The following is a 57,671-nucleotide window of genomic DNA, read 5'->3' as shown; positions in this document are numbered from 1 at the left end:
CGCAGATACCCATGCATCCGCATCAACGTTCAATTCATCCAGGTCATCGAGTTCAATTCCCTGTTCTTTCAATAATTCTTCCACAGTGGAAGGTGTCGTCCATATATGTTCCTCGTCTCCGCCATCATTCAACGTAACTTGAAAGGCTTCAGCGACCTCAATACTCATGCCATCAGCGAGATGCTCACTGGATTGGTGGGACAGCTGATCGTGTTCCTTGAATTCCAGATCATTCTCCTTGAAAAACTCTCCGACAGTAGCTGCCGTTGTATAATAGTCTTTCTTTTCCCCGCCATCGATGGCCAGGTGAACCGATTTTGATGCTATGTATTCAACATCCATTCCGTATTCAACTGAATCAGATAATTTATGTGATAATTCATCATGCGATTGTATGGAAACGTCCAGATCAGACAATAATTCCTCTACCGTATCCGCATGAGTACGAATCAATTCTTTTTCTCCGTTCTGAGTCACCTGGACAGAAGCCTTGGTCGCTTCATAGGTAACGGTCACTAAAAAGGCGGATGCCAGGATAACAGATAATACAGCCCAGAAAGTCGTTTGACTGACAGCTTTTTTTACAATTTCTTTTCTATTCATCCTAAAGGCCCCCTCTCTTAAGCACGCGTTCCATTGTATTCAAGTGACAAAATGATGTCAACTAACTCCCCTTTAAATAAAATGGAGGAGTCAGATGACAATCACTGACTCCTCCATTATGCATTTATGCCCAGATGAATAACATAACAGGCATGTTACAATTCCCATACAATTCTCAAACAGCTGTAATATTATGACCAAAGTCCTCCATTACGAATGGGAAATACCAAAGAAGGACAGGGCATTCTCTGTCGTGACACGGCTGACCTCTTCATAAGAGATCCCCTTCAATTCAGCGACCTGTTCGGCTACAAGCTTTACGTAAGCCGGTTCGTTCCGTTTGCCTCGATTTGGATGAGGAGCTAGAAACGGACAGTCCGTCTCCACAAGCATATGCTTTAAATCAACGGCTTTGGCGACTTCTTTCGGAAGCTTGGCATTCTTAAATGTCACAGGTCCGCCCAGGGAGATCAGGAAATTCATATCGATACATTCCTGAGCAGTTTCTACAGGGCCGCTGTAACAGTGCATAATCCCACCGACTTCTGCTGCGTTCTCCTCTTTCAGGATCTGCACAATATCCTCCGTTGCCTCCCGGTTGTGAATGATGATCGGCATCTTGACTTTTTTCGCCAGCCTGATCTGCTTCCGGAAGACGTCCTTCTGCACATCAGCCGGCGATTTATCCCAGTGGTAGTCGAGTCCCATTTCGCCGAGAGCCACTACTTTCGGATGAGAAGTCAGCTCTTCAATCCAGGCCAGGTCTTCATCAGTCATATCGACCGCATCGACCGGGTGCCACCCCACAGCCGCATAGATATTCTCATCCGATTCCGCAATTTCCAGTGCCTTCGGAATCGTCTTTCTGTCAAAACCGACGACAGTCATATACGTCACACCAGCTTCGCGTGCCCTTTGGATCGTTTCCTCAAGGTCTTCTTCAAATTGATCGGCATTCAAATGAACGTGTGTATCAAAAAGCATCGTTGTCCCGCCTTTCTTTTTTCATTGGAAAAGGGAAAGCGCTGATTAGAGCTTTCCCTTTTTAGTCCTGTGTTATTTCACTTTTGTGCCATTGCTCAAGGTCTGATCGACAGAAGCTAGAGCAAGCTTTCCATTGTCTTCACCGGCAAGAATCATCCCCTGGGACAATTCACCGCGCAGTTTCACCGGCTTCAGGTTGGCAATACAGATCACTTTCTTACCAACGAGTTCCTCTGGTGAATAGTGTTCGGCAATGCCTGAGACAACCTGACGCTGCTCAAAGCCAAGATCGAGCTGGATTTTCAGCAGTTTATCCGCTTTTTTCACTTTGTCGACTTTCAAAACTTCAGCTACGCGGAAGTCGAGTTTGGCGAAGTCCTCAATCGTCACTTCATCAGCAAGATCGGCTGGAGCTTCCTTTTTCTCTTCTTCCTTCGGAGCCGGCTGCTTCATCATATCTTTAATGATCTGCGTCTCTTCCTCTGCGTCAAGACGCGGGAAAATCGGCTCGTCTTTTTGAACAGTCGTTCCTGCTGGAATCAATCCGAACTCTGCAAGGCTTTCCCATGACTTGAAACGCTCTTCATTCAAGCCAAGCTGTTGGAAAATCCGGTCCGGTGTCTGCGTCAGGAATGGCTGCAGCATCACTGCGGTATGACGGAGGGCTTCGGCCAGGTGCGCCATGACATTTCCGAGACGCTCCCGTTTCGCTTCATCTTTCGCAAGCACCCATGGCTGCGTTTCATCAATGTACTTGTTCGTACGGCTGATGAACTTCCACAACGTGGAAAGCGCAACGGAGAACTCCATATTTTCCAACGACTCTTCGACGCCGTCAAGCGTTTCACGGGCAAGACTTTCCAGGCTTTCATCAAAGGTATCCTCAGCCAGTGTAAGCGCCGGGATCTGTCCATCAAAGTATTTGCTGATCATGGCCACTGTACGGTTCAACAGGTTGCCAAGATCATTGGCCAGGTCATAATTGGTCCGCTCTACGAACGCTTCCGGAGTGAAGACGCCATCAGATCCGAACGGTACTTCGCGAAGCAGATAGTAACGCAGGGCGTCAAGACCATAGCGGTCACTGAGCTGAACCGGGTCGACGACATTCCCTTTTGATTTGGACATCTTGCCGTCCTTCATCAAAATCCATCCGTGGGCGAACACTTTTTTCGGAAGCGGAAGATCCAGCGCCATCAGCATGATCGGCCAGTAAATCGTATGGAAACGGACAATTTCCTTCCCTACCAGCTGGACATCGGCCGGCCAGTATTTCTGATAGCGTGTATCATCATCCGTACCATAACCGAGGGCTGTAATGTAGTTACTCAAGGCATCAATCCACACGTAAATGACGTGTTTTTCATTACCCGGCACGCCGATTCCCCAATCGAAGGTCGTCCGGGAAACCGCCAGATCTTCAAGTCCTGGTTTAATGAAGTTGTTGATCATTTCATTCTTCCGGCTTTCCGGCTGAATGAACGTTGGATTCTTCTCATAAAAGTCAAGAAGCTGATCCACGTAGTTGCTCATTTTGAAGAAGTAGGACTCCTCTTTAACTTTCTCCACTTCACCGCCGCAGTCCGGGCAGTGCCCTTCATCAAGCTGGCGTTCTGTGAAGAAGGACTCGCACGATGTACAGTACCATCCTTCATATTCGTCGAGGTAGATATCCCCTTTTTTCATTAAATAGTCGAAAATTTTCTCCACGACCACTTTGTGGCGGTCCTGTGTCGTACGGATAAAATCATCATACGTAATATCCAGCTTATCCCACAGCTGCTTGATTCCGCTGACGATATCGTCGACGTACTCCTGTGGCGAAACCCCTTTTTCCTCGGCTTTCCGCTGAATCTTCTGTCCGTGCTCATCCGTCCCTGTCAGGTACATCACATCGTACCCCCGCAGGCGCTTATAACGGGCCATCGCATCGCCGGCCACCGTTGTATAGGCATGTCCAATATGCAGATTACCACTCGGGTAATAGATTGGTGTTGTAATATAGAACGTATTCTTTTCCTCTGGCATCCTGTTCCCTCCTCAAAAAATCATCCTAACGCCATGAAAGGTCATGGTATCATTCTATCGATTTATTTCTTTTATTTCCATTCCTAACATTAAAATATACCGAAAGTTGTGTAAAACTGTCAAAAGAAGCACACATTAGTGCTTCACATCTGTAAATACCGTGGTAAAATAGGACATATATAACCGAAGTGGATAAACTATCCATTTTTGGAACCGATATAAATGGAGAAGAGGAAATCAGGCCTGCGGAAATCACTCCTCTCCCCCATTTTATATACCTCACCTCGTATAGGGATATGGAAATCTCTGCACCTTTTTTAGTAATTGACACGTCTGGGAATGGTTGGTACTATTATGTCGAGACATATGTCGAAACATGACGATCAAACTTTTGATTGAGGGGAGATAGAAAAATGAAATCTACAGGTATTGTACGTAAGGTGGACGAGCTTGGTCGCGTTGTGATTCCGATCGAACTTCGCCGCACACTGGGGATCAATGAAAAAGACGCATTAGAAATTTACGTGGACGATGACCGCATCGTTCTCAAGAAGTATAAGCCGAATATGACTTGTCATATTACTGGTGAAGTTTCAGACGACAACATGAAACTGGCCAACGGCAACCTTGTTCTAAGTAAAGAAGGCGCTCAAATGCTTCTTAACGAACTTCAAGACAACCTTAAATAAAAAAAGAGATAAACAAAAGACGACGACAATCACTGGTTAGCGAATAGAGAGATAATCAGTCTGACATATGCTCCAAAACAAATCCCTTACTGGACAGGCCTGACAGTAAGGGATTTTCTTATATCTATTCATCCTGGATGACGTGATAAGCCTGATAAACATCCCGTTTTGGAAGTTCTCTGTCCAGGGCGGTCTGTTTAATCGCCTGCTTGCTTTTCATCTGTTCTTTCTCGATGTAGTGGTCCACATGGTCAATCAGGGAAATCCCCGCCCACCATGCCTCCTCCTGCTTTTCCTCTTCTGAAGAGCCTTCTATAATGATGCAGAATTCCCCACGCAGGTCCTCGTCCTCAGCCCACTGGGCGAGTTCAGGAAGGGTCCCGCGTACATATTCTTCAAAACGCTTGGACAATTCCCGCACGAGCGATGCTCTTCTTGCTCCGAACTCCTCATTCATATGCGCGAGCATTTCCTTCAGACGATGAGGAGATTCATAAAAGATCAACGTCGCTCCATAAGGTTTCAGACGTCCCAATACAGCTGCCCTGTCTTTCTTTTTACGTGGCAGAAAGCCACAAAAGTAAAATTCATCCGTCGGTAAACCGGACCCGGCCAAGGCTGGGAGGGCGGCATTCGCCCCTGGAAGAACAACGACTGGAACGTCCTCCTCCACCGCTTCAGCCACAAGATCTGTACCCGGGTCTGAAATCCCCGGCATCCCCGCATCGCTGACAAGAGCAATGGTCTGCCCTGCCTGCAGCTGTTCGACCAGCTGAGATCCCTTGGTGTATTTGTTATGCTCATGATAGCTGACCAACGATGTGTGAATATCGAAATGATTCAGCAGCTTTCTTGTATTCCGGGTATCTTCTGCCGCAATCATATCAGCACCCTTTAAGGTGGATACAGCCCGGTACGTCATATCCTCCAGATTCCCGATTGGTGTAGGTACAATATAAAGGGTACCTGTTGGATGTTCATTAAAGCTCTTTTGAATTTTCACCAGCTTCCTCCTTCCGCTGTTCAATCCATATTTCTTTTTTCGTTCTGGCCATCCGCTTTAAACGGTATTCCTCCTGGAGGGCTTCTCTTTTATGATCATAACACTGCCACGCTTCCAGTACGAGCGGTCCCCGGCCCCTGGTATATTTAGCTCCTTTTCCTTCCCGATGCTTCTGCAGACGGAGCTCGAGGTTATTCGTATACCCGGTATAAAGGCTCCCGTCCCCACAACGAAGCATATAGACATAATGACTACCGTCCATTTAGAATATCCTTCAGTTCATCGGTGTAACCGCCATCTTCCTGAAGCGCATAGAATGGCGGAAGGATTTTCAATCCAGGACGACCGTCCCGCACCCCTTCAATCAAAAGGATGTTCGCTTCCTTCCCTGCTTTCGGGTAGACAAGCCGCATCCGCTTCGGCTCCAGCTTATGGGCTTTGAAACGTTGGATAATCTCCACAAGCCGGTCCGGCCGATGCACCATGGATACTTTCCCACCGGATTTTGCAAGCCGGCTGCATGCAGATACTACATCCTCAAGAGTACAGTGAATCTCATGGCGGGCGACAGCCAGGTATTCATTCAAGTTATGTTCCTCTGTTTTGGGTGTTGGAAAATAAGGAGGATTGCAGGTGACCAGATCGAACTTGTTATTACCGTAATAGGCCGGCATCTCCTTCAAATCCCCATGGATCATCTGAAGCTGATCACCGAGTTCATTCAATTCAACATTCCGAACCGCCATATCATGCAGACGCTCCTGGATTTCCACTCCAGTTATGGGTACGGAAGAGCGTGTGGATAGAAACAACGGAATGACCCCGTTTCCCGTACACAAGTCGAGAATCTTTCCTCTTGTTTTCGGTACGTACGTAAAGTCGGCAAGCAGAACAGCATCGAGCGAAAAGGCAAAAGCGCTCGGGCTTTGGATAATCCTCCGTTCTTCCTTGGCTAATAAATCATCGATTCGTTCATCATCTTTCAATTGTACCATCCGTCTGTTTCCTTTCTTTCCGATATAAAGAGAGCCCTTCCTCGAACGAGCAAGGAAAGGGCCTGGACCTGGATTTATTTCTTTTTATTCAAAAATGATAGGCAGAACAAGCAATCCTCGTCTCTCGGGCTGCCGAAATGCAGATTACAAATATGAAAGCCTTCTTCATAGAGTCTGGCCAGATTATCATAGCCTTCTCCGACGACCGTGCCTTTGTCCTGTTTCGACGAGGGTGAGGAAGGGGTCTCCTGTTTCTCATTTTCCTTTTCCAACCGCTGCCGCAGATGATGATTCTCAAGCGATAAATGCTGGTTCTCTTCCAATAGATAGGCCAGCTGCTTTTTCAGATCTCCAAGCTGTTCATACAACTCGCCGATCTGGCTTTCGAAATGGGATACTTGTTCAAAAATGGCTTTCTTATTCACGGTCGACTTCACCCTTTTATTCTGAGGCTTCGGTTTGAAGGACGCCTTCATCAATCAGTTCCTGAAGGGAATACTCCAATACACGTTCCTTCTCGCGGAATTCAACCTGAACCATGCGTTCAAGCATGTTGAGACCGACCACTCTGCCTTTCCCATAAGAAGTTGATATATTCTCACCGAGATCCGGAAGCTCTTTTTTCGCATTTTCATAATCATCATTTTCGTACTTCAGACAGCACATCAAGCGGCCGCAGAGGCCTGAAATTTTGGCTGGGTTGAGCGACAGATTCTGGTCTTTGGCCATTTTAATAGATACAGGCTCGAAATCCCCGAGGAACGTAGAACAGCAGAGCATTCTTCCGCAGGGACCGATGCCGCCGAGCATCTTGGCTTCGTCACGGACACCGATCTGTCTAAGCTCGATTCTCGTTTTGAAAACAGACGCGAGATCCTTGACGAGTGTCCGGAAATCGACGCGTCCATCGGCAGTAAAATAAAAGATCACTTTATTGCGATCAAATGTATATTCAACATCGACAAGATTCATGTCCAATTTATGTTCACGGATTTTTTTCACACAAACCTGGTAGGCTTTTTGAGCATTGTCTTTGTTTTCATCCACGGTGAGTTTATCCTTGTCATCCGCCATGCGGATCACTTTCTTAAGAGGTAACACCACATCTTCTTCATCTATGGATTTATTAGCAATGACAACTTTTCCGAATTCAATCCCGCGGACCGTTTCCACAATGACGTAGTCTTCCGTCGTCATACGCAGTCCACCTGGATCAAAGTAGTAGACCTTACCGGCTTGTTTAAATCGGACACCTACAACTTCGATCATACGATCATCACCTCTGTAGTTGAAGGGTAAGTTGTTCCATCACTAAATTAGGATGGACATTTTGATTTATCTTTCGTTTTGCCTCAAGAATGCTGGAAAGACCTCTGGCTGCCGACTGTCGTGACCATCTCATGACCGACTGGTTCAATTTCTCTTTCTCTGAAATGAAAACGATCGAATCTTCCCGGTCCAAAAGTTGATGGATCATATCCTGAAACCAGAGTATGAGCACGTCAAGACCGCGCTGCAGCTGGGTGCGTTCCTTAAAGTGAGGCATCCATTGATGGTTGATAAACAAAAGTCCTTCATTTGGTTTGTTTTGAAGCACTTCAATTAATTGTATCACTATTTTTCTAGCATTCGCAAACCACTCATCCTCATTCATCTCCAGTGCTTCCGTCATGTTATTCGTCAAAGCCGCAAGCAGGCGGGCGTTTGAGTTGGAAACGCCTTCTTCAATTAATTTTTTCTCCATGATATGCGCCTGGAGCGGTTGAAAAGCCAGCAGCTGGCATCTGGATCGGATAGTATCCAGAATCGTGGCGCCGTTTTCCGTTAACAGCATCGCGGTTGTCTGCCGGCTCGGCTCCTCGAGGAACTTCAACAGGCGGTTCGCCGCGTTGACGGTCATTTTTTCTGCATCCACAATGATATAGACTTTACGGTTGGACTCCAGTCCTGTGTATGTGAATTCCTTTTGCAGATGAAGGATCTGGTCTTTTTTAATAGACTGTCCATCCGGTTCTATCCAGTGCAGATCGGGGTGGTTCCCCGAATCGATACGGTGGCAGTCGCGGCAGTTCTGACACGGTTCCGCCCCGTCTTTATTTTTACAGAAAATACTTTTCGCAAATAGTAAACTCATTTCTTTTTTTCCAGTGCCGCGATCTCCCTGAAATAGATAGGCGTGGGAGATGCGGTCTTTCTTGAAGCTGTTGACCAGCATCTGAGCCGCTAACGGCTGTAATTGTTTCATATCCTGCCACGTCTGCATGTACATACCGTCCTTATGTGTAAAGATTAATCAGCAGACCTTTCATTTCACCCATCAATCCAAGCAGGTCGACCGAACGCTTCTCCTGATCCATCACCATTTCCGTAAGTTCCAGAAGCTGCTCATCAATGGTTTCAATGAGCGTAAGCCTGCGCGTCTGTCCATGAGGACTCCATTGCTGGGACTGCTTGAGGTTTGTGCCGTACTGCACGGATTCTTTAATGAAATCCTTGATGAGACGTTTATATTTAGCAAGATCCCTGAAGGAACGGGAGCGCGCAACGCGTTCCCCCTGGGCCGTAATCGTCTCCACAAGCCGGTCCAGCTGATTCTGCTGCAGCTGCTGAGTCTGGGTCTGGATGATCGTACCGAACGTCCGGTTTCCCTGAGGTATCTTTCCTGTGTTTTTAACAGGGCCTTCCACATTTGCTCTTATATCCTGATTGATTTTCATAAGAGCCTCTTAAAAATGGAAAAAGGAATCGACAGGTAAGATGAACACCGTCGCTCCTCCGACTTCCACCTTCACAGGTTTCGGAATGTACGAGTCGGCATTCCCCCCCATTGGAGAAATCGGTGCCACCATCTGTTCGCGCTGGCTGCAATTTTCCCTGATGATATCGAGGGCACGATCGACGTGATCATCTTCACAGCCGATCATGAATGTCGTATTTCCTTCCCTGAGAAAACCACCGGTGGTCGAAAGTTTAGTTGTTTTAAAGTCATTTTTGGATAACGCATCATTTAAACGGCTGCTGTCCTTATCCTGGACGACCGCAATAATCATTTTCATGAGAACAGCCCTCCTGTTTGGGTGTTTTCTCCTATTATAACAAATCGCGGAAGGATTATGAGGGTAAGGACGCACGTAGAATTCTTGAGGCGTCCTTTTTCACTTCGTCGAACGACCGGCCGGCATCAATGATTTGAATACGGTCTTTACTGCGTGCGGCAAGTTCCTCATAAGCCTCGTGGACTTTTTTGTGAAAAGCAAGATGTTCTAAATCGAGACGGTTCTGTTCCCGTCCTTTGTTCTGTGCAATCCTGTCGAGACCCTCTTCCGGGTTTATATCAAACAGCAGAGTCAGGTCCGGCATGCAGTCTTCTATCGCAAACTCATTGATTTGATAGACCTCTTCCATACCAAGCCCCCGGGCAGCACCCTGGTAGGCCAGACTGGAATCGACGAAACGGTCACACAATACAATGCTCCCTTTCTCTAAAGCGGGTAAAACCTTTTCAACAAGGTGCTGCCTCCGGGCTGCTGCATACAACAGTGCCTCTGTCCGTGCATCCATTTCTGTATGGTCCGGATTCAGGATGACTTCTCTAATTTTTTCTGCAATACGGATTCCACCCGGTTCCCTAGTTTCCATGACCGGGTATCCCTCACTCCGAAGTTCAGCGGCGATTTCTTTCAGCATGGATGACTTTCCAGCCCCATCGCCGCCTTCAAATGTTACAAACAATCCCTTCACAATCATTCTCCTTTAAACACTCGCACCCCTGTTGCCATATCTAAGTTCTGAAAACGTGCGCCCTTCTCCACCAAAGAGTGGACGGCCTGGATATGTGTACTGGAAAGGCGTTCCCCTTTGAGTATCAAAGGGATTCCGGGTGGATAAGGGATGATGGCTTCGGCGGCTGCCTGTCCTTCCGCTTCGTTCCAGTCCATAAGAACGACCGGTTTTTCCCTCATCTCCCAATAACTCCATTCCAATGTTTGAATAGGTGGAAACGATATTTGATCTTGCTTTATTGTAGCATGGTTTTCCGTCTTTTTTAATTTGTTATCGACGAAAGCCAGTTGTTTCTTTAAGTTAGCCAAGGAAAAATAAGGCTCCAGCCCTAACACGAGCAGCACCTGGTCCGTTGAAGCCATCTCGGGGACCAGTCCCTGCTTTTCCAATACATCAGCTACAGCAAAGCCTGTGTTCGTCTCAGGCTCAAGAATGATCTTCATTGTATCGTCCCAAGGAGTGATGGGAAGAACACGCCAATGCTCCGGATAACCTTCAAATACTGCCCGCACATCCTTAATGAAAGAAACAAGCGTTTTCCGATCCTCTGTAGACCACTGCTGTAAGTAATCCCTTGCCAGATCAAGACTCGCCATCAATGGATAGGAAGGACTGCTTGATTGAAGCATCTGCAGGTAGTGGCGCAGACGGGCTGAAGAGACGCGGCACCCCTTTATATGCAGGTAAGAAGCCATCGTCATCGCCGGGGCCATTTTATGGGCCGACTGGACGACGGCGTCGGCCCCCGCTTTTAAGGCCGGCTCCGGGAATGGAGGTCCTAAATGAAAATGAACACCATGAGCTTCATCAATCAGCAGAGGAATATCCCGGCTGTGGACAACGGAAGCGATCTCTCTCAAAGGATACGTCCGGCCGAAATAATCGGGATAGGTTAAAAAAACAGCACGGCTGTCCGGATATTGGTCGAGCGCTTTTTGGATAGACGATGGTGTGACCCGGCTGTAGCGGCCCGTATCCTCCTCATATTCAGGGGCAATGAATACTGGTTTTGCTCCCGCCAGTTCTATACCATTCAGAACAGATTTATGACAGTTCCGCTGCACGATGATTTCATCACCCGGCCCGCAGACTGTTAAGAGGAGCGCCATATTTCCAACCGTCGTACCATTCACGAGGAAAAACGTCTCTTCACTTCCAAAAAAACGAGCCGCGTGGTCCTGCGCCTCGCGTATGACGCCCTCCGGAGCATGCAGATCGTCCAATCCACTGATTTCTGTCGCATCCAGTCCAAGAAAGCCGGTATCCTCTCCCTTATATATCTGCCCGTATTTATGACCTGGAACATGAAAAGAAATCGGTTCTTTCTCTCTATTTTTCTGCAGCGCCTCATAAAGAGGCGTCGATTTTAAATTCACGCGCACTCCATCCTTTCTTCTTCCTCTACACTACCGGAGATCGCCTCCTCAGGCAATCCACCGAAGATTTGCCGACCCCTGCAGGGTTTAAAGAGCAAGTCTGTCCTTTTACTCTATAAATTTGAAACAGAAAAAAAGAAGACCTTCTGTTTAACAGAAAATCTTCCTTTTCAAATGATCATTTGATAATGTTCCAAGCATCAGCGATGCCCGTCTGGTAAGTGAAGCCTTGGTATCCACCGGCCGCACGGCTTGAGAATCCGCGATCTTTTTCTACTGGTAAAGACAAACCACTTCAAGATCATTGTTGGTACAAGTCACCATACGTCAGGAGGGAATCATGGACTTCTGTGCCTCTGCCATTTTCTTCACAAAATGCACATACTTCGGATCATCCGCCGGTGTGTCTTTTATTTCTGATTCACAGGCTTCGCAGATATAAATTTTCAATAAATATAATCCCTGGTCGGTTTTCCTCTCACAAATGCTGCATCGATCTTTCCTACTCATCGCTATCCCCCTCTTTCCGTGCGATTTAAATGCTACAGCCTTAGTATGTCCAAAACTATGAATCTTATACTTTCAAGGTCTATGTACATGCAAAAAAAGATAGAAAAAAACCTCCAGGACAATCCTGAAGGTTTTGTGTGACGTGGCAGCGTCCTACTCTCACGGGGGTAAACCCGACTACCATCGGCGCTGAAGAGCTTAACTGCTGTGTTCGGCATGGGAACAGGTGTGACCTCTTCGCCTTCACCACCACATCAATATAAAGTTTGAGGTGAACCCTCAAAACTGGATAAGGAAACAACTATTGATTAAAACATCATTCACGAAGTATATATAGATAAGTCATCGATCCATTAGTATCCGTCAGCTCCACGTGTCACCACGCTTCCACCTCGGACCTATCAACCTCATCGTCTCTGAGGGATCTTATCTGCTCGAAGCAGAGGGAAATCTCATCTCAAGGGGGGCTTCATGCTTAGATGCTTTCAGCACTTATCCCGACCACACGTAGCTACCCAGCGATGCTCCTGGCGGAACAACTGGTACACCAGCGGTGTGTCCATCCCGGTCCTCTCGTACTAAGGACAGCTCCTTTCAAATTTCCAACGCCCACGACGGATAGGGACCGAACTGTCTCACGACGTTCTGAACCCAGCTCGCGTACCGCTTTAATGGGCGAACAGCCCAACCCTTGGGACCGACTACAGCCCCAGGATGCGATGAGCCGACATCGAGGTGCCAAACCTCCCCGTCGATGTGGACTCTTGGGGGAGATAAGCCTGTTATCCCCGGGGTAGCTTTTATCCGTTGAGCGACGGCCCTTCCATACGGTACCGCCGGATCACTAAGCCCGACTTTCGTCCCTGCTCGACTTGTAGGTCTCGCAGTCAAGCTCCCTTGTGCCTTTACACTCTGCGAATGATTTCCAACCATTCTGAGGGAACCTTTGGGCGCCTCCGTTACTCTTTAGGAGGCGACCGCCCCAGTCAAACTGCCCACCTGACACTGTCTCCGGACCGGATTACGGTCCTGGGTTAGAATGTCCGTACAGCAAGGGTAGTATCCCACCAGCGCCTCCACCGAAGCTGGCGCTCCGGTTTCCAAGGCTCCTACCTATCCTGTACAAGCTGTACCAACATTCAATATCAGGCTGCAGTAAAGCTCCACGGGGTCTTTCCGTCCTGTCGCGGGTAATGTGCATCTTCACACATAGTATAATTTCACCGGGTCTCTCGTTGAGACAGTGCCCAAGTCGTTGCACCTTTCGTGCGGGTCGGAACTTACCCGACAAGGAATTTCGCTACCTTAGGACCGTTATAGTTACGGCCGCCGTTTACTGGGGCTTCGGTTCAACGCTTCGCATAAGCTAACGCATCCCCTTAACCTTCCAGCACCGGGCAGGTGTCAGCCCCTATACTTCGCCTTACGGCTTCGCAGAGACCTGTGTTTTTGGTAAACAGTCGCTTGGGCCTTTTCACTGCGGCTCCTCGGCAGAGGAGCACCCCTTCTCCCGAAGTTACGGGGTCATTTTGCCGAGTTCCTTAACGAGAGTTCTCCCGCTCACCTTAGGATACTCTCCTCGCCTACCTGTGTCGGTTTGCGGTACGGGCACCTCTTTCCTCATTAGAGGCTTTTCTTGGCAGTGTGAAATCAGGAGCTTCGGTACTATAGTTCCCTCCCCATCACAGCTTGACGTTGTCGGGCGGATTTGCCTATTCCGACCGTCTCACTGCTTGGACGTGCACATCCAATGGCACGCTCTCCCTATCCTCCTGCGTCCCCCCGTCATTCAAACGGAAAGGAGGTGGTACAGGAATATCAACCTGTTGTCCATCGCCTACGCCTTTCGGCCTCGGCTTAGGTCCCGACTAACCCTGAGAGGACGAGCCTTCCTCAGGAAACCTTAGGCATTCGGTGAAAGAGATTCTCACTCTTTTTTCGCTACTCATACCGGCATTCTCACTTCTAAGCGCTCCACCAGTCCTTACGGTCTGACTTCGCAGCACTTAGAACGCTCTCCTACCACTGATCATAAGATCAATCCGCAGCTTCGGTGGTGTGTTTAGCCCCGGTACATTTTCGGCGCAGAGTCACTCGACCAGTGAGCTATTACGCACTCTTTGAATGATGGCTGCTTCTAAGCCAACATCCTGGTTGTCTAAGCAACTCCACATCCTTTTCCACTTAACACACACTTTGGGACCTTAGCTGGCGGTCTGGGCTGTTTCCCTCTCGACCATGAACCTTATCACCCACGGTCTGACTCCCAGAACAAAGTCTATGGCATTCGGAGTTTGACTGAATTCGGTAACCCGATAGGGGCCCCTCGTCCAATCAGTGCTCTACCTCCATGACTTTCTATTCTGAGGCTAGCCCTAAAGCTATTTCGGAGAGAACCAGCTATCTCCGTGTTCGATTGGCATTTCACCCCTACCCACACCTCATCCCCGTAATTTTCAACTTACGTGGGTTCGGGCCTCCAGTCAGTGTTACCTGACCTTCACCCTGGACATGGGTAGATCACACGGTTTCGGGTCTACGACCGCATACTCATTCGCCCTGTTCAGACTCGCTTTCGCTGCGGCTCCGCTTCTGCTGCTTAACCTCGCATACGGTCGTAACTCGCCGGTTCATTCTACAAAAGGCACGCCGTCACCCATTAACGGGCTCCGACTACTTGTAGGCACACGGTTTCAGGTTCTATTTCACTCCCCTTCCGGGGTGCTTTTCACCTTTCCCTCACGGTACTGGTTCACTATCGGTTACTAGGGAGTATTTAGCCTTGGGAGATGGTCCTCCCGGATTCCGACGGAATTCCTCGTGTTCCGCCGTACTCAGGATCCACTCCGGAGAGAGGAAGATTTCGACTACAGGGCTGTTACCCTCTTCGGCTGATCTTTCCAGATCGATTCGTCTATCTTCCTCCTTGATAACTCCAAAGGAGTGTCCTACAACCCCAGAAAGCAAGCTTTCTGGTTTGGGCTGATTCCGTTTCGCTCGCCGCTACTTGGGAAATGGCGTTTGCTTTCTCTTCCTCCGGGTACTTAGATGTTTCAGTTCCCCGGGTCTGCCTTCCTATACCTATGTATTCAGTATAGGATACTGTCCCATTACGAACAGTGGGTTTCCCCATTCGGAAATCTCCGGGTCAAAGCCTGCTTACGGCTCGCCGGAGCATATCGGTGTTAGTCCCGTCCTTCATCGGCTCCTAGTACCAAGGCATCCACCGTGCGCCCTTATTCACTTAACTATCTTCGTGAAAAGACGTTTATATAAATCAATTAGATGTCTTGTCATCATGATCTCATCGCTAGATGAGTCATAATTCCTTATCCAGTTTTCAAGGTTCACAAATTTGAAAGATGCTTTGATCTCTCAAAACTGAACAACCAACACAGTACGTTTCCGTAATATCCTTAGAAAGGAGGTGATCCAGCCGCACCTTCCGATACGGCTACCTTGTTACGACTTCACCCCAATCATTGGCCCCACCTTCGGCGGCTGGCTCCAAAAAGGTTACCTCACCGACTTCGGGTGTTGCCAACTCTCGTGGTGTGACGGGCGGTGTGTACAAGGCCCGGGAACGTATTCACCGCGGCATGCTGATCCGCGATTACTAGCGATTCCGGCTTCATGCAGGCGAGTTGCAGCCTGCAATCCGAACTGAGAATGGTTTTATGGGATTTGCTACACCTCGCGGCTTCGCTGCCCTTTGTACCATCCATTGTAGCACGTGTGTAGCCCAGGTCATAAGGGGCATGATGATTTGACGTCATCCCCGCCTTCCTCCGGTTTGTCACCGGCAGTCACCTTAGAGTGCCCAACTGAATGCTGGCAACTAAGATTAGGGGTTGCGCTCGTTGCGGGACTTAACCCAACATCTCACGACACGAGCTGACGACAACCATGCACCACCTGTCACTTGGTCCCCGAAGGGAAATCCCTATCTCTAGGGAGGTCCAAGGATGTCAAGACCTGGTAAGGTTCTTCGCGTTGCTTCGAATTAAACCACATGCTCCACCGCTTGTGCGGGCCCCCGTCAATTCCTTTGAGTTTCAGCCTTGCGGCCGTACTCCCCAGGCGGAGTGCTTAATGCGTTAACTTCAGCACTAAGGGGTGGAAGCCCCCTAACACCTAGCACTCATCGTTTACGGCGTGGACTACCAGGGTATCTAATCCTGTTTGCTACCCACGCTTTCGCACCTCAGCGTCAGAAACAGACCAGAGAGTCGCCTTCGCCACTGGTGTTCCTCCACATATCTACGCATTTCACCGCTACACGTGGAATTCCACTCTCCTCTTCTGTCCTCAAGTTCCCCAGTTTCCAATGACCCTCCACGGTTGAGCCGTGGGCTTTCACATCAGACTTAAGGAACCGCCTGCGCGCGCTTTACGCCCAATAATTCCGGACAACGCTTGCCCCCTACGTATTACCGCGGCTGCTGGCACGTAGTTAGCCGGGGCTTCCTCGTCAGGTACCGTCAAGGTACCGCTCTATTCGCACGGTACTTGTTCTTCCCTGACAACAGAACTTTACGATCCGAAGACCTTCATCGTTCACGCGGCGTTGCTCCGTCAGACTTTCGTCCATTGCGGAAGATTCCCTACTGCTGCCTCCCGTAGGAGTCTGGGCCGTGTCTCAGTCCCAGTGTGGCCGATCACCCTCTCAGGTCGGCTACGCATCGTTGCCTTGGTGAGCCGTTACCTCACCAACTAGCTAATGCGCCGCGGGCCCATCTGTAAGTGATAGCGAGAAGCCATCTTTCAACTTATCTTCATGCGAAGAAAAGTATTACCCGGCATTAGCCCCGGTTTCCCGGGGTTATTCCGATCTTACAGGCAGGTTGCCCACGTGTTACTCACCCGTCCGCCGCTCGTTCCACGAGCTTCACCCCGAAGGGATCCGCTCGCTTCCCGCGCTCGACTTGCATGTATTAGGCACGCCGCCAGCGTTCGTCCTGAGCCAGGATCAAACTCTCCATAAAAGTAGTTTGACTTGCTCATTTGCACACCGAATGTGCTTGTTTCAAATTTCTTCATTAAAGAAGAAATGTTTTGACGTACTGGTTGGTTCGTTCAGTTTTCAAAGATCAAATGTTGTCGGCCGTTTGAAAACAGCGACTTAATCATCTTAACATGTGTTGTTTTTCATGTCAACAACTTTTTTTCGTTAAGTTGAGAAAGCGTTTGGCTGTCGTTTTTGGCGACAAATACTAATTTATCATGGGAAGCCGTTTGTGTCAACAACTTTTTTCATGATTCGTTTTGGCGTTTTTCAACACCGCGCCGCTCTCTTAAAGCGACAAGTAATAATTTATCACGGATACGAACCTAACGCAATAGTTTTTCGTTATTTTCTCATATTCTTTTTGTTCCACAAATAAAAGCGGCAGGAAACCCGCCGCTTTTATAAAACCCAGATATGAATGGCTGTTAACGACAGTACACCCGGAAGCCCTAAAAGAAGGGACACACCGGCTGTAAATCCATTGATTGGAATATGCAGCCCGAACTGCGCTCCAAACAGATTCACAAAAAACAGAAGAATAACGGCTACAATCAACCGCGTAAGCCCAGCCCCCAACCACTTCAACGGCTTCACAGGCATGCCGGTGATTAACAAAAGAGGTACAGCGAGACTCAACAATAATACGACCAGTATCGGATCCATAAAAAACCCCCTGTCTGATTAACTGCTCTGGGAACAGTATATGAAATCAGACAGGGGGCTAGTACAAAGGTTCAGGATAATGCGTTGATTCCTCTGTATCTTGCTTCTCTTAATAGATAGAAATACTTCGCTTTGACTAAAGCCAGATCGTTCAAACCTTCTTCACTCGGTTCAATGCTTTGTTCGATAATGGTGTTTAAGCTTTCCCATTCGTGTTTCATCTTCCTGATACGAAGGAGAAGCTCCTGATCCATTTCTTTTTTAATCTTCTTCTGTTTACCGAACAAATCCATCACCTTCTTCTATAGTTCTCTCCGACCTTCCAGCGCTTTCGACAACGTTACTTCATCGGCATACTCCAAATCGCCGCCGACTGGAAGTCCGTGGGCGATCCTTGTCATCCGAATCCCTGAAGGTTTAACAAGGCGGGAGATATACATCGCTGTGGCTTCCCCTTCAATGTTCGGATTCGTCGCCAGGATCAGTTCCTCGACTCCTTCATCCTTAAGCCGGTTGATTAGACTCTCGACATTGATATCCTCAGGTCCAATCCCGTCCATTGGTGAAATCGCCCCGTGAAGGACATGGTACTTCCCACTGAATTCCTTCATTTTCTCCATGGCGATTACATCCTTGGGATCCTGCACCACACATATCAGTTTTTCATCCCTTGATTCATCCTGACAGATGGAACATGGATCCTGGTCTGTAATATGGCCGCAGATCGAGCAGTGGGTCAGTTCACGCTTGGCATTGACGAGGGACTTGGCAAAGTCCAGCACGTCGTCTTCTTCCATCTCCAGCACGAAAAAAGCCAGGCGGACCGCCGTTTTCGGACCGATCCCTGGCAGCTTTGTAAAACTGTCAATCAGTTTTGATATTGGTTCCGGGTAATACATGAGAATTCCTCCTAGAACATTCCTCCAGGCATCCCTTTCGTGAATTGTCCCATAGTATCATTAGTCTTATCGTCCACTTGCTTGATGACATCATTCGTCGCCGTAATGATAAGGTCCTGCAGCATTTCCACATCATCCGGATCGACTACTTCCTCATCAATGACAACATCGGTAATTTCTTTTTTCCCGTTTGCCGCCACTTTAACCATACCGCCTCCTGCAGAAGCTTCAAAAGTCATCTCGTAAAGCTCTTCCTGAGCCTTCATCATTTTCTTCTGCATTTTCTGCATCTGTTTCATCATATTGTTCATGTTTCCACCACCACGCATGGGGCATTCCTCCTTGTGGGATTGTTAGTCCTGGATTTCAATCAGGTCATCCCCGAAGTGTTTTCGGGCTTCTGAAATATGCGGGTCCTCCTGGGGCTCCTGCGGCGTACTTTCTCCGTTTTCCTCCCCGTCCACTTCCGGCACTTCATCCGGAGCCTGTTTCTGCTTCCGGACATATTCCTCTCGCAGTTCCTGCCAATTCTGTTCAGGAATCGGAATGATTGTCATCGGCTTTCCTGCATACTCCGTCAAAAGGGGTTCGATCGTCTTTTGATGCTCCAGAGCCAGGGAGCAGTGAATATCATAGCGGAAAGCCAGGACGAGCGCCTTCGGTGATGCAGCCCGCGGTTTGCTGTTTAACAGTGTCGCATGAGCCGGCGCATTCTGCTGCTTGAGCGCCTCCATAAAGTCAGCCCAGCGACTCTGGATATTTTTAATCTCTTCCTTCGAAGCTTCACTCAGGACCTGCCTGATCCGCTCATATGGAACATTATACCCTTTTCTTCCTGATTTTGCAGGCGCACGTTTTTTAGCAGGCTGGGCAGAAGCCTGAGGCGCCGGTCCGCTTTCCTTTAGAGCTGCCAGCTGTTTTTCAAGCTCCTGGATTTTCCCGGACAGCTTTTCGACAGCACTGGAATCAACCGCCTGTGCTGACGGAGGACCTGCCTGTACTTCGACCATGTTCAGCATGGCGATTTCTATGAAGACTTTCGGACTTGTCGTCCATTTCATTTCCTGCTGACAGTGATTCAATTCACGGATCGCCTGCTGAATCCATCCGGGTGTGAGCTCTGTGGAAAGGTTCCGGAACGAATCATCCGGAATGGCACGTTCCAGGTTCTGTTCAAGGTCCGGAGCACTTTGATACAGCAGAAGGTCTCTTAAATAATAGATAAGATCGAAAACAAAACGGCCCGGATCTTTCCCCTGCTGGATCAGATCATCCACCGCTTCCAGAGCTGATCTGGCTTCTTGATCGTTCAAGGCTCTCAAGACAGCGGTAAGCTTTGCCTGCGATACGGACCCCGTCACAGCCAGGACATCGTCCATCGTCACTTCCTCTTCACTGTAGGAAACGGCCTGGTCCAACAAACTTAAGGCATCACGCATGCCGCCTTCTGCCGTTAGAGCAATGATTTCCAAAGCCTCAGGGACCACGGCAATCTCTTCCGCTGCTGTGATTTTCACCATCCGGTCGACCATCGACTTTTGGGAAATTCGTTTGAAGTCAAACCGCTGACACCTGGATATGATCGTCAACGGAATTTTGTGCGGTTCAGTCGTCGCCAGAATGAAGATCACGTGCTTTGGAGGTTCCTCCAATGTTTTCAAAAGGGCGTTGAACGCACCCATGGAAAGCATGTGAACCTCATCAATGATGTAGACCTTGTACGGCACCGCGCTCGGGGCATATTTAACCTTGTCCCTGATTTCACGTATCTGCTCCACCCCGTTGTTGGAAGCAGCGTCAATCTCTATGACATCAGAGATGGAGCCATCCTGGATGCCAAGACAGGCATCGCATTCATTACACGGCTCTTTCACAGGGGAGCGTTCGCAGTTGACGGCCTTTGCGAAAATTTTGGCCGCACTCGTTTTTCCCGTCCCCCTGGGTCCGGAAAATAAATACGCATGTGAAAACTTTTCCTGTACTATTGCGTTCTGCAGTGTCCGCGTAATGTGCGATTGCCCAACGACACCTTCAAAATCCCGGGGACGCCATACACGATATAAAGCCTGGTAGCTCATAAAACCGTTCTCCCTTTTTAGTTTCATTCCCATTATACCTGATAGACATTCCTGCTGTGAACCATTACCGGCAGACAAGAAGACAGTCAGGGGGATCGTCTATAAATGATAGAAAAAAGGAGCCGTTATGAACGTATCATAACGGCTCCCCTTATATGTGAATCATGTGTGTACGACTTATGTAATGCCGTGCACCCACCTTCGATGGCAGAGCCCTAAGCGTTACTTATGGTTGTGGCTCGACCCAGGCACTCCCGCGGCACACGGGAGGGTCAGCTTACTGCTGCTTCCTTCCGGACCTGACAGGGTTCACTGGTTCCCATTGCGCAGGACCTGAGTGTCAACACCACTCACATAAGGCAGACCTTAAAGCTGTGCCACCTCGGGTGGGAATTCGGCCTCGCTATAGCGGATTGCGAGTACAGGGCACCGCTACCTCCCCGCTTAGCACGGCATAAACAAGTATAGCGATTTTCAGCAGAAAATGCAATGGTTTCATACTGTTAATTATCTACAGCCGGTTTCTTTTTCTTCTTCGACCGGAGGCTGCGGAAAAAATGAGACAGCATCTCCCCGCATGCTTCTCCCAGAACACCGGGCACAACTTCAGATCGATGGTTGAAACGATTATCCTCCAAAAGCTGGTACAAGCTTCCGGCACAGCCGGCTTTAGGATCGGCCGCTCCGTATACGACCCGGGGAATTCTCGACTGCAGAATGGCTCCTGCACACATGGGGCAGGGCTCCAAGGTCACATATAACGTGCAGTCTTCCAGACGCCAGCTGCCCTCATGCTCATTGGCACGCTCAATTGCGATGAATTCGGCATGGGAAGAAGCGCGCTGGGATTGTTCGCGCTGATTGTACCCGGAAGCAATCACCTGATTGTCTTTGACGATAACAGCACCAATCGGCACTTCTCCTTCCGCCTCTGCTTTTTCCGCTTCCACCATGGCAAGCTCCATAAAGTGCTCATCTTCCATCCGGACCACCTCCTTTTCCTATAGAAAGACTGATAGAAAAAATCCTGTTCCTCGAATCCAGAAATGGATTTTAAGAATAAATCCGTTTTTTTGTTTCATACATTGATAAAGGATGAGAAAGGATGTGAGACATGTGCAGATTCATATTGTTCAAGAGGGAGACTCTGTGTATTCGATCGCCCGTCTTTATGATAGTACGCCAAACGACATCATCGAAGCAAACGAATTAGAGACGCCGGGAGAACTTGTCATCGGTCAGGCTCTTGTGGTTCCTATCGTCGGACAATACTATTTTGTTCAGTCGGGAGACAGTTTATATACGATTGCTGAACAATTCAATATGACGGCGGATCGCCTGGCAGCCGTCAATGGACTGAATACGGACAGCGCTCTCGCTGTCGGGCTGCGGCTTTATATTCCGGACCAGCCCCCGACACCGATTACGAGCAATGCGTACATTGAACCCTATGGAGGAACCGTCTCCGACACCCTCCGGCAGTCAGCAGAGAGCCGGGCCGTGAACCTGACTTATCTGGCCCCCTTCAGCTATGAAATCCAGGAGGACGGCACATTAAAAGCACCTCCGCTCGACAATTTCAAGGAAATTGCCAGGAAAAACGATGCGACTCTCATGATGGTCGTCACCAACCTGGCTGATGACGGGTTCAGTGCAGAATTGGGCAGAACAATTCTCAGCGACGAGGCCCTTCAAGACAAACTGCTCGATGAAATCATTCAAATTACGAAACAGGTAGGATTCAAGGATGTCCATTTTGATATGGAATTCCTTCCTCCGGATATGAAAGATTCCTATAATCAATTTCTTCGCAAAGCAAAACAGCGTCTATCCAAGGAAGGACTGCTCATTTCGACAGCGCTCGCTCCTAAAACGAGTGCCGACCAGAAAGGCGACTGGTATGAAGCCCACGATTATAAAGCCCACGGGGAAATCGTAGACTTCGTCGTCTTGATGACCTACGAATGGGGATACAGCGGCGGTCCGCCACGCGCCGTGTCTCCGATCGGCCCTGTCACAGATGTTGTGAATTATGCATTGTCGGAAATGCCGGCTCAGAAAATTCTGCTTGGCCAGAACCTCTATGGATATGACTGGACGCTTCCGTACGAACCCGGGGGAGAATTCGCCAAAGCCCTCAGTCCGCAGCAGGCCATTCAGACAGCCCGGAAAAATAATGTGGCAATTTCATACGACCAGAAGGAGCAGGCCCCCTATTTCACGTATACGGATGGAGATGGAAAAAAGCATGAGGTGTGGTTCGAAGACGCCAGATCCATACAAAAGAAATTCGATCTGATTAAGGAAAAGAACCTGCTTGGAATCAGCTACTGGAAGCTCGGACTATCCTTCCCCCAGAACTGGGTCCTTCTCAGCAATCAATTCAGCGTGAAAAAAAATCCATAAAAGAAGCCGCTTCTCATGAGAGAGGCGGCTTTTCTTCTTTTCCAACAAAGGTGACCGTGACCGGATCAATATCAGCCTCCTGGAAAGCCTTGGTCAATCCACGGCGCTGGATGTCCTCTTTCGATACTCTCCGGTAAGGAATCTGCACATGGAAGGACTGTTCAAATGGAAACGGATCGAGGACGACCTGACGTGCGCTGTCCCACTGCGGATATATCCCCTCCGGCGCAAAATCGAACGTCTGTCTGAACCCGTCCTTAAACCACGGGATTTCCTCTTCCTTCGGTGTTCCCGGTTCCTGCATACACACATACAAAGAAAGATCATCACAGAACTGAAGGCGTTTGAAGTGAAGATGATAGACGTCGTAGGGAATGTCCATTTCCATCCATTCATACAAATCCTTCCGCCGTTTCTCCTCCTGCTTCAGGAATTCGACAATCACAGGATCATGGCTGTCCTCCTGAAAGAAGGAGGCATAATGCATGCTGCACAGCATCCCTGCATAAAAGGACTGGGAAGCCACTTCTCCAATCCCACGCTCATAAGCCTGGAGTTTTTCCTGGAGCGGATAATCGACAAACGTATACGGGTGGTTCTTCTCTTCATTCCATAAAGGCTTCTCATCCAAAGGAATCCAGGCCCGGTCATGCTGACGGATGGCCCAGTCCGCTTCTTCCCTCAGCTTCGAGCGCAGCAGAAAATGATTTTTCCAATGATCAACGAGGCTTCCTGAAATGCCGGCATGTTCGTGCTGGGGTATCATGATGAAGTGGTCCGTCTTTTCAATAACAATCATAAACGATCCTCCTAGTTCTTCATCCATTATGTAGGCAGACTTGTCCTTCCATTATATAGGATCACACGACCACTCACCACCGCTGGATCCGATTGATAGAAAAAGAGCCGTGGGGAGAATCCCCCGCGGCCCCATGGTGACGCAGATTATTTAAGAAGTTTCAATGCTTCGCGGTTAAAGGCAGGGATGTCATCCGGCTGTCGGCTGGTCACCAGCTGATCCTGACAGACGACGACTTCCTGGTCCTTATAATCCACGCCCGCATACTCCATATCGACAGCGATGGATTTGAACCCTGTAGCTGTACGGCCTTCCAGTGTTTTAGCTGTAATCAACAGCTGAGGTCCGTGGCAGATGGCGAAGACAGGCTTCTTCTCATCCATAAAGTGTTTAGCGAAGGAAACGAACTTCTCATCTCCGCGGAGAATATCCGGGGAAAATCCGCCCGGGATGAACAAGGCATCAAAGTCTTCCGGTTTTACATCATCAATGGACGTATCGATTTTGACCGAGGCTTCTCCCTGCTTGCCTTCCACTTCTTTTCCGGCTTCCCATTCAATGGTTGTCACTTCATGACCTTCCTTGGAAAAGGCATCCGCCGGCTGTGTATATTCGACATCTTCAAAATGGGACGTTACGAGACATGCAATCTTACTCATGAAAACTCAACTCCTTGAAAGATTTGTCCATTATTTTTTCCATAGATTGTCTTCCCGTTTGGCAGGCTTTTAAACACCGGTGACAGGTTCAGGTTACTTCGGATGCTTCATGGAGAAGGTCTGGAATGTGGTATCCTTTTGATTTTTATACACTTCCCTGCCGGCAATGGTGTTGATGATATGAACATTGCGGTGAACGGAAAGGCCGAGGTTCGTCGCCCCTGCTCCGTGGGAATGCACCAGGTTCGTCAAGGTGAAGAAGTGATGATCACGGCCGTCCTTGAATTCCAGATGGTAGTCACGGGACACCTTATACATCTGATCGGCTTCCCATTCGACCTGATCCTTATAGCGGTCCATAAACCATGAAGGAAGATGAGGCTTGTAGCCGGTGGCAAACACCACTTTGTCGGCATGATACGTATAGTCATACTCCTCCTGCCACTGGCGGCACTGAAGATCATAGCCCCCCTCTTCTGACGCTTCAATACCGTTGATCTCTGTCATCGGCTGGATAAGGACACGGCTGTCTTCCATCGCTGTCGTCCGGTGGTACAGTTTTGTATAAAGCCGTGTGAGCGTGTCCGGAGCAATCCCTTTACGGAGCGGATCAAGCGTACTTAACGCTTCTTTCCGCTGGTCAAAGCTCAGACTATGAAAATAATCCACATAATCAGGAGTAAACATCTCCTGGGCAAATTTTGCCGTATCGAGCTGGAACAATCCGCCCGATCTCGTCAAAAGCGTCACTTTCATATCACTGCGCTCCTGCTCCTCCAATAGATCGAGGAAAACTTCAAGTGCACTTTGACCGGAGCCGATAACCGCAACATGGCGCGACTTCAGCAGCTGATCCTTTTGGAACAGGTAACGGCTCGTATGAAGCACATCTTCATTCGGTAGGCGGTCCATGCCATCCAGGACGATCGGTTCGTTCCCAGTCCCCATCACGACGTGCCTGGACCGGTAATGCTTTCTTTCACCGGTCGTCGTCTCTTCGACAATCACTTCATAGTGCGGCGTCTTTTCTTCGTTATGATCGATCACATCTATAACCGTATGACCGAAGTGCAGGCCATCCACCTGACCAGCCACCCACTGCATATAATGATTGAACTCCTGTCTTGGAATTTCAAAGTGGCGGTGAAAGAAAAACGGAAACATACGGTTGTGTTCGTGCAGGTAATTGATAAATGTATAAGGACTCTTCGGATCAGCAAATGTTACAAGGTCGGCCAAAAACGGAACTTGAAGATCCATTTTTTCTATGAGCATGCCCGGATGCCAGTTGAACTCGATTGTCTGTTCAAAAAACAAACCGTCCACTTCGTCCGTCTGGTCGGCAAGTGCGGCAAGTCCAAGGTTGAAAGGCCCGATACCGATACCGATGATGTCTTTGATTTCTTCAGCCATAAAATACACTTCCTCTATCCATCCCATAAGCCGGGATAATTAATTTGGTTCCTTCCATAACTGGTTCAATGTAATGACGAGTACTGTTCCAATGAGAAGTCCATTGCTTAGAAGATTCTGCAGCACACCCGGGAGTCCTGTGAAGACGTCCGGCGGCAGAAACATCAGTCCGATCCCGAGCAGAAAAGACAGGCCTAGAATCGTCAGTTTCCGCTGATCGAGGGGTTCCATCGTCAAGTTCGACAAACCGAGGCCCATCAACTGTACAAACGTGGCTAAAAGCGCTGCATTCGCCACCGGAGCAGGCACAGAAGATATGAACCTGACCACAGGCGGAAAGAAAGACAGACCGGTCAGGAGCAGGGAAGCATAAAGGAACGGCTGCTTCCGTTTCTGTCCAGTCAGCTGCATAAATCCGGAGGAGGAAGCCAGCGAGACGTTGGCCACCGCAGAAAAAAGGGCGGTCAGGCCGTGGTTGATGCCCAAAAAGCCGCTCCCCCGGTTGATCTGCTCATATGTATACCGGGGCTTTCCATATATGGTCTGGCTGACAGCGATGACCGAAGCCACTAAATTCGACAGTAGAATCACGGCAGTAATCAATCCCAGGGGAAGAGTACCGAGAGTCATGGCCGGCGGTCCCCAGGCAAAAACTTCGGGAAGGGCAAACCACTCGACGGCTGTAGATTCAACGCCCTTCGCCGGAACAGCTATTTCATACAATACCCATCCTGCGCTGATCCCAATCAGGACAGCAAAACTTTTCATCCATCCCCGCCCAGTGATAGAAAGCCCGAGAACAAGGGCAAGCGTGACAAAAGCCGTCCACGCATCTGTCCCGTCAATACCCTCCGCTCCTTCCTGAAGGCCGAGCATCCCTTCAAGAAAGGTCCCGCTCAACTGAACGGTCAGCATAAATAAAAAAGCGCCGGTCACAAAAGGGGTAAAGACGAACAAAACCCGGTGGGACAATTTGAACAAGCCGAATAAAACTAAAAACAGTCCGGTCCACAGCATCGTCCCCTCCAGCACTTGAAGCGTCTCCATATAGGTATCCCCGTTCTGTTTTCCACTGAAAGCCATAACGGCAAAAATACTGATCCAAATACCGGCCGGACCTTCCATGATCGGAAGCTTATGACCGATCACTCCTTGAAGAAAGGATGCCGCCCCTACTACAAATAACGTCCGCTGCATCAACCCGGCAACCTCCGGAAAGGAAAGGCCGAACAAAGAGCCGATCACGATCGGCAGGGCGACAGCACTTGCCAGAAGAAACACAAACCACTGGACGGTTTCCAGCGTCTCTGTCATCCATTGCGTTGATTGTTTTTCCATTCTATCCACCTGCTGTCTACACTGATTTTTCTACATAAAACGTCATCGTTCCACGTGAAACGACAAATAGAAAAGCACAGCGGAAGGCTGTGCTTTTCCTGCTTATTCTTCTAATGTGGACGTATCACCTGTCGGAAGCCCGAGCTCCCACGACTTCAATAACCGCCGCATGATTTTACCACTTCTCGTTTTCGGTATCGTGTCCTTGATTTCGATTTCACGAGGGGCGGCATGGGCGCTGAGTCCCTTTTTCACAAACTGGCGGATGTCCTCCAGCAGCTCATCGGACTGCTCGTATCCATCCCGCAGTGTTATAAAGGCTTTAATGATTTCGCCCCGCTCTGGATCGGGTTTACCGATGACCCCTGCTTCTGCCACCGCTTCATGTTCAATCAGTTTGCTTTCCACCTCAAAAGGCCCTACGCGTTCGCCGGACGTGTTGATCACATCATCCAGACGGCCCTGGAACCAGAAGTAGCCATCTTCATCCTTATAAGCACTGTCTCCGGAGACGTACCAGCCGTTCAGGAAGTAGCTTTCGTACTTTCCGGGGTTGTTCCAGACGGCACGCATCATGGACGGCCATCCTTCTTTAACAGCGAGGTTCCCCATCTGATTGTCCGGGAGTTCGTTTCCTTCGTTATCTACGATGGCGGCCTCAATACCCGGGAACGGCTTACCCATCGATCCCGGTCGAATATCCATTGCCGGATAGTTACAGATCAGCATCCCGCCGGTCTCCGTCATCCACCACGTATCATGGATCCGCAGATCAAAGGCGGATAATCCCCATGTCACAACTTCAGGGTTCAATGGTTCTCCTACACTCAATACATGTCGGAGTGATGATAAGTCATGCTTTCCTGCCGCCTCTTTACCAGCACTCAACAATTTACGGAAGGCTGTGGGCGCCGAATACCATACCGACACATCATAGGCCGCAATTGTCCCGTACCAGTCATCCGGGCTGAAACGTCCACCGCGGATCACGTTGGTCACTCCGTTGAGCCACGGGGCGAATATTCCGTAGCTTGTACCGGTCACCCACCCGGGATCGGCGGTACACCAGTACACGTCGCCTTCCTTCAGATCGAGCACCCATTTTCCGGTTTGATAGTGCTGGATCATCGCATTGTGAACGTGGTAGACACCCTTCGGCTTTCCTGTTGAGCCGGAAGTATAATGAAGGAGCATTCCATCCTCCAAGTCGACCCATTCCACATCAAAAGATTCAGAGGCGGCCTTCATTTCCTCTTCATAGGAAATGTAGTTGCCAGGCGCTTCCCCGCCCACAAGGACAATCTGCTTCAAGTGCGGCAGATCATCGGCCGGTACACGCTCCAGCAAATCCGGTGTCGTGATCAGCATCGTCGCTTCGCTGTCCTCCAGACGATCCCGGACCGCCTGCTCCATAAAGGCTTCAAACAACGGGCCTGCGATCGCTCCCACCTTCAAAATGCCAAAGAAAGCCGCATAAAATTCCGGGCTTCTCGGCATGAAAAGGAAGACGCGGTCCCCTTTTTCTATATGGTGTTTTTTCAACACGTTGGCAAATTGGTTACTTTTTCTGCTCAGGTCTGAGAAACTCAGCGTTTCCTCCCTGTCCGGTGCGGAATAAATCAACGCCGGCTGATCTTTCTTGTCCGGGTTTTCCGCATGGCGGTCAATCGCTTCATAAGCGGCATTGACCCGTCCGGTGTCGTTCCAAGTAAAATGCTGCTTTGCATCGTCCCACTGAAAATTTTCATACGTCTGCTTGTAGTTTTCCATGTTGTGATTGCCTGATCGAGCTGGAATTGGCTGCATGTCCATTAAATCACCTCATTAGAATGTTTTTTGTAAACGTTTTCTGCATGTGGCAAAACAAAGCTCTGAAGGAAATCAGAGCCGCGCATTTTTTCTGAAAATTTCACGAATTACTTCTATTGTAGGGGATTACGAATGATTTTTAAAGAGTATTCTCCAAAGATTTACAGAAACGGGTCGGATGCCGGAGGAAATTGACAGGTTTCTCCTCCCTTCTATATAATAAACCCAACAGAACAAAGAGGTTTCTTAGCCCACCCCTCTATAAAAAACTAAGGATGTAGACGACACAAGCCGCTGCCCTTAGAGGCAGCGGCTTTTTATTTTACTTATATGGAGGAGACGATATTATGCCAGGACGAAATGAAGAGGAGCTTCCCCTTTCCCTGCTCGGAAACCAGGGAACAAGCTATTCGTTTGAATACGATCCGGAGGTATTGGAAACGTTCGACAATCAGCATCCGAACCGTGATTACTTTGTTAAATTCAACTGTCCGGAATTCACCACGCTCTGTCCGAAAACGAGACAGCCGGACTTCGCGACGATTTACATCAGCTACATCCCCGATGTGAAGATGGTGGAAAGTAAATCACTCAAGCTTTATCTATTCAGTTTCCGCAATCACGGCGACTTCCATGAGGACAGTGTGAACACGATCATGAACGACCTGATTGACCTCATAGATCCGCGCTACATCGAAGTGTGGGGGAAATTCACACCACGAGGCGGTATTTCCATTGATCCGTTCTGTAACTATGGAAAGCCTGGAACAAAATATGAGCAGATGGCCGATCACCGTCTGATGAATCACGATCTCTACCCTGAAAAAGTCGACAACCGCTGAAGAAAGACCAAGCGTTCCGTCAGAGACGATCCTATACAAAGGAGCTGCCCCGGTGGGACAGCTCCTTTTGGTTTACTGCTTATCGTTTTTATACTGCATATAGACGACCTGGGTTACGAGGAAGTCTTCCATACCGTGTTTACCATCGGCACCACCGAGGCCGGATTTCTTCATACCCGCATGATAGCCTTGAACAGCTTCGAAGTTTTCACGGTTCACGAATGTCTCCCCGAACTTCAGCTCGTTCACGACACGCATCGCTTCATTCATATCTTCCGTATAAACAGAAGAGGACAGACCATATTCCGTGTCATTTCCTTTTTCAATCGCTTCATCCAGCGTCTTGAATGTGGAAATCGGAATGACCGGACCGAAAATCTCTTCATGCATAATCTTCATATCATGGGTGACATTCGTCAAAATGGTCGGCTTATAGAAGAACCCTTTGTCCATGTCTGCGCGTTCCCCGCCAATTTCAATGTGGGCACCAGCATCCACAGCCTCTTTGACCATGGATTCCACTTCTTCGATGCGGTCCATACTGACGAGCGGACCAACTTCGGCTTGTTTATTTTCACGCGGGTTACCGAGTGTTTTATTTTCGAAGTTATGACGCAGCTTGCTGATCAGTTCTTCTGCGACACTTTCGTGTACGTAGACACGCTCGGCGTTTGTACACGCCTGTCCATTATTAGCTAAACGGGAAGTCGTTATGTTTTCCGCCGCTACATCCAGGTCGGCGCTGGCTGTTACGATAGCCGGTGCTTTACCGCCGAGTTCAAGGTTGACCTTCGTAATATTCTGAGCAGCCGCTTCCATGACTTTCGTTCCGGCTCCCACACTCCCCGTCATCGTAATCATGTGGACATCTTTATGCTTGGCAAGGGTATTGCCGATTTCAGAGCCTGTTCCTGTGACAAGGTTGTAGACCCCTTTAGGAATATCCTCCATGCTGTCGATGATTTTCGTGAATTCGACAGCTGTATTCGGTGTCTGCTGACTTGGCTTCAAGACGAGTGTACAGCCGGTAACAAGCGCTGTCGCTACTTTTCTTGCCAGAATAAACATCGGGAAATTCCAAGGGACGATTCCGGCTACGACACCAATCGGCTTTTTATAAATGAATATATTTTCGTTTGCACGATCACTCGGGACAATTTCCCCTTCAATACGGCGGGCCCATTCCGACATATACCGGAAATAATCAATTGCGAGATCTATTTCTCCGCTGGCCAGCTCATAATCTTTCCCCTGCTCTTCCTGAAGAAGATCAATGAACCGGTCACGGTTTTCTTCAATTTTATCTCCAAGGCGCCGGACGATTTTACCACGCTCGATATTCGGAGTCAGTTCCCAGCCCTTCTGCGCAGCAGCTGCTGCTTCCACTGCTTTGTTCACATCTTCCTCCGTCCCTTTGGGAATACGGGAGATGACTTCCTCTGTGGCTGGATTAACGACGTCAATCCACTCCGATCCATGTGACTGTGTATATTCACCATTCATGTATAATTGATGTTCCTTCATTGATGATCCTCCTCCATGCTTTTTGTCTCCTTCGTTCCACTTTGTTTCCTCAACTAAACGACAGAATGTGTTAAAGTTTCAGCGGACCATATAAAAAAGCCTTGAACATCAAGGCTTCCTACCATTCTAGAATATATCCCTTCACCTGCTTCATTTCCCCGGATTCGACTTTTTGATCTCCCTGGAAATACGGGTGTTCTTCCTTCAGGTGATACGTGATCGTTCCAGGGTCCAGATAAAGCTTGTACTCCAAATCTGTGACTTTATGAAGCGTAATTCCAGGTACTGTGGTCTGGTCTTCCCCTTCGCGGACGAGAAGAATATCAATCTGGTTATATCCTTCCGTCAATAAATGTTCCTTTAAATCCATAGTGGACTCCCCCGTCCTTTTTTTATAGTACGTTTTACCCTTCCTGCACCTTATACAAACTTTATATATGTAAGAGCGGGAAAAATCCCGCTGTCTATTTAATAACCGTATCCACGGCCGCCCATGTAAGAAGCACCGATAATGATCAAAAGGATGAACAAAACAACCAACAGTGCGAAACCACCGCCGTATCCTCCGCTCATTTCTTCCCCTCCTCTCTTTCCTACCTTATTACCTTATTCAGGTGGATAAGGAAAGACAGGGCAGGTGCGGATTTTGAAAGAATTCCCCCCGTGTCTGCACATTTTCAAAAAGTAAAGACACGCTTCAGGGAAAGAAAAGCAAAATAGACAGCCTGAAGAAAGAACAGCACGCCCCATACCGGAGATGGGATGATCCGGAAGGCGCGGGCCAGATTGGCGGCATCACCAGCCTGCCCCGGAGACACGAAGCTGATCCACATGATTTCAAACGCACTGGTTACGGACTCGACAAGGACGAGGGAGGCGAGCAGAAGAAGGACATACTGCACAATCGTGTCATGACCGGTCCGAAGCAGCCAGATAAAACCGGCCCCAAAGGTCACGATCCAGAACACTCCATAGATATTCCGGACCCAGAAGAGCAGGTTCACAGCAAGGATGGCAAGCAGGATATACATCACCCATGACCAGTATCCCTTACTGATGAAATAGAAAAAAACAAAGGCTGTGAAGGAGGCCGCTATATATCCCGAAAGACTTGTCGCCACATAGCTCAGCCACGAACTGTGACCGGTCAGCGTAACACCGGACGTATTCGGGAATAAAGAGATATGCCTCACTTCCCCACCTGTCAATAAAGCTGTGAGAGAATGACCGGTTTCATGTATCATAGTATTCAAGACTGCAAAATATTTACCTGCTACGGGAAGCTGGGTCAACAAAAGCGCCAGAACCAGCGCGGTGATGATTTGGAGTTTCATGCTATTCAACCTTTCTTTATCATGGATGTTTTATGCCCTGTCACCGAATCAACAAAGGCCGAAAGGAGACTGTTTATGAAAAAAAGCATATGGGCTGCTTCCGTAATCCTTCTCTTCTTTTCAGCCGGATGCGCGAGTGCCAGTGAAAAACCGACCGTGACCATAGCTGCTGCGGCCAGTTTGACAGATGCTATGGAGGAAATCGTTCCATCCTATGAAGAGGCCTACAACGTCGATGTGACCTTATTATTAGGAAGTTCCGGTAAGTTGGCACGTCAGATTGAGCAGGGGGCTCCTGTCGACGTTTTTCTATCTGCCGATACCCGATGGACGACCTACTTGAAAGAACGTGGATACACGGATGATGCGCAGATGGAAACCTTTGCGGAAAACCGGCTCGTCGTTATCAGTCATCAGGAACACGCAGCGGCCGGCTCCCTGGACGCATTGAAAAAGGCAGCGGAAGATCAAACGACAGCCATCGGTAACCCGGACAGCGTCCCTGCTGGTACATATACGAAACAGGCGTTGGAAACGATTCACCTTTGGGATCAGATGGAAGATGACATGGTCTTTGCCGGAGATGTCCGGCAGGTGCTCACTTATGTAGAATCCGGCGACGCGGACTATGGTGTCGTCTATGCCAGTGATGCCTTCACATCGGACAAGGTACACGTCACCGCAGAAGTCGACCCGTCTTTACATGAATCGATCATATATCCTGCCGCCGTCATTACAAAAAGCCGGGCTGAGGAGGCCGCCTCTGACTTTATAACCTTCCTGTCTACAGAAGCGGCCGGTAAAACCTTAGAAAACTATGGTTTTACCGCTGCAGGGGATGAAACGAACGAATGATGAGCATCAGTCCTCTCCTGCTCTCCCTAAAAGTAGCAGCCATCGCCACCATGATCGTTTTCATATCCGGGACGCTTGCAGCACGATTGATTTCCCGGAAAATATTTCCCGGGAAAAGTTTACTGGAATCATTATTTCTCCTGCCTCTTGTCCTCCCGCCGACCGTCATTGGCTTTTGTCTTCTATATGCGTTCGGCAGGAATGGCTGGGCTGGGCGGTTATTGATGCACTGGTTTGACCTGCAGGTGGTGTTCAGCTGGACAGGAGCTGTCATCGCTTCCGCCGTCGTCTCCTTCCCGCTGATGTATCAAAGTGCGGCGGCTGCTTTTCAAAACTATGATACTCAGCTGGAAAATGCGGCTCATAATCTTGGTGCTTCCAGAGCAAAGGTATTCTTCACGATCGCGCTGCCGCTGGCCTGGCCGGGACTGCTCGCCGGCCTTGTCATGACATTCGCCCGATCTCTCGGAGAATTCGGAGCGACGTTGATGGTGGCCGGCTATATTCCGGGAGAAACCGACACCATTCCTCTTGCCATCTACTTTGCCGTCGAATCCGGACGGATGGAGGAAGCTCTCCTTTGGGTGCTTACAATTATCGCACTCGGATTCAGTGCTGTATACTGGCTGCAGACATGGAGCAGACGGAAAATCAATTTTTTCAGGCATCATTCTTCCTGAATGGGCGTTTCTAAAATAAATCAATGAGGTGAGATCATGAAAATTGTTGTTTTTGGTTCTACCGGTGGAACAGGAAAGGCCTTTGTCGAACAAGCTCTGGAATCCGGCCATGACGTTACCGCTTTTCTGAGGGATCCCGAAAAGCTCCGCATAAATCATGAACGACTGAATAGGGTACAAGGGGACGCAAGGAATGAGGAGGATGTTCGCCAGGCCGTCCTCGGACAGGAGGCCATTGTCTCCTGTCTCGGTTCAGAATCGTTGAAAGACCGCAGCACCCTGACCACTATGACGGAAAACATCCTGACCGCTTCCGCGCAGCATAACATCAAGCGGCTTCTCTACGTCGCCTCTGCCGGGCTGTACAATGAAATTCCCGGACTGACCGGGTGGATGAGCCGGATAATTTTAAGAAACGTCCTGCACGATCACCGCCGGGCGGTCAATGCAATCATAGCAGCGGATATGGATTATACGATTGCCCGTCCGATGCGCCTCCTGGATGGACCTGTCACAGGGAATTACCGGACGTCCGAAACCGTGCCGCAGGAGGGCCGAAGCATTTCCAGAGGGGATGTGGCCCATTTTCTGCTTCACGCACTTGAAGAAGGCACCTATGTAAAGGAAACAACAGGACTCGCTGATTAACGCTTCGAAAGGAGAACAGCCATATGGGATATGTAGAAGATTTAAGGGCGCTTGTCGGTCACCGGCCGTTGATCTTCGTCGGGGCTGTCGTCGTTATCGTGGATGACCAGGGGCGCATCCTCCTGCAGCAGCGAACGTCCCCACACGGCGTCTGGGGGCTGCCCGGAGGATTGATGGAACTCGGGGAAAGCACGGAAGAAACAGCCAAACGGGAAGTGCTTGAGGAAACGGGGCTGACGGTCGACAAGCTGAACCTATTCAATGTGTACTCCGGGGCGGACCAATTTATCCGGGCTGATAATGGCGATGAGTTTTACGTTGTCACAACGGCCTATGATACGGACACATACTCCGGTGATTACCGCATGGACCCGAGAGAGTCGCTCCAGTTTAAGTTTACGCCGCCCGATAAGCTTCCTGCTTCCATGGTCGGCAGCCACCGGAAAATGATCCATGACTATTTAAAAAAACCATAAAAAAACCGGTACGATGATCAGCGGTGATCATCGTACCGGTTTCTTCATTTATACCCATATTACGTAAGCAGACGGCTGGAACGCCATTTACGGGACTGCTGGATAAAGTGACCGATTTTTTCAAGGACCGGCTCAATGCTGTTTTCATCATTGAGGACATCATAGTCCGCAATGTTCAGGCGCAGCACAGGGCAGGAATTGAAATTGTCGATCCAGTTGTCATAACGGTTGAACATTTCCTCCCAGTATTCGACAGGTGTTTCCTGTTCCATCGGACGTCCACGCTCTTTAATACGGCCGAGAACATCATCGAAGGAACCTTCCAGATAAATGAGAAGGTCAGGATGAGGGAAATAGGGCGTCATGACCATGGCATCGAACAGATTACGATACGTTTCATAATCCGTTCCTGACATCGTCCCTTTTTCATAGTGCATCCGGGCAAAGATGCCGGTATCCTCATAAATGGAACGGTCCTGGATGAATCCGCCCCCGTATTCGAAGATTTTCTTCTGCTCCTTGAAGCGTTCAGCCAGGAAATAAATCTGCAGGTGAAAACTCCAGCGTTCAAAATCCTGGTAAAATTTATCAAGATACGGATTGGTCTCCACTTTTTCAAAAGATGTCCGGAATTTGAGAGCATCCGCAATCGCATTCGTCATCGTAGATTTTCCGACACCGACGGTACCGGCAATCGTGATCACACTATCATGTGGAATACCGTAGCGTTCACGTGCATTCATTTGATAACTTCTCCTTTATTTAAATGCTGTTCAACTTGAGCAACAATGTAGTTTAAATCGTCCTGATGCTTTACGAAATCCAAATGATCTCCATTGAGGCGGATCACAGGAATGTCCGGATGCAAGGCTTCAAAATGGCTCATGAAATCCTCATAATCCTGGGAAAGCTGTTCAAGATAAGCGGGCTGAATATTGGCCTCCACATCACGGTTCCGCATACGGATGCGGTCCATCAATGTATCAAGGCTTGCATGAAGATAGACGACCATATTCGGTTTAGGCATATCATGTGTTAATATATCAAAAATCTGTGCGTATTTATCAAATTGTTCTTCTCTAAGGGTTCGACGGGCGAAAATCATATTTTTTGAAATATGATAATCCGCTACAACAGGCTTGCCAGCTTGCAGATATTTACGTTCAATGTCTTCCAGCTGCTTGAAACGATTGCAAAGGAAAAACATTTCCGTCTGGAAGCTCCATTCTTCAATATTGTCATAAAACTTGCCTAAAAACGGGTTCTCCTCAACGATTTCCTTTAACAAGTGAAAATCAAACTGGGAGGCGAGCTTTTTAGACAGAGACGTTTTCCCAACCCCAATGGGCCCTTCAACGGATATGAAAGGTAGATCTCCCATCGCTGTTCCTCCTTCAAACTCTATTCAAGCGGGATCAGCCGTTCAGCGGCCTACCCTTGTTCTTTTTCGACTACAAAAAACGATCCTTTTTGACAGACAGGTATCATTTTATCACATCCACCTGTCGGAAGTAACAGGCGGAGATGCATTTTCATCAAAAGGATTCCTTTGCAATCTCTGGATTCTTTAGTATAATATGACTCGTACGCTTCTCAGGCCCCCGTAGCTCAGGGGATAGAGCATCGGTTTCCTAAACCGTGTGCCGCAGGTTCGAATCCTGCCGGGGGCATTCTCTATAAACATCAGCACTCTGCCTGATCCAGGCAGGGTGTTTTTTTATATCAGCATCATTTGGGCAAAAAAAAATCGTTACACGTAGTAACGATTTCTGTTCTATAAATCTCCAATATTTATGCGCGATTGTTATAAATAAAATGGCGGAGGAGGAGGGATTCGAACCCCCGCGGGGCGTAAACCCCCTGGCGGTTTTCAAGACCGCTCCCTTCAGCCAAACTTGGGTACTCCTCCGTGTGACCGACAAGTAATATATTATCATGGCCTGTAGTGACCGTCAACACTCTCCGTAAATTTTTTATAAAAATTTGTCGAAAGGATCCAGATGATGCCACCTCGTAATTATACAAAGCCCCGGCGCTGCAGTCAAACCTGTGTCTCCCTATAATAAAGAGCGGCGTGGAGGCACTCCCGCCGCTCTTCTGCTGTTTTATCGGATGACTTCTTTTCCACCCATATATGGGCGGAGGACTTCCGGTACAACGACGGTACCGTCCGCCTGCTGATAATTCTCAAGAATAGCGGCGACGGTACGGCCGATCGCAAGGCCGGAACCGTTCAGCGTGTGGACAAATTCCGGCCGTCCTTTTTCTTCACGGCGGAAACGGATCCCGGCACGACGCGCCTGGAAATCCTCGAAGTTGGAGCAGGAGCTGATTTCCCGGTAGGTTTCCTGACTCGGGATCCACACTTCGATGTCGTATTTCTTGGCGGCTGTAAATCCAAGATCACCGGTACACATGCTCATGACGCGGTAGGGAAGCTTCAACAGCTGAAGGACCTTTTCAGCATGCCCGGTCAATTCCTCAAGCACATCGTAGGATTCCTCAGGTTTTGCCAGCTGGACAAGTTCGACTTTGTTGAACTGGTGCTGACGGATGAGTCCGCGCGTGTCACGTCCGGCAGAGCCGGCTTCAGAGCGGAAGTTGGTGCTGAAGGCGACAAATTTCTGCGGCAGGTCCTCGCTGGACAGAATCTCTTCCCTGTAGTAGTTCGTTACAGGCACCTCTGCGGTCGGGACAAGGAAGTAATCCCAGTCTTCAATCTTAAAGGCGTCTTCTTCGAATTTCGGCAGCTGGCCCGTTCCTGTCATAGATGTACGGTTGACCATCTGTGGCGGAAGCATTTCCTGATAGCCGTGATCATCGGCATGCAGGTCCATCATGAAGTTCAGCAGCGCACGCTCCAGGCGGGCACCGATGCCTTTATAGAAGACAAACCGGCTGCCGGTTACTTTTCCTGCGCGTTCAAAGTCGAGAATACCAAGGTCTGTGGCGATATCCCAGTGGGGTTTCGCTTCAAAATCAAAGACAGGCGTTTCTCCAGAGCGGCGGGCTTCGATGTTATCCTCTTCATCCTCTCCGACAGGTACGCTTTCATGAGGGATGTTCGGAATGGATAAGAGGAGCGTTTCCAACTTCTCTTCCACTTCCTTCAGCTCCGTGTCGAGCGTTTTGATACGGTCGCCGACTTCACGCATTTCCTTAATCTTGTCATCGGCGTCCTCTTTGTTTTTCTTCAGCTGGGAGATTTCCTTGGAAACGTCATTCCGGCGCGCCTTCAGCTCCTCAGTCTCCTGAATCAGCTCACGGCGCCGGCTGTCGAGTTCACCAAAGGCATCTAAATCAGAGAGATCTTCGCCCCGCTTCTCCAGCTTTGCTTTCACTTCATCAAAGTTCTGACGTAAAAATTTCATATCCAACATGTGTATGTCCTCCTTTTTTTCATATAAAAAAACTCCCGTCCCATATAAGGGACGAGAGCTTTGTTTATGCTTCCCGCGATACCACCCAGGTTGAAGGTTCATGACCTTCCGGCTCGACTCATAACGGTGAGGGGCCGGTCCAGCGTTATCAGCCGGACACTCAAGGATGGATTCACATGGCTCTTCCGTCAGTTTTCACCAGCCACTGACTCTCTGGAGGAAGAGGAACATGCTACTATGTCCTGTCATCGCGTTCATTCTTATTTGGTGATCTTAGATTAGCTGAATTCACCTTACATTGCAAGGCTTTTTCGGGATTGCTCCACCATTTTTACAAAATGTAAAACTAACCGGTGGTCATCTGTCAGTTCAGGGTGGAAGGAACAGGCGAGGTAATGGTCCTGCTGGGCAGCCACAATATGACCATCATAGCGGGCCAGTACCTTCGTCTCTTCTCCTACTCCCTCGATATAAGGAGCTCGAATGAACACAGCTGTAAACTGATCGGCGACTCCGTCGATATTCAGGTCGGCTTCAAAGCTTTCCCTTTGTCTGCCGAATGCATTACGGCGGACTTTGATATCCATGAGTCCGAGATGGACATCATACGAGCCGTCAATTTCAGAGGCAAGCAGGATCAACCCTGCACACGTACCGAAGATCGGCTTCCCCTGCTTTCCGAATTCACGGATCGGTTCAAGGAAGTCATACTTATCAATCAAACGGCGGATCGCTGTGCTTTCACCGCCGGGAATAATCAGTCCGTCAATGTCCTCCAGCTGTTCTTTTCTCTTAACAACAACGCCGGTGGCACCAGAGGCTTCTACGGAGCGGATGTGCTCACGAAAAGCTCCCTGCAGACCTAATACACCGATAGTAGTCATGCTGCATTCTCCTTTTCTTACTGACTGCGCTCCTGCATACGCTGATCAGGAGTAAGCGTGGACATTTCCATGCCTTTCATCGCTGTGCCGAGTCCTTTGGACAATTCACCGATCAGTTTGTAATCGTCGTAGTGAGTGGTAGCTTCTACAATCGCACGGGCAAACTGAGCAGGGTTGTTGGACTTGAAGATGCCGGAACCGACGAATACGCCGTCCGCACCAAGCTGCATCATAAGCGCAGCATCAGCTGGTGTCGCAATTCCGCCTGCAGCGAAGTTGACGACAGGAAGGCGGCCTTCTTCACGGATTTCCATAAGAAGGTCGAATGGTGCACCGTTTTCCTTGGCAAAGACCATCACTTCGTCTTCTGCAAGGCTTTGAAGGTGACGGATTTCTGATTGGATCTGACGCATATGGCGGACAGCTTCCACGATGTTTCCTGTTCCCGGCTCACCTTTTGTACGAAGCATAGAGGCGCCTTCACGGATACGGCGTGTAGCTTCACCGATGTTACGGCATCCGCAGACGAATGGAACCGTGTAATCATCTTTTTTGATATGGTAGATCTCATCAGCCGGAGTCAGTACTTCACTTTCATCGATGTAGTCGACACCCATCGCTTCAAGGACACGGGCTTCTGCAATATGGCCGATACGTGCTTTGGCCATGACAGGGATGGATACAGCATTCATCACTTCTTCAACAATTGTCGGGTCAGCCATACGAGCTACGCCGCCGGCCGCACGGATGTCGGCTGGAACACGCTCAAGGGCCATAACCGCCACCGCACCTGCTTCTTCTGCAATCTTCGCCTGCTCTGCATTGACAACGTCCATGATGACGCCGCCTTTCTGCATTTCAGCCATTCCACGTTTTACGCGATCAGTACCTGTTTGTGACATGTTAATTTCCTCCCTAACAGCTATATCGTTCAAGCATTTATTTTTGAATCATAGATTCTTACTCTCTATTGTATCGCATCTCAGCCTTAATTCCCACTCATTAAATAGGGATTTTACCGTTAGAACCAGCCTTTCACCATATCGACGGCCCCTGTGAAAATATCACTGAAGAATTCACCGATTCCACCAAGCATCAGCATGAACCAGTTGGCTTTCTCCACCGCTTCTGAAGTGACGATATCAACCGTCTGTCCTTCTTCCTTCACAAGGTTTCCGTAGCTTTCGTCCCCTGTATAGACAAGCTTGGCTGTTCCGACTTTCTGACCTTTCTCAACAGGCGCCACAAGCTCGCCGTCTTCGTTGAGCTGATCTTCAGAGATGACAAACTCCACCTCATATTGTTCTTGTTCGCCGCTCTTTAAAAGGGTGCTCAAAGCTTCACTCGTCTCAATCGCAACAGACTCTTCTTTTCCTTTCGTCACAGAAAGAGAATCCTGATCCTCAACTGTTTCACCGGCAGCCAGAAGTTCCTGCCTTGTAAACTGGTTGAATCCGTAATCAAGAAGCGTCCGTGTCTGATTGAAACGGGAGGAACGTGTTTCCGATTTCATCACAACAGAGATGAACCGCTGGCCATCACGCTCAGCTGTACCTGTAAATGTGTTGCCGGCAAGTTCTGTATAACCCGTCTTCAAGCCGTCCATACCTTCGTATTCAAACTGCTTCAAGTTCTGCCCCGGCATACCAGGAAGCATCCAGTTCCAGTTGGTCACCGTCTGATCGGCGAATTCCAATGTAGGCTTGCTGGAAACCTCCAACGCTTCCGGATAGTCGTTCGTCAAATGATAAGCCAGCAAGGCCGCCGATTTGGCCGACATCATATTGGTGGCATCCGGATCGGTGCCTTCAGGATAGTTGTCCCCCAGATGGTTATTGTTCAACCCGGTGGCATTGACAAACTCATAATCCGGCAGTCCCATTTCCTCTGCCTTGGCATTCATCATCTTGACGAATTCGCCTTCGGTTCCAGCTACCAGTTCAGCAAGCGCAATCGTCGTTGCGTTATCCGAGTTGATCGCCATCGCTTCATAAAGCTCACGAACCGTGTATTGTTCATCTAAACGTAAGCCGACACCGGAGAATTCCGGATTGGCTGATATATCAAAAGCATACTGACTGACAGGGGTCTTCTGATCCCAGCTGATTTTCCCCTCTTCCACAGCCTCCATGACGAGATATTCCGTCATCATCTTCGTCATACTGGCCGGCGGCAGTGTCAAATCCGCTTCTTTCTCAAACAAAATTTTCCCGGTTTCTGCATCTACAAGTATCGCTGATTTTGCCCCAACATCTACGCTTGCGTATGTATGTCCGGGATTGGCACTTACAGCGAAAATCCCGATCAACAAGGACATGATTAAGGCGATAGATGTTTTAAATCTTTGTGTCACTTTCTCTACCTCCACCCTTTAATTATGCATCCCTGTTATTTTATCACATGCGTATATAAAAGAATAGACAGGGAATAGTCCCTGTCTATCTAGGTCAAACGGAGTAGTTCGGCGATTCTTTTGTAATCTGGACATCGTGGGGATGGCTCTCTCTGAGTCCTGCTCCTGTGATGCGTGTGAACTGGCTGTCCGACCTCAGAGAATCAAGGTCCGGTGTTCCACAGTACCCCATCCCAGAACGAAGACCGCCGAGCAGCTGGTGGATGCTGTCGGCCAGAGGTCCTTTATACGGCATACGGCCTTCAATGCCTTCCGGTACAAGCTTTTTCGATTCCGATTCGTTCTGGAAGTAACGGTCCTTGGAGCCGGACTCCATCGCACCGACGGAACCCATACCGCGGTACACTTTGAAACGGCGTCCTTGGAAGATTTCTGTTTCTCCAGGGCTTTCGGATACTCCGGCAAGCAGGCTTCCGAGCATAACCGCATGTCCACCGGCAGCAAGCGCTTTGACGATGTCACCGGAATATTTAATACCGCCGTCGGCAATGACCGGCTTACCAAGTTCCGCCGCTTCTCTCGCACAGTCATATACCGCTGTGATCTGCGGCACGCCGACACCAGCGACAACACGGGTCGTACAGATGGATCCAGGTCCGATACCGACTTTAACCACATCCGCTCCTGCTTCAATCAGTTCGCGGGTGGCATCAGGAGTCGCCACGTTTCCAGCGATAATGTTGACGTGCGGATGACGGTCGCGGATCCGTTTCACCTGTGCGATGACGCCCTGGGAGTGGCCGTGGGCTGTATCGACAACAAGAGCGTCCACACCCGCTTCGACAAGCTTATCAATCCGTGTCATCGCATCGGCTGTGACACCGACAGCGGCTGCACACAACAGGCGTCCCTGCTCATCCTTGGCCGACTGCGGGAATTCAATCACTTTCTCGATATCCTTGATGGTAATCAGACCTTTCAGGATACCCTGATTATCGACCATCGGCAGTTTCTCGATCTTATATTTCTGAAGAATCTTTTCAGCTTCATCGAGTGTTGTCCCTACAGGAGCTGTGACAAGGTTTTCGCTCGTCATCACTTCCTGGATCTGAATGGAATAGTCTTCAATAAAACGGAGGTCACGGTTTGTCAAAATGCCGACAAGCTTCTGCTCTTCTTCATTGTTCACAATCGGAACACCGGAAATCCTGAATTTGCCCATCAAATGCTCGGCATCAAACACCTGGTGCTCGGGAGTTAAAAAGAATGGATTCGTGATGACGCCGCTCTCGGAGCGTTTGACACGGTCGACGTGTTCCGCCTGCTCTTCAATGGACATGTTCTTATGAATAACACCAAGACCACCCTGGCGTGCCATTCCAATGGCCATCGCCGCTTCTGTCACAGTGTCCATACCGGCACTGATAATCGGCATGTTCAGCTTGAGCGTCGGGGAAAGTTCCGTCCTCAGGGATACATCGCGGGGCAGTACATCAGATTTCGCAGGTAAAAGCAGTACATCATCAAACGTTAATCCTTCTTTTGCAAACTTGTCTTCACGCATGCTTGACCTCTCCTTTTTCTTAAAAATAATCTGGGTATAAGTGGGTAAAATAAGTGGAACAGCAGGAAGCTACCATTTCTTATTGTTATTTACAATACGACAATGACCGCCCTTTTTCAACCATAAAAATGAAGGCGGAGCAGCGGATAAAGAAGGAGGGAAGAACGATCATGAGACGGCCGGATTCTTTTTTGCAGTACATGCAGGTAACTTCTCACACCCGTCCATTTCTGCATGCCTGCTATACGGATGGGAAGCATTCCAGAGTGGAGCACCATGCCTACAACAATGCGGAGCGGTTCATGTACGGCCTCACTCTCGGGGGAGAGTATGTCAGTTCTGCTTCCTCCACCCCCTTAAGTGTGCAGCCTCTCCTTTTATATTACGGCCTGAACCATTATTTGAAGGCTTGTCTATTGACGGTGGATCCCGGCTATCCGGCTACAGCCAAAGTGCTTGCCCATGGTCTATCAACAAGGAAAAGAAAGAAGCAGCAATACCGTTTTCTTGAAGACGAAATCCGAATTCAGCCGCACGGGCTGTTTCCCCATGCCGCCTTTCATCTGTTCGATTTTTCCGCAGAAAAAGAAAAGGCAGCCATGGATGAACTGCTCCGTCCTTTACCAGCTATGCAGGAGCTTTACTCGTTGAAAAAATGTCAGCTGGAACGTGAAGGGACGGCATGGCCGGAACTGCTCAGCTATTTCGCCGTTCTCTACAACCTCAGTATGCTCGTCCGCTATGAAGGGGATTGGTGGGGAGAGATGGAACAGATGCGGGACAGGGAGGATTACGTCTTTATCGTTCATTTTCTGCAGACCGCGATGGATCAGGTGCCGGCATTGATCAGCACCTGGTTAAAAGACCGGCACCTGTCCATACAATGACAGAGGCCGGTCTTTGATTCAATCGTACACTTCTTCAATATGAAGCTGGAGATATTCCTTCAGCTGGATGATATCCCCGGATTCCAACAGCTTGATCATCGGCCGGGTCGGATGGGACATTTCCGCAAAAAGAACTTCCGCTTCCTGCTTATCCGAAAGGCGGACTTTTACGCCTGTTGAGAAATTGGCGATTTCTTTTTTCAGCGTTTCTATGACTTTATGGTCATACCTGCCGAAATGTTCATGCAGCAGTTCCTCTAATACTTTATACGGGGACTGCTTCGAACGGTAGATCCGCTCACTCGTCATCGCGTGGAACATATCGCAGACAGCAATGATCTGGCTGAACGTATGAATCTTTTTCTTCGTCAGTCCAAGCGGATAGCCGGTGCCATCGAGACGCTCATGGTGCTGGAGGACGGCGAGTTTTGCCTGACTGCTCAGAGACGGAATGCGTTCAATGGCGCGGTAGGAATAGGTCGGATGATTTTTCACCTGTTCGTATTCCCGTTCCGTCAGGGCGCCCTGCTTATGAAGGATACGCTGATCGATTTTCGCCATTCCCGCATCGCACAGCACGCCGGCCAGGCCGACCTGAATCCACTCTCCGTAATGGAACCCAAGTTTAGAGGCCAGATATCCGGCCATCACGCCTGTCGCTATGCTGTGGTGATAGATATAGTCCTCGCTTGTGCTTAGATGATGAAGGTGAAAGACTTCCTTGGAAGCAGACGCCGTTCTTTCCAATAGAGGGACCATGACGCTGCGGACGGCTCCCATATCGACAGGCGCCCCGCCCTGCCATGCACGGAACCACTCCCTGCACGCTTCGACGGCTTCCCTGTATTCATCCTGGAAGGAAAGAACGGCCTTCGTTTGCCTTCCGGAAAGAGAGGAGGCTGCAGAACCTTTCTTCTCTCCCGCTTCCCCGGCTGTAAATGGACGGCCGTCCGCTTTACGGGTGGCCACCTCCACGTACTCGATTTGGAAGCTTTTCAAAACATCAATATGAACCGGGGTTAATGTCGTATTTTTAGGGATGATCGGTCGATGGGTACGCCCCATCACATCCTTGATAAGCAGGCAGCCGGTCTCCACTTTTTCAGAAGCCACTTTCATTATTTTCCTCCACCCTTCCAATAAGGTATAAAAAAAGCCGCCTGCCGCAAAGGGACAGGCGACGATCATTTGTTTTATGATTCATCTGAAGGATCTTCTGTTGTTTCCGGCTGACCTTCGACCACCGGCGTCTCTTCCGGAGACTCCGGGTCCATCAGCTCTGCTGCTTCCTCTTCTTCCTTCTCGGAATCCACTCGTGCAACCGTTGCAACTTCCTCCCCGTCGCCGAGGCGGATGAGACGGACACCTTGTGTGTTCCGGCCGGTTTCAGAGATGGTTTCCATCGGCATACGGATCAAGACGCCGCTTTCGGTGATGATCATGATATCCTCTTCACCGTTAATGGCTTTCGTTGCGACGACATAGCCATTTTTATCCGTCAGGTTACATGTGATGATTCCTTTACCACCACGGTTGGTGATGCGGTATTCATCTGCCGGTGTACGCTTGCCGTAACCTTTACTTGTCACGGTCAGCACCTGCAGGGAATCATCAACGATTTCCATGGATACGACATCATCGTCCTCACGGAGCGATATTCCCTTCACTCCTGCTGCTGTACGGCCCATGGCACGGATTTGATCTTCGTTGAAGCGGATCAGGTACCCGTTCTTCGTTCCAATCATAATGTCCTTGTTTCCATCTGTCAGGCGGACGGAAATCAATTCATCATCCTCACGCAGTCCAAGGGCAATCAGACCGCCTTTACGGATGTTGGCAAACTGGGAAAGGGTCGTCCGTTTGGTAATCCCGTTCTTCGTTGTGAAAACGAGATACCAGTCATCAGCGAATTCGTTGACGGAAATCACGGCGTTGATCCACTCATCACGCTCCACGTTCAGCATGTTGATGATCGGAATTCCTTTCGCTGTACGGCTGAACTCCGGTACTTCATAGCCCTTCGCCTTATAGACCTTCCCTTTGTTCGAGAAGAACAACAGCGTATTGTGGGTGGATGTGGAAAGCAGATGCTCCACAAAGTCCTCTTCATGGGTACCCATGCCCTGCACTCCGCGTCCGCCGCGGCGCTGGGAGCGGTAAGTGTTGGCCGGAAGACGCTTGATGTATCCCTGGTGGGTCAGAGTCACAATGACCGTCTCCTCAGGAATCAAGTCTTCGTCTTCAATGAAGTCTGTACCGCCGAGCACGATTTCTGTGCGGCGCTCATCATTGTAGCGCTCTTTAATATCCATCAGTTCCCCGCGGATGATTTCCAATACTTTCTCATCATCTGCAAGAATCGCTTTCAATTCAGCGATCAGCTTCATAATATCCTGGTATTCTTCTTCGATCTTTTCGCGCTCAAGACCAGTCAGACGCTGCAGACGCATATCAAGGATCGCCTGGGCCTGCTTTTCTGAAAGGCTGAAGCGTTCCATCAAGCCTGTGCGGGCGATTTCCGTCGTCTGGGATTCACGAATCAACGCGATCACTTCATCCAGATGATCAAGAGCAATTCGTAAACCAGCAAGGATGTGGGCCCGGGCTTCGGCCTTTTTCAGCTCATACTCTGTACGGCGCCGGATGACGACCTTCTGGTGATCCAGATAATATTCCAGGCACTGCTTCAAGTTAAGCACTCTCGGGTGGCCGTTGACGAGGGCGAGCATGTTAATGCCGAATGTGGACTGCAGGGCCGTCATTTTGTACAGGTTGTTCAGCAGTACATTCGGGTTGACGTCCCGGCGCAGTTCAATGACAATCCTCATGCCGTTCCGATCTGATTCGTCACGAAGATCGGTAATTCCGTCCACTTTCTTATCACGGGCGAGGTCGGCGATTTTTTCGACGAGCCGGGCTTTGTTCACCTGATAAGGAAGCTCGGTGACAATCAGGAATGGTTTACCATTGGACTGCTCTTCGATTTCCACATGGGCGCGGACGGTCAGTGAGCCTTTTCCGGTTTCGTACGCTTTACGAATCCCGCTTAAACCAAGAATTTTACCAGCTGTCGGGAAGTCCGGTCCGTAAATATGGTTCTCCATCAATTCCTGGATGGTAATCTCCGGATCCTTACTTAACGCCAACACCGCGTCGATCACTTCCCCAAGCTGATGGGGCGGAATGTTGGTCGCCATACCGACGGCAATTCCTGATCCTCCGTTGACGAGAAGGTTCGGAAATTTGGCTGGAAGCACTTCCGGCTCCCGCTCCGTGCCATCGTAGTTGTCGTTGTAGTCTATCGTATCCTTGTTGATATCCCGGAGAATCTCCATGGAGATCTTCGACATCCGGGCTTCGGTGTAACGCATCGCTGCCGCTGCATCGCCATCGACAGAACCGAAGTTTCCGTGTCCGTCGACAAGCATATAGCGGTAGTTGAAGTCCTGCGCCATCCGCACCATCGTATCGTAAACGGCGGAATCACCGTGAGGGTGGTACTTACCGATCACCTCTCCGACAATACGTGCGGATTTCTTGTAAGCTTTGTCTGCATGCATACCGAGGTCGTGCATGGCATATAGTATTCTGCGGTGTACAGGTTTCAAACCGTCTCTGACATCAGGCAGAGCCCGGGCGACGATAACACTCATCGCATAGTCCAGGAAGGATGTCCGCATCTCCTGGCTGATATTGATTTCCTGCACGCGCGGGCGCTCGGGTTGATCGACCATTCTATTTACCTCCTAGTTGCCTTAAAGGAAGAGAGGAGCCTTATGAAAAAAGCTCCATCTCCGATCTATCTCTTACACATCAAGGTTCTGAACATACTGCGCATTTTCCTGAATGAAGTTACGACGCGGTTCCACTTTGTCTCCCATCAGGATATCAAACGTTTCATCCGCTCCAATCGCATCTTCCAGGCTGACCTGCAGCATCGTCCGTGTTTCCGGATCCATTGTCGTTTCCCAAAGCTGCTCCGGGTTCATCTCTCCAAGACCCTTATAACGCTGGACGCTTGGTTTCGGTGAACTGGAGAGCTCCGCCAGTTTCGCATCCAGCTGTTTGTCGCTGTACGTGTAGTACACCGCTTTCCCCTGCTGGATTTTATAAAGAGGCGGCTGGGCAATGTAAATGTAGCCCGATTCGATCAGTGGACGCATATAACGGTAGAAGAAAGTGAGAAGCAGCGTCCGGATATGGGCGCCGTCCACATCAGCATCCGTCATGATCACGATTTTATGGTAACGGGCTTTGGAAATATCAAATTCTTCCCCGATTCCTGTACCGAGGGCTGTAATAATGGCCCGGACCTCATTGTTGGACAGGATTTTATCAAGGCGGGCTTTTTCCACGTTGATGATTTTACCACGCAGCGGAAGAATCGCCTGGAAATGACGGTCCCTTCCCTGTTTGGCTGATCCACCCGCGGAGTCACCCTCAACAATATACAGTTCTGATATGTTGGCATCCTTGGAGGAGCAGTCCGCCAGTTTACCAGGCAGGTTGGAGACTTCCAGCGCGTTTTTACGACGTGTCAGTTCACGAGCTTTCTTCGCAGCCATACGGGCCCGGGAAGCCATCAGACCCTTTTCGACAATCGTCTTCGCCATCGTCGGGTTTTCAAACAGAAACTTTGAGAAGGATTCCGAGAACAGCGCATCGGTAACGGTACGGGCTTCACTGTTTCCGAGCTTCGTCTTCGTCTGCCCCTCAAACTGGGGATCCGGGTGCTTGATGGAAATAATCGCTGTCAGACCTTCACGAACGTCATCACCGGTCAGATTCGGGTCGGTCTCCTTGAACATACTGTTCTTTCTCGCGTAATCATTGATGACACGGGTCAGTCCGGTTTTAAATCCGGATTCGTGTGTCCCGCCCTCATACGTATGAATGTTGTTGGCATAGGAATAAATATTGCTGGCGAAACCGTCATTGTACTGCATAGCGATTTCGATCGAGATTTCATCCTGCTCCCCTTCGATGAAGAACGCATCATGAATCGCTTCACGGGTGCGGTTCATATGTTCAACGTAGGAAAGAATGCCTCCTTCGTAGTAGTAATCGACGGGATCTTCATCCGTACGTTTATCTTCAATCGTGATCGTCAGGCCTTTGTTCAAAAAGGCAAGCTCACGCAGCCGGTTGGCCAGGACCTCAAACTTGTACTCCTGCGTTTCCTGGAAGATTTCATCATCAGGGATGAAATGGATGCGGGTACCGGTTTGATCGGTCTCCCCGACTACTTTCAAGTCTTCTTCCGGTACGCCGCGCTTGTAGGACTGGTAGTGGATCTGACCATCACGGTGGACGAAGACTTCCAGTTTTGTAGACAGGGCGTTTACGACAGAAGCACCAACACCGTGAAGTCCTCCGGAGACTTTATAACCGCCTCCGCCGAATTTACCTCCGGCGTGAAGAACCGTCAAAATAACCTCGACAGCCGGACGTCCGGTTTTTTCCTGAATACCGACAGGAATCCCGCGTCCGTTATCCGTAACGGTGATGCTGTTGTCTTTTTCAATCATGACCTGGATGTGGTCACAATGGCCGGCCATCGCTTCATCGATACTGTTATCGACAATTTCCCACACGAGGTGGTGCAGCCCTTTTTCATTAGTGGATCCAATGTACATGCCGGGACGCTTCCGAACAGCTTCCAGACCTTCAAGCACCTGTATCTGACTTTCATCATAGGTCTGCTGTTCTTCGATAATATCTTCCTTCATGGTACTCACCTACATTTCTCAAGTGGTTTGACAGTAATCTCTTACACCAAATGTTCTCTCTATCTATTCCATCGGCTCTTCGGAAAAATCCTCGAGCTTGTTCAGCGTCGTCATCATGTTCGCCCGCTTTTTCAGCGTGTACACGGAAAGAGGACTGAAATAAATAACATCACTGGTAATGACGATGGCTTTTGCCTGATGTTCCTGTGATTCTATGACGCGTCTGTTTTTCCGCTGGCTGACGATCATTTCCTCGATGATGGATGAGGAGGAAATCAAACTATGATCGATAATAGCCACGACATCCTTCGACTGAATCACATGATCATCCCCAATGTGAATAAACATGCGGTACACCTCATTTCTCTATCTCGATCGTTCCTTCTTTCACACGGAAAATGGCTGCTTCTTCCAAAGCTTCATGCTCAATCCCGTCGATGCTCGTAGTCGATACAAACGTCTGGACTTTCCCCTGGATTGTATGAAGCAGGTGGGACTGACGGAAATCATCCAGTTCGCTTAGAACATCATCCAGCAGCAGAATCGGATATTCTCCTACTTCACTATGAATCAGTTCAATTTCAGCGAGTTTCAAAGATAAGGCTGTCGTCCGCTGTTGACCTTGCGACCCGTATGTCTGGACGTCTTTTCCGTTTACGTAGAAAACCAGATCATCCCTGTGAGGGCCTGCCAAAGTGGTCCCCCGTTCGACTTCCTTCGTTTCGATTTCCTGGAACTTCTCTATATACGTCTTCTTTATTGTTTCCAAATTCATATCCTCTGATACTTTCACACTTGCATCATAGGAAATTTCAAGCTGTTCAAGGCTGCGGCTGATCCCTTCATGGATCGGACCTGCCCAGGATCTGAGAAGCTGGAGAAACTTGAAGCGTCGTTCAATGATGGTCACGGCGTGCTCCACAAGCTGCTCGGTCAAAATACCGAGCATCGTCCGGTCCGCCTGCGGTTTGCGCTGAAGATCCTTCAACAGGTGGTTCCGCTGCTTCAAAATCTTTTGATACTGCCCGAGGTGATAGATATAGGCAGGCTGGATCTGGCCGATTTCCATGTCAATAAACCGACGACGCACCTGAGGACTCCCTTTGACGAGATTCAAATCCTCAGGTGCAAACATGACAACATTCAAAGCGCCGATATAGTCACTGAGACGCTTCTGCTCAATATGATTCAACTTCGCTTTTTTCCCTTTGTTGGAAATGATGATCTCCAGAGGAAAGCGGCGGTTACGTTTATAGATCGTCCCTTTTATTTTACCATATTCCTGGTCCCACTGTATCAATTCTTTGTCCCGCGGCGTCCGGTGGGACCGGGTAAAGGCAAGCGTATAGATGGCTTCCATCAAATTCGTCTTTCCTTGGGCATTTTCACCAATAATCACATTGATCGTATGGTCGAAGCTCAATGAAAGCTGCTCGTAATTACGATAAGAACGCAGGGACAGCTCATGGATATACATAGATGGAGGGGGTTACCCTTCGCTTACAACTTTATAGCTGCCGAATTCCTCAATCTCCACTGTATCGCCCACGTACAGTTTCCGTCCTCTGCGGTTTTCCGGTTCACCATTTACATTCACTTCAAATTCAGCCAGAAAAATTTTCACCATTCCACCAGATTCGACAACGTTCGCTAATTTTAGAAACTGCCCGAGTGGGATGTATTCTGTGCTGATACCAATTTCTTCGCTCATATATTTTCACCCTATTTCATGAATTCACCTATCTCTATATTTTACTAAAGATAAAGGTGTAAGGAAAGTCCAATCCCTCGAACTCTTCTGCTGCCGGTTGTTTAAACCGGATATCCCCAATGTGGATAACTTCATTTCTTCTTCCCTGCGGTTTTCCACAGGTGCTTTTTCTGCGGATTCCTCCTGTTTTTGAGGACAAAAAGAAGAAGGTGCTCCTATGAAAGTTATCGAGCACCTTCTTTTATTCAACGTTTTATATTTTAGTATGTCCGTACGGGAAGAATCAGCTGAAGAATCTGATCATCATCAACCGGGCGGATCAGGAACGGACGCATGGCACCCGTAAATTCGACTTTGACTTGATCATAGTCGACGGCTTTCAGAGCGTCCATCATATATTTCGCACTGAAAGAGATTTTCAAGTCTTCCCCATCGACATCATTCGCCGTTACTTCTTCCACGACATTTCCGACTTCCGGTGAGTTCCCGGTAATTTCAAGATGGTTGGATTCTTTAGTCACAAGTCTTACGACGTTGTTGCGGTTCTCTTTTGCTAATAGAGAGGCACGGTCGACGGACTGAAGAAGATCCTTGGCATCGATCTTGACGACGGTTTTACTTTGCTCCGGAATCAAGCGGGATGTTTCTGGATAGTTTCCGTCCAGCAGACGGGACAGGAAGTATAAATGCTTCGTACGGAAAAGAACCTGGTTGTCTGTTACGCTGATTTCAATTTTATCATCCGAATCGTCAAGAATTTTATTCAATTCTGTCAGACTCTTTCCTGGAATGACGACCGCAGGCAGGGATTTTCCTTCCGGCTGGTCAAGGGAGACTTTCCTTGACGCCAGGCGGTGGCTGTCGGTTGCAATGAACTCAAGGCTGCCTTCATCCATTTTCACATGGACCCCTGTAAGAATCGGGCGCGTTTCTGAAGTGGATACAGCAAATACCGTCTGTCTGATCAGGTTTTTCAAAAGATCAATCGGCAGTTCAAAGCTGTCCTCCGTATGAAGCTGGGGAAGCTGTGGATATTCTTCAGGGTCCTGGCCGTTCAAGTGGAATTCTGCATTCCCTGAGCGGATCGTGACATTTCTCGACTCATCGCTGGTGATTTCCACCGTGTTCTGCGGGAGCTTTCTTACGATATCAGGAAAATATTTAGCCTGAAGAATAATGCTGCCTGGTTCAATATCTTCTGCATACACGATGCCATCTTCTTCTGCAGGGATAAAAGATTCGATCGAGATATCTGAATCACTGCCTGTTAATTTAATTCCTTCTGAAGTGGCTTCTAATTTCATTCCCGTTAAGATTGGAATCGTTGTTCTTGAAGATATGGCTTTCATGACATTCTGCACACTATCCATCAACTGATCCCGCTGGATGACAAATTTCATTTCCGAACACTCCTCCTAATGAGCTTGTATTATATATTTTTTTATAAAAAAGGTCGTAATAGTACTAGTATGGGCTGTGGAATTGTGGATAACCTTATCAAAGCCTTTGCATGGCTTGTTATACACATGTGGATAGGTTGTTGATGAACCTGCAACCCCTGTCCACATTATCCACTAGTGGGATTTAAGCTGCTCTTTGATTTCATCGAGCTCTTTTTGGAGCTGCTGATCATCCGCGACCATTTTTGAAATTTTTTCATGAGCATGAATGACGGTGGTATGGTCCCGGCCGCCGAACTCTTCCCCAATCTTCGGCAGAGAGAAGTCAGTCAGTTCTCTTGATAAATACATAGCGATCTGACGGGGGAAGGCTACGGATTTCGTCCGCTTTTTAGCAGGGAAATCTTCCAGCCTCACATTATATTTTTCTCCGACCATCTCCTGAATGGCTTCAATCGTAATCACCTTCGGCTTGGAGCTTGGAATAATATCCTTCAGCGCTTCAGCTGCCAGAGAGGCATTGATATCGCTGTTGATCAAGGAAGAGTAGGCAACGACACGAATCAAGGCGCCTTCCAGTTCACGGATGTTGGTGTCGATCTGGTTGGCGATGTAAAGCATGACTTCGTTCGGGATATCCAACCCTTCTGCCTTCGCTTTTTTCCTCAAAATCGCAATTCTTGTTTCCAGGTCCGGCGGTGTAATGTCTGTGATCAATCCCCATTCGAACCGGGAACGCAGACGATCTTCCAGGGTCGGGATCTCTTTCGGCGGACGATCACTGGAGATGACGATCTGCTTGCTTTCCTCGTGGAGCGTATTAAATGTATGGAAGAATTCCTCCTGTGTCTGCTCTTTGCCTGCGAGGAACTGGATGTCATCAATAAGAAGGACATCAACGCTGCGGTATTTATTTCTGAAATTGACGGCCTTGTTGTCCCGGATCGAGTTGATAAATTCGTTCGTGAATTTTTCCGAGGACAGATAAACGACTTTGGCATTCGGATTATGATCAAGCACATAATGGCCGATGGCGTGCATCAGGTGTGTTTTCCCAAGCCCGACCCCTCCGTAGATGAACAGCGGGTTATAGGCTTTTGCCGGTGCTTCGGCTACAGCCAGTGAGGCTGCATGGGCGAAGCGGTTGCCGGATCCGATGACGAATGTATCAAAGGTATATTTGGAATTGAGCATGCTCTGAGGCGATTCTTCATTTCCGTTATTTTTTACATTCGGAACCTTTTTGGAAGACAGCTTCACGTCCTCCAGGGCATCGTCCTTGGACTCTGGAATGATGAACTTTGTTTCCAGTTCGGCCCCCGTTACCTCATATAATGTTTCTGTAATCAAGCTTTCGTATTGGTTTTCAAGCCAGTCTCTGGCGAATTCGTTTGGAGCGACGATTGTCAGCGTATTTTCACTAAGGGAGTCGGCTTTTGTCGCTTTAAGCCATGTTTCAAAGCTGGGCTTGCTTATTTTTTCTTTTATATGGTCCAGCGTATTGTTCCATAGTTCGTGGATGTTCTCCAAATTGTTTCACCCCTCTCTGTTTCATTGGAAAACAAAAACACCTTTCGTTCTCTTTTTCGAACGTAGCAAAAGGATCGAAAGGCGCTCGTATAAGGTTTGTATAAGGTTGTACATCCTCATCAGTGCTGCACGGGTGTGGATGTTTGAATGTTGATTTTACTAGACTTCCAGAGAGTTATTTTCATTGTCCACACGCTTGTGTATAACTGCATGAACAGGTCTGTTAATAAATGTCCACATGTTATCCACAGTCTGTGGAAAAGATCTCAACTGTTTTGAAGTCAATCGCTGTTAAACACAAATATGATACCAGATAAAAACACGGCTTGCAATGGGTCGGCGTAACTTATCCACAATATCAAGGGCTTGTAGAAAACTTTCATCCACAGCACTGGATTTTGTGATTTTCTTGTCGATATTTGTTGTGGACAGTCAAAAACCGCTGAAAAATTATACACAATGGCTGTGAATGTTCGTCATGTGAAAGGAATGAAGATCGCTGCCGTGGGTATTTTTGATGTGTTATACTACAGCCTGTTATATAACGTCGTGCAGAATCGAAAAAAGGAAGATTGAAAATCGAGTTGACAATTCAGGGGTCATTTTATTATACTGTTCAAGACTGCCTTTTAATTGTTTTATTGGATTATTGCCCAGGAGGTGTATATATAATGAGTAAACGCACGTTTCAACCAAATAATCGTAAGCGTAAAAAAGTACACGGCTTCCGTTCACGCATGAGCTCTGCAAATGGACGTAAAGTTCTTGCACGCCGTCGTCGTAAAGGAAGAAAAGTTCTATCCGCATAGGCCACTGAAAACTATCAGTGGTCTTTTTTTCAGAATAGGGAAAGTCGAAAGTGGGGCGGATCGAACGTCCCGCTTTTATTTTAAGGATAATTTGAGAACGTTTTAACGGGATTGATCGGAATGTGAGGGCAGTATCTCCCTCTATGTTCACTCATCTGGAGGGTGTTCGATGAAGAAAGTAAATCGAATTAAGAAAAACGAGGAATTTCAGAAGGTCTTTCAAGGCGGCCAGTCTTTCGCCAACCGGCAGCTGGTGATCTACTACATGAAGAAAAAAGAGCAGACGCATTTCCGCATTGGTCTTTCCGTCAGCAAGAAGCTGGGACATGCGGTCAAGCGCAACCAGATTAAGCGCTACCTGCGCCAGGCCTTTCATGAGCTGGAAGACGATATCCATCCTCACTATGATCTGGTGGTCATTGCACGTAAGCCGGCCAGCCAGATGGATTTTCATGAAATAAAGAAAAGCCTGACCCATGTACTTATGAGGTCCAAGCTTCTAAATAAGAAAATTCGCACGTAATCGTTATAGAAAAAGGACAGTCATTAATGCTAAACTTATGATTGTCGTAGTACGATCGTTTTGATAGAAGAAAAAGTGAAGAGTCATTTAAGGAGGAAGGAACGTTGCGTAATAAAATGATAGCACTGCTTGCCATGGCGGGCGTGCTTACGTTCCTATCCGGGTGTACGCAGGTAAACCAGGAAATCAACTCGGATAGCACAGGTTTTTGGAACGAGTATATCGTATGGCCATTGTCTCAAACCCTACTATTTTTTGCGGACCTTTTCAGTGGCAGCTATGGATTGTCGATCATTGTTGTAACGATTATCATTCGATTGGTTCTGCTTCCGTTGAACGTTAAGCAGTTGAAAAGCTCCAAAGCGATGCAGGATATTCAACCGGAATTACAGAGTCTTCGTGAACAATATTCATCCAAGGATGCCCAGACACAGCAGAAGCTCCAGCAGGAGACGATGCAGCTGTTCCAAAAGCACGGCGTGAACCCGCTGGCGGGCTGTCTGCCAATTATCGTGCAGATGCCGATTTTGATCGGATTCTATCATGCCATTATGAGAACTTCGGAGATTCAGACGCATAACTTCCTATGGCTGGAACTCGGTTCATCCGATCCATTCCTGGCCATTTTGACAGCTGGAACGACCTTCCTGCAGCAAAAACTAATGATGGCGGGCGGCGCAGCAGCGCAGAACCCGCAGATGCAGATGATGCTTTATGTGATGCCGCTGATGATTGGTACATTCGCATTCTTCTTCCCATCTGCCCTTGCCCTGTACTGGATCGTCGGTAACATCGTTATGATTCTGCAGACGGTATTCATCCGTAAACCAATGATGAAAGATGCGACGGGAGGAGCAAGTGAGTGAAACAATTAACTGCTACGGGTCCATCCATTGATGAAGCGGTCCAATCTGCATTAGAACAATTACAGACATCAAAAGATCAAGTCACCATTGATATCATTGATGAAGGTAAAAAAGGATTTCTTGGGTTTGGTTCCAAACCAGCGATTGTCAAAGTAGCCATCAAGAAAAATCCTCTGCAGGATGCTGAAACATTCATCTATGAAGTAGCAGAACAAATGGGAGCTCCTGTTCAGGTCCATTCAGAAGTGCGGCAGCGGGATATCTTCCTCAACCTGGAGGGAGAACAGATCGCTGTCCTGATCGGCAAGCGTGGTCAGACATTGAATTCACTTCAATATCTGGCTCAGCTCGTCGTCAACCGTGAATCTGACGTTTTTTATACCGTTATGCTTGATGCAGAGGGGTATCGAAGCCGTCGGAAAGAAACACTTGAGAACCTGGCTGGACGGCTGGCAGATAAAGCGGTCCGGACGAACCGGGACGTACGGCTTGAGCCGATGCCTTCCTATGAAAGAAAAATCATTCACAATGCTTTGCAGCAGCATGACCAGGTGAAAACATCGTCGGACGGAAACGATCCGCGCCGGCATGTCGTCATTCACCCACGCTGATTTCAACAAATACTTCTGCCCG

At 48.8% G+C, this 57,671-nt stretch carries 56 protein-coding genes, 2 tRNA genes, 3 rRNA genes, 1 other RNA gene and 1 other annotated feature (1 of these 63 running past the window's edge); of the genes, 13 read left to right on the top strand and 49 right to left on the bottom strand.

Features of this window, described 5'->3' with window-relative positions:
• From ACXAD6_RS18750 to metG, 3 genes are all read right to left on the bottom strand, one after another.
• Positions 1-603 carry the beginning of a ubiquitin-like domain-containing protein gene (locus ACXAD6_RS18750; RefSeq protein WP_474970195.1) on the bottom strand. 690 nt of this gene lie to the left of the window's left edge, so only the first 603 of its 1,293 coding nucleotides appear in the window; its start codon is at positions 601-603; its stop codon lies off the left edge, out of view.
• Positions 604-813: 210 nt separating this feature from the next.
• On the bottom strand, positions 814-1,587 hold the full coding sequence (locus tag ACXAD6_RS18745) for a TatD family hydrolase (RefSeq protein ID WP_474970194.1): 774 nt from the start codon (positions 1,585-1,587) through the stop codon (positions 814-816).
• A gap of 72 nt (positions 1,588-1,659) precedes the next feature.
• Positions 1,660-3,615 (bottom strand): methionine--tRNA ligase, encoded by a 1,956-nt coding sequence (gene metG, locus ACXAD6_RS18740; RefSeq protein WP_474970193.1) that lies wholly within the window; start codon positions 3,613-3,615, stop codon positions 1,660-1,662.
• A 413-nt stretch (positions 3,616-4,028) separates the two neighbouring features.
• On the opposite strand from metG, the gene ACXAD6_RS18735 reads away from it, so the two are divergent.
• The gene (locus tag ACXAD6_RS18735; protein WP_027953495.1) at positions 4,029-4,304 is read left to right on the top strand and encodes an AbrB/MazE/SpoVT family DNA-binding domain-containing protein; all 276 of its coding nucleotides are present in this window, start codon (positions 4,029-4,031) and stop codon (positions 4,302-4,304) included.
• A 124-nt stretch (positions 4,305-4,428) separates the two neighbouring features.
• Here ACXAD6_RS18735 and rsmI read toward each other — a convergent pair whose 3' ends face one another.
• From rsmI to tadA, 21 genes are all read right to left on the bottom strand, one after another.
• Positions 4,429-5,307 (bottom strand): 16S rRNA (cytidine(1402)-2'-O)-methyltransferase, encoded by an 879-nt coding sequence (gene rsmI, locus ACXAD6_RS18730; protein WP_474970192.1) that lies wholly within the window; start codon positions 5,305-5,307, stop codon positions 4,429-4,431.
• Positions 5,285-5,569, bottom strand: coding sequence for a GIY-YIG nuclease family protein (locus ACXAD6_RS18725; protein WP_474970191.1), 285 nt, complete (start codon positions 5,567-5,569; stop codon positions 5,285-5,287). The genes rsmI and ACXAD6_RS18725 overlap by 23 nt, the downstream gene beginning before the upstream one ends.
• Positions 5,559-6,302 carry a tRNA1(Val) (adenine(37)-N6)-methyltransferase gene (locus tag ACXAD6_RS18720; protein ID WP_474970190.1) on the bottom strand — a complete coding sequence of 248 codons (744 nt, stop codon included), beginning with the start codon at positions 6,300-6,302 and terminating at the stop codon, positions 5,559-5,561. Before ACXAD6_RS18720 ends, ACXAD6_RS18725 begins: the two co-directional genes overlap by 11 nt.
• Before the next feature lie 74 nt (positions 6,303-6,376).
• Entirely contained in the window at positions 6,377-6,727 is a 351-nt protein-coding gene (yabA, locus tag ACXAD6_RS18715) for a DNA replication initiation control protein YabA (RefSeq protein WP_474970189.1), read from the bottom strand.
• Between the two features lie 16 nt (positions 6,728-6,743).
• Positions 6,744-7,571, bottom strand: a complete 828-nt coding sequence (locus tag ACXAD6_RS18710; RefSeq protein ID WP_027953500.1) for a PSP1 domain-containing protein — start codon at positions 7,569-7,571, stop codon at positions 6,744-6,746.
• A 7-nt stretch (positions 7,572-7,578) separates the two neighbouring features.
• Positions 7,579-8,565 carry a DNA polymerase III subunit delta' gene (gene holB, locus ACXAD6_RS18705; RefSeq protein WP_474970188.1) on the bottom strand — a complete coding sequence of 329 codons (987 nt, stop codon included), beginning with the start codon at positions 8,563-8,565 and terminating at the stop codon, positions 7,579-7,581.
• Positions 8,566-8,578: 13 nt separating this feature from the next.
• Positions 8,579-9,019 (bottom strand): YaaR family protein, encoded by a 441-nt coding sequence (locus ACXAD6_RS18700; RefSeq protein ID WP_474970187.1) that lies wholly within the window; start codon positions 9,017-9,019, stop codon positions 8,579-8,581.
• 9 nt (positions 9,020-9,028) lie between these two features.
• Positions 9,029-9,358, bottom strand: coding sequence for a cyclic-di-AMP receptor (locus ACXAD6_RS18695; protein ID WP_474970186.1), 330 nt, complete (start codon positions 9,356-9,358; stop codon positions 9,029-9,031).
• 55 nt (positions 9,359-9,413) lie between these two features.
• The gene (gene tmk, locus ACXAD6_RS18690; RefSeq protein ID WP_474970185.1) at positions 9,414-10,043 is read right to left on the bottom strand and encodes a dTMP kinase; all 630 of its coding nucleotides are present in this window, start codon (positions 10,041-10,043) and stop codon (positions 9,414-9,416) included.
• A gap of 2 nt (positions 10,044-10,045) precedes the next feature.
• On the bottom strand, positions 10,046-11,461 hold the full coding sequence (locus tag ACXAD6_RS18685) for an aminotransferase class I/II-fold pyridoxal phosphate-dependent enzyme (RefSeq protein ID WP_474970184.1): 1,416 nt from the start codon (positions 11,459-11,461) through the stop codon (positions 10,046-10,048).
• 327 nt (positions 11,462-11,788) lie between these two features.
• Positions 11,789-11,971, bottom strand: coding sequence for a sigma factor G inhibitor Gin (locus tag ACXAD6_RS18680; protein ID WP_474970183.1), 183 nt, complete (start codon positions 11,969-11,971; stop codon positions 11,789-11,791).
• A gap of 140 nt (positions 11,972-12,111) precedes the next feature.
• Positions 12,112-12,225, bottom strand: a 5S ribosomal RNA gene (rrf, locus tag ACXAD6_RS18675).
• 79 nt (positions 12,226-12,304) lie between these two features.
• Positions 12,305-15,221: ribosomal RNA gene (locus tag ACXAD6_RS18670) — 23S ribosomal RNA — on the bottom strand.
• 170 nt (positions 15,222-15,391) lie between these two features.
• Positions 15,392-16,956 (bottom strand): 16S ribosomal RNA (locus ACXAD6_RS18665).
• The 16S, 23S and 5S rRNA genes sit together here, the layout of an rRNA operon.
• A gap of 422 nt (positions 16,957-17,378) precedes the next feature.
• Entirely contained in the window at positions 17,379-17,642 is a 264-nt protein-coding gene (locus ACXAD6_RS18660; RefSeq protein ID WP_474970182.1) for a pro-sigmaK processing inhibitor BofA family protein, read from the bottom strand.
• A 71-nt stretch (positions 17,643-17,713) separates the two neighbouring features.
• Complete coding sequence (locus ACXAD6_RS18655) at positions 17,714-17,929, bottom strand: YaaL family protein (protein ID WP_474970181.1); 216 nt, start codon at positions 17,927-17,929, stop codon at positions 17,714-17,716.
• A gap of 15 nt (positions 17,930-17,944) precedes the next feature.
• Positions 17,945-18,541 (bottom strand): recombination mediator RecR, encoded by a 597-nt coding sequence (recR, locus tag ACXAD6_RS18650; protein ID WP_027955826.1) that lies wholly within the window; start codon positions 18,539-18,541, stop codon positions 17,945-17,947.
• Positions 18,542-18,552: 11 nt separating this feature from the next.
• Positions 18,553-18,870 carry a YbaB/EbfC family nucleoid-associated protein gene (locus tag ACXAD6_RS18645; RefSeq protein ID WP_474970180.1) on the bottom strand — a complete coding sequence of 106 codons (318 nt, stop codon included), beginning with the start codon at positions 18,868-18,870 and terminating at the stop codon, positions 18,553-18,555.
• 24 nt (positions 18,871-18,894) lie between these two features.
• Positions 18,895-20,619, bottom strand: a complete 1,725-nt coding sequence (dnaX, locus tag ACXAD6_RS18640) for a DNA polymerase III subunit gamma/tau (RefSeq protein WP_474970179.1) — start codon at positions 20,617-20,619, stop codon at positions 18,895-18,897.
• 187 nt (positions 20,620-20,806) lie between these two features.
• Positions 20,807-21,072: signal recognition particle sRNA large type (gene ffs / locus ACXAD6_RS18635), an RNA gene on the bottom strand.
• 50 nt (positions 21,073-21,122) lie between these two features.
• On the bottom strand, positions 21,123-21,602 hold the full coding sequence (tadA, locus tag ACXAD6_RS18630; protein ID WP_474970178.1) for a tRNA adenosine(34) deaminase TadA: 480 nt from the start codon (positions 21,600-21,602) through the stop codon (positions 21,123-21,125).
• A gap of 133 nt (positions 21,603-21,735) precedes the next feature.
• Between tadA and ACXAD6_RS18625 the strand changes: the two genes are divergently transcribed.
• Positions 21,736-23,025 (top strand): glycosyl hydrolase family 18 protein, encoded by a 1,290-nt coding sequence (locus ACXAD6_RS18625; protein ID WP_474970462.1) that lies wholly within the window; start codon positions 21,736-21,738, stop codon positions 23,023-23,025.
• Positions 23,026-23,038: 13 nt separating this feature from the next.
• Here the strand turns inward: ACXAD6_RS18625 and ACXAD6_RS18620 are convergent, their stop codons facing one another.
• The 5 genes from ACXAD6_RS18620 to acsA form a co-directional block, all read right to left on the bottom strand.
• Positions 23,039-23,824, bottom strand: coding sequence for a DUF3891 family protein (locus ACXAD6_RS18620; RefSeq protein ID WP_474970177.1), 786 nt, complete (start codon positions 23,822-23,824; stop codon positions 23,039-23,041).
• Positions 23,825-23,970: 146 nt separating this feature from the next.
• Positions 23,971-24,483 (bottom strand): type 1 glutamine amidotransferase domain-containing protein, encoded by a 513-nt coding sequence (locus tag ACXAD6_RS18615; RefSeq protein WP_027955832.1) that lies wholly within the window; start codon positions 24,481-24,483, stop codon positions 23,971-23,973.
• A gap of 93 nt (positions 24,484-24,576) precedes the next feature.
• Positions 24,577-25,896, bottom strand: a complete 1,320-nt coding sequence (locus tag ACXAD6_RS18610; protein WP_474970176.1) for a lysine N(6)-hydroxylase/L-ornithine N(5)-oxygenase family protein — start codon at positions 25,894-25,896, stop codon at positions 24,577-24,579.
• A gap of 39 nt (positions 25,897-25,935) precedes the next feature.
• Positions 25,936-27,234, bottom strand: a complete 1,299-nt coding sequence (locus ACXAD6_RS18605) for a purine/pyrimidine permease (protein WP_474970175.1) — start codon at positions 27,232-27,234, stop codon at positions 25,936-25,938.
• A 102-nt stretch (positions 27,235-27,336) separates the two neighbouring features.
• Positions 27,337-29,046, bottom strand: a complete 1,710-nt coding sequence (gene acsA / locus ACXAD6_RS18600; RefSeq protein WP_474970174.1) for an acetate--CoA ligase — start codon at positions 29,044-29,046, stop codon at positions 27,337-27,339.
• Between the two features lie 344 nt (positions 29,047-29,390).
• On the opposite strand from acsA, the gene queF reads away from it, so the two are divergent.
• Entirely contained in the window at positions 29,391-29,885 is a 495-nt protein-coding gene (gene queF / locus ACXAD6_RS18595) for a preQ(1) synthase (protein ID WP_474970173.1), read from the top strand.
• A 72-nt stretch (positions 29,886-29,957) separates the two neighbouring features.
• Here queF and aldA read toward each other — a convergent pair whose 3' ends face one another.
• The 4 genes from aldA to ACXAD6_RS18575 all read right to left on the bottom strand — a co-directional run bounded on the left by aldA (position 29,958) and on the right by ACXAD6_RS18575 (position 32,743).
• Positions 29,958-31,409, bottom strand: a complete 1,452-nt coding sequence (gene aldA / locus ACXAD6_RS18590; RefSeq protein ID WP_474970172.1) for an aldehyde dehydrogenase — start codon at positions 31,407-31,409, stop codon at positions 29,958-29,960.
• A 118-nt stretch (positions 31,410-31,527) separates the two neighbouring features.
• Positions 31,528-31,779, bottom strand: a complete 252-nt coding sequence (locus ACXAD6_RS18585; RefSeq protein WP_474970171.1) for a hypothetical protein — start codon at positions 31,777-31,779, stop codon at positions 31,528-31,530.
• Positions 31,780-31,877: 98 nt separating this feature from the next.
• Positions 31,878-31,982 carry a YjcZ family sporulation protein gene (locus tag ACXAD6_RS18580; protein ID WP_084163164.1) on the bottom strand — a complete coding sequence of 35 codons (105 nt, stop codon included), beginning with the start codon at positions 31,980-31,982 and terminating at the stop codon, positions 31,878-31,880.
• A gap of 104 nt (positions 31,983-32,086) precedes the next feature.
• On the bottom strand, positions 32,087-32,743 hold the full coding sequence (locus ACXAD6_RS18575) for a M50 family metallopeptidase (RefSeq protein WP_474970170.1): 657 nt from the start codon (positions 32,741-32,743) through the stop codon (positions 32,087-32,089).
• 75 nt (positions 32,744-32,818) lie between these two features.
• Here ACXAD6_RS18575 and modA point away from each other — a divergent pair, with 75 nt between their 5' ends.
• Genes modA through ACXAD6_RS18555 form a run of 4 tightly spaced genes read left to right on the top strand, consistent with a single transcriptional unit; the run spans position 32,819 to position 35,402 of the window.
• Complete coding sequence (gene modA / locus ACXAD6_RS18570) at positions 32,819-33,598, top strand: molybdate ABC transporter substrate-binding protein (protein WP_474970169.1); 780 nt, start codon at positions 32,819-32,821, stop codon at positions 33,596-33,598.
• Entirely contained in the window at positions 33,598-34,278 is a 681-nt protein-coding gene (gene modB, locus ACXAD6_RS18565) for a molybdate ABC transporter permease subunit (RefSeq protein WP_474970461.1), read from the top strand. The genes modA and modB overlap by 1 nt, the downstream gene beginning before the upstream one ends.
• A 36-nt stretch (positions 34,279-34,314) precedes the next feature.
• The gene (locus ACXAD6_RS18560; protein ID WP_474970168.1) at positions 34,315-34,926 is read left to right on the top strand and encodes an NAD(P)-dependent oxidoreductase; all 612 of its coding nucleotides are present in this window, start codon (positions 34,315-34,317) and stop codon (positions 34,924-34,926) included.
• 23 nt (positions 34,927-34,949) lie between these two features.
• A complete protein-coding gene (locus ACXAD6_RS18555; protein WP_474970167.1) occupies positions 34,950-35,402 on the top strand; it encodes an NUDIX hydrolase in 453 nt (150 codons plus the stop codon).
• 59 nt (positions 35,403-35,461) lie between these two features.
• Here the strand turns inward: ACXAD6_RS18555 and ACXAD6_RS18550 are convergent, their stop codons facing one another.
• Entirely contained in the window at positions 35,462-36,145 is a 684-nt protein-coding gene (locus ACXAD6_RS18550; protein WP_027955844.1) for a deoxynucleoside kinase, read from the bottom strand.
• Positions 36,142-36,783, bottom strand: a complete 642-nt coding sequence (locus ACXAD6_RS18545; protein ID WP_474970166.1) for a deoxynucleoside kinase — start codon at positions 36,781-36,783, stop codon at positions 36,142-36,144. The genes ACXAD6_RS18550 and ACXAD6_RS18545 overlap by 4 nt, the downstream gene beginning before the upstream one ends.
• Positions 36,784-36,999: 216 nt before the next feature.
• Between ACXAD6_RS18545 and ACXAD6_RS18540 the strand changes: the two genes are divergently transcribed.
• Positions 37,000-37,072: transfer RNA gene (locus ACXAD6_RS18540), tRNA-Arg, on the top strand.
• A 146-nt stretch (positions 37,073-37,218) separates the two neighbouring features.
• On the opposite strand, the gene ACXAD6_RS18535 is transcribed toward ACXAD6_RS18540, so the two are convergent.
• The 6 genes from ACXAD6_RS18535 to guaB form a co-directional block, all read right to left on the bottom strand.
• Positions 37,219-37,311: transfer RNA gene (locus tag ACXAD6_RS18535), tRNA-Ser, on the bottom strand.
• Between the two features lie 196 nt (positions 37,312-37,507).
• Positions 37,508-38,782: a serine--tRNA ligase gene (gene serS / locus ACXAD6_RS18530; protein ID WP_474970165.1), complete on the bottom strand. Its 1,275-nt coding sequence runs from the start codon at positions 38,780-38,782 to the stop codon at positions 37,508-37,510.
• A 44-nt stretch (positions 38,783-38,826) separates the two neighbouring features.
• Positions 38,827-39,040 (bottom strand) — a binding site (T-box leader).
• 35 nt (positions 39,041-39,075) lie between these two features.
• On the bottom strand, positions 39,076-39,666 hold the full coding sequence (gene pdxT, locus ACXAD6_RS18525; RefSeq protein ID WP_474970164.1) for a pyridoxal 5'-phosphate synthase glutaminase subunit PdxT: 591 nt from the start codon (positions 39,664-39,666) through the stop codon (positions 39,076-39,078).
• 17 nt (positions 39,667-39,683) lie between these two features.
• Positions 39,684-40,568: a pyridoxal 5'-phosphate synthase lyase subunit PdxS gene (gene pdxS, locus ACXAD6_RS18520; protein ID WP_027955848.1), complete on the bottom strand. Its 885-nt coding sequence runs from the start codon at positions 40,566-40,568 to the stop codon at positions 39,684-39,686.
• A 119-nt stretch (positions 40,569-40,687) separates the two neighbouring features.
• A complete protein-coding gene (locus ACXAD6_RS18515; protein ID WP_474970163.1) occupies positions 40,688-42,019 on the bottom strand; it encodes a serine hydrolase in 1,332 nt (443 codons plus the stop codon).
• Between the two features lie 94 nt (positions 42,020-42,113).
• Positions 42,114-43,583 carry an IMP dehydrogenase gene (gene guaB / locus ACXAD6_RS18510; RefSeq protein WP_206934994.1) on the bottom strand — a complete coding sequence of 490 codons (1,470 nt, stop codon included), beginning with the start codon at positions 43,581-43,583 and terminating at the stop codon, positions 42,114-42,116.
• A 170-nt stretch (positions 43,584-43,753) separates the two neighbouring features.
• Between guaB and ACXAD6_RS18505 the strand changes: the two genes are divergently transcribed.
• Positions 43,754-44,470, top strand: coding sequence for a YaaC family protein (locus tag ACXAD6_RS18505; protein ID WP_474970162.1), 717 nt, complete (start codon positions 43,754-43,756; stop codon positions 44,468-44,470).
• A gap of 18 nt (positions 44,471-44,488) precedes the next feature.
• Here the strand turns inward: ACXAD6_RS18505 and ACXAD6_RS18500 are convergent, their stop codons facing one another.
• The 8 genes from ACXAD6_RS18500 to dnaA all read right to left on the bottom strand — a co-directional run bounded on the left by ACXAD6_RS18500 (position 44,489) and on the right by dnaA (position 54,840).
• A complete protein-coding gene (locus ACXAD6_RS18500) occupies positions 44,489-45,589 on the bottom strand; it encodes an HD-GYP domain-containing protein (protein WP_474970161.1) in 1,101 nt (366 codons plus the stop codon).
• A gap of 74 nt (positions 45,590-45,663) precedes the next feature.
• The gene (gyrA, locus tag ACXAD6_RS18495; RefSeq protein ID WP_474970160.1) at positions 45,664-48,204 is read right to left on the bottom strand and encodes a DNA gyrase subunit A; all 2,541 of its coding nucleotides are present in this window, start codon (positions 48,202-48,204) and stop codon (positions 45,664-45,666) included.
• Between the two features lie 72 nt (positions 48,205-48,276).
• Positions 48,277-50,199 carry a DNA topoisomerase (ATP-hydrolyzing) subunit B gene (gene gyrB, locus ACXAD6_RS18490; protein WP_474970159.1) on the bottom strand — a complete coding sequence of 641 codons (1,923 nt, stop codon included), beginning with the start codon at positions 50,197-50,199 and terminating at the stop codon, positions 48,277-48,279.
• A 63-nt stretch (positions 50,200-50,262) separates the two neighbouring features.
• A complete protein-coding gene (gene remB / locus ACXAD6_RS18485; RefSeq protein ID WP_027955855.1) occupies positions 50,263-50,547 on the bottom strand; it encodes an extracellular matrix regulator RemB in 285 nt (94 codons plus the stop codon).
• Positions 50,548-50,557: 10 nt separating this feature from the next.
• Positions 50,558-51,676, bottom strand: coding sequence for a DNA replication/repair protein RecF (recF, locus tag ACXAD6_RS18480; protein ID WP_027955856.1), 1,119 nt, complete (start codon positions 51,674-51,676; stop codon positions 50,558-50,560).
• A gap of 12 nt (positions 51,677-51,688) precedes the next feature.
• The gene (gene yaaA / locus ACXAD6_RS18475) at positions 51,689-51,910 is read right to left on the bottom strand and encodes a S4 domain-containing protein YaaA (RefSeq protein ID WP_160837668.1); all 222 of its coding nucleotides are present in this window, start codon (positions 51,908-51,910) and stop codon (positions 51,689-51,691) included.
• 260 nt (positions 51,911-52,170) lie between these two features.
• Positions 52,171-53,310 (bottom strand): DNA polymerase III subunit beta, encoded by a 1,140-nt coding sequence (gene dnaN / locus ACXAD6_RS18470; RefSeq protein ID WP_474970158.1) that lies wholly within the window; start codon positions 53,308-53,310, stop codon positions 52,171-52,173.
• Positions 53,311-53,484: 174 nt separating this feature from the next.
• Positions 53,485-54,840, bottom strand: a complete 1,356-nt coding sequence (dnaA, locus tag ACXAD6_RS18465) for a chromosomal replication initiator protein DnaA (protein WP_027955859.1) — start codon at positions 54,838-54,840, stop codon at positions 53,485-53,487.
• A 671-nt stretch (positions 54,841-55,511) separates the two neighbouring features.
• Here dnaA and rpmH point away from each other — a divergent pair.
• The 4 genes from rpmH (at position 55,512) to jag (ending at position 57,649) form a co-directional block, all read left to right on the top strand.
• The gene (rpmH, locus tag ACXAD6_RS18460) at positions 55,512-55,649 is read left to right on the top strand and encodes a 50S ribosomal protein L34 (protein WP_084163166.1); all 138 of its coding nucleotides are present in this window, start codon (positions 55,512-55,514) and stop codon (positions 55,647-55,649) included.
• A gap of 169 nt (positions 55,650-55,818) precedes the next feature.
• Positions 55,819-56,172, top strand: coding sequence for a ribonuclease P protein component (gene rnpA, locus ACXAD6_RS18455; protein ID WP_027955860.1), 354 nt, complete (start codon positions 55,819-55,821; stop codon positions 56,170-56,172).
• 104 nt (positions 56,173-56,276) lie between these two features.
• Positions 56,277-57,038: a YidC family membrane integrase SpoIIIJ gene (spoIIIJ, locus tag ACXAD6_RS18450; RefSeq protein ID WP_474970157.1), complete on the top strand. Its 762-nt coding sequence runs from the start codon at positions 56,277-56,279 to the stop codon at positions 57,036-57,038.
• The gene (gene jag, locus ACXAD6_RS18445; RefSeq protein ID WP_474970156.1) at positions 57,035-57,649 is read left to right on the top strand and encodes an RNA-binding cell elongation regulator Jag/EloR; all 615 of its coding nucleotides are present in this window, start codon (positions 57,035-57,037) and stop codon (positions 57,647-57,649) included. Before spoIIIJ ends, jag begins: the two co-directional genes overlap by 4 nt.
• Positions 57,650-57,671: the final 22 nt, after the last annotated feature.

The organism is Halobacillus sp. ABH2_015 (assembly GCF_056158945.1).
Note: the sequence above shows the minus strand (reverse complement) of the source record. Positions and strands in the feature narration are given on the sequence as shown.

Bases quoted from the DNA above. Each gene is read 5' to 3' on its own strand.
- remB (WP_027955855.1), bottom strand. From the start codon at position 50,547: ATGTTTATTCACATTGGGGATGATCATGTGATTCAGTCGAAGGATGTC.
- yaaA (WP_160837668.1), bottom strand. From the start codon at position 51,910: ATGAGCGAAGAAATTGGTATCAGCACAGAATACATCCCACTCGGGCAG.
- ACXAD6_RS18615 (WP_027955832.1), bottom strand. From the start codon at position 24,483: ATGAGTAAGATTGCATGTCTCGTAACGTCCCATTTTGAAGATGTCGAA.
- aldA (WP_474970172.1), bottom strand. From the start codon at position 31,409: ATGAAGGAACATCAATTATACATGAATGGTGAATATACACAGTCACAT.
- ACXAD6_RS18500 (WP_474970161.1), bottom strand. From the start codon at position 45,589: ATGAAAGTGGCTTCTGAAAAAGTGGAGACCGGCTGCCTGCTTATCAAG.
- rnpA (WP_027955860.1), top strand. From the start codon at position 55,819: ATGAAGAAAGTAAATCGAATTAAGAAAAACGAGGAATTTCAGAAGGTC.
- dnaX (WP_474970179.1), bottom strand. From the start codon at position 20,619: ATGAGCTACCAGGCTTTATATCGTGTATGGCGTCCCCGGGATTTTGAA.
- ACXAD6_RS18575 (WP_474970170.1), bottom strand. From the start codon at position 32,743: ATGAAACTCCAAATCATCACCGCGCTGGTTCTGGCGCTTTTGTTGACC.
- dnaN (WP_474970158.1), bottom strand. From the start codon at position 53,310: ATGAAATTTGTCATCCAGCGGGATCAGTTGATGGATAGTGTGCAGAAT.
- ACXAD6_RS18720 (WP_474970190.1), bottom strand. From the start codon at position 6,302: ATGGTACAATTGAAAGATGATGAACGAATCGATGATTTATTAGCCAAG.
- ACXAD6_RS18725 (WP_474970191.1), bottom strand. From the start codon at position 5,569: ATGGACGGTAGTCATTATGTCTATATGCTTCGTTGTGGGGACGGGAGC.
- ACXAD6_RS18660 (WP_474970182.1), bottom strand. From the start codon at position 17,642: ATGGATCCGATACTGGTCGTATTATTGTTGAGTCTCGCTGTACCTCTT.
- pdxT (WP_474970164.1), bottom strand. From the start codon at position 39,666: ATGACTACTATCGGTGTATTAGGTCTGCAGGGAGCTTTTCGTGAGCAC.
- holB (WP_474970188.1), bottom strand. From the start codon at position 8,565: ATGCAGACGTGGCAGGATATGAAACAATTACAGCCGTTAGCGGCTCAG.
- recR (WP_027955826.1), bottom strand. From the start codon at position 18,541: ATGTATTACCCGGAACCAATATCAAAACTGATTGACAGTTTTACAAAG.
- serS (WP_474970165.1), bottom strand. From the start codon at position 38,782: ATGTTGGATATGAAATTTTTACGTCAGAACTTTGATGAAGTGAAAGCA.
- ACXAD6_RS18620 (WP_474970177.1), bottom strand. From the start codon at position 23,824: ATGATTGTTATTGAAAAGACGGACCACTTCATCATGATACCCCAGCAC.
- acsA (WP_474970174.1), bottom strand. From the start codon at position 29,046: ATGGACATGCAGCCAATTCCAGCTCGATCAGGCAATCACAACATGGAA.
- gyrA (WP_474970160.1), bottom strand. From the start codon at position 48,204: ATGGTCGATCAACCCGAGCGCCCGCGCGTGCAGGAAATCAATATCAGC.
- ACXAD6_RS18580 (WP_084163164.1), bottom strand. From the start codon at position 31,982: ATGAGCGGAGGATACGGCGGTGGTTTCGCACTGTTGGTTGTTTTGTTC.
- ACXAD6_RS18645 (WP_474970180.1), bottom strand. From the start codon at position 18,870: ATGCGTGGTGGTGGAAACATGAACAATATGATGAAACAGATGCAGAAA.
- tadA (WP_474970178.1), bottom strand. From the start codon at position 21,602: ATGGAAGATGAGCACTTTATGGAGCTTGCCATGGTGGAAGCGGAAAAA.
- metG (WP_474970193.1), bottom strand. From the start codon at position 3,615: ATGCCAGAGGAAAAGAATACGTTCTATATTACAACACCAATCTATTAC.
- ACXAD6_RS18555 (WP_474970167.1), top strand. From the start codon at position 34,950: ATGGGATATGTAGAAGATTTAAGGGCGCTTGTCGGTCACCGGCCGTTG.
- ACXAD6_RS18710 (WP_027953500.1), bottom strand. From the start codon at position 7,571: ATGATCGAAGTTGTAGGTGTCCGATTTAAACAAGCCGGTAAGGTCTAC.
- ACXAD6_RS18735 (WP_027953495.1), top strand. From the start codon at position 4,029: ATGAAATCTACAGGTATTGTACGTAAGGTGGACGAGCTTGGTCGCGTT.
- queF (WP_474970173.1), top strand. From the start codon at position 29,391: ATGCCAGGACGAAATGAAGAGGAGCTTCCCCTTTCCCTGCTCGGAAAC.
- ACXAD6_RS18605 (WP_474970175.1), bottom strand. From the start codon at position 27,234: ATGGAAAAACAATCAACGCAATGGATGACAGAGACGCTGGAAACCGTC.
- modB (WP_474970461.1), top strand. From the start codon at position 33,598: ATGAGCATCAGTCCTCTCCTGCTCTCCCTAAAAGTAGCAGCCATCGCC.
- guaB (WP_206934994.1), bottom strand. From the start codon at position 43,583: ATGCGTGAAGACAAGTTTGCAAAAGAAGGATTAACGTTTGATGATGTA.
- ACXAD6_RS18545 (WP_474970166.1), bottom strand. From the start codon at position 36,783: ATGGGAGATCTACCTTTCATATCCGTTGAAGGGCCCATTGGGGTTGGG.
- ACXAD6_RS18745 (WP_474970194.1), bottom strand. From the start codon at position 1,587: ATGCTTTTTGATACACACGTTCATTTGAATGCCGATCAATTTGAAGAA.
- rpmH (WP_084163166.1), top strand. From the start codon at position 55,512: ATGAGTAAACGCACGTTTCAACCAAATAATCGTAAGCGTAAAAAAGTA.
- ACXAD6_RS18680 (WP_474970183.1), bottom strand. From the start codon at position 11,971: ATGAGTAGGAAAGATCGATGCAGCATTTGTGAGAGGAAAACCGACCAG.
- ACXAD6_RS18550 (WP_027955844.1), bottom strand. From the start codon at position 36,145: ATGAATGCACGTGAACGCTACGGTATTCCACATGATAGTGTGATCACG.
- modA (WP_474970169.1), top strand. From the start codon at position 32,819: ATGAAAAAAAGCATATGGGCTGCTTCCGTAATCCTTCTCTTCTTTTCA.
- ACXAD6_RS18585 (WP_474970171.1), bottom strand. From the start codon at position 31,779: ATGGATTTAAAGGAACATTTATTGACGGAAGGATATAACCAGATTGAT.
- ACXAD6_RS18560 (WP_474970168.1), top strand. From the start codon at position 34,315: ATGAAAATTGTTGTTTTTGGTTCTACCGGTGGAACAGGAAAGGCCTTT.
- gyrB (WP_474970159.1), bottom strand. From the start codon at position 50,199: ATGAAGGAAGATATTATCGAAGAACAGCAGACCTATGATGAAAGTCAG.
- recF (WP_027955856.1), bottom strand. From the start codon at position 51,676: ATGTATATCCATGAGCTGTCCCTGCGTTCTTATCGTAATTACGAGCAG.
- ACXAD6_RS18695 (WP_474970186.1), bottom strand. From the start codon at position 9,358: ATGAAAATGATTATTGCGGTCGTCCAGGATAAGGACAGCAGCCGTTTA.
- ACXAD6_RS18700 (WP_474970187.1), bottom strand. From the start codon at position 9,019: ATGAAAATCAATCAGGATATAAGAGCAAATGTGGAAGGCCCTGTTAAA.
- ACXAD6_RS18610 (WP_474970176.1), bottom strand. From the start codon at position 25,896: ATGGCTGAAGAAATCAAAGACATCATCGGTATCGGTATCGGGCCTTTC.
- ACXAD6_RS18505 (WP_474970162.1), top strand. From the start codon at position 43,754: ATGAGACGGCCGGATTCTTTTTTGCAGTACATGCAGGTAACTTCTCAC.
- pdxS (WP_027955848.1), bottom strand. From the start codon at position 40,568: ATGTCACAAACAGGTACTGATCGCGTAAAACGTGGAATGGCTGAAATG.